The sequence below is a fragment of the Acinetobacter sp. YH12145 genome (assembly GCF_013418335.1).
Lineage (GTDB): Bacteria > Pseudomonadota > Gammaproteobacteria > Pseudomonadales > Moraxellaceae > Acinetobacter > Acinetobacter amyesii.
In genome coordinates, this window is sequence record NZ_VPCE01000012.1 from 1 (window position 1) to 57,671 (window position 57,671).

General features: G+C 41.1%; 51 protein-coding genes and 1 other RNA gene (1 of these 52 running past the window's edge). 21 read left to right on the top strand and 31 right to left on the bottom strand.

Annotated features, from left to right (window positions below):
* Positions 1-1,043 precede the first annotated feature (1,043 nt).
* Positions 1,044-2,078 (top strand): hypothetical protein, encoded by a 1,035-nt coding sequence (locus FTU80_RS12170; RefSeq protein WP_180085322.1) that lies wholly within the window; start codon positions 1,044-1,046, stop codon positions 2,076-2,078.
* A gap of 131 nt (positions 2,079-2,209) precedes the next feature.
* On the opposite strand, the gene FTU80_RS12175 is transcribed toward FTU80_RS12170, so the two are convergent.
* On the bottom strand, positions 2,210-3,352 hold the full coding sequence (locus tag FTU80_RS12175; RefSeq protein ID WP_180085325.1) for a tyrosine-type recombinase/integrase: 1,143 nt from the start codon (positions 3,350-3,352) through the stop codon (positions 2,210-2,212).
* A gap of 184 nt (positions 3,353-3,536) precedes the next feature.
* Positions 3,537-3,896: a transfer-messenger RNA gene (ssrA, locus tag FTU80_RS12180) on the bottom strand.
* A gap of 128 nt (positions 3,897-4,024) precedes the next feature.
* Here ssrA and glpK point away from each other — a divergent pair.
* Complete coding sequence (glpK, locus tag FTU80_RS12185; RefSeq protein ID WP_180085326.1) at positions 4,025-5,509, top strand: glycerol kinase GlpK; 1,485 nt, start codon at positions 4,025-4,027, stop codon at positions 5,507-5,509.
* A 70-nt stretch (positions 5,510-5,579) separates the two neighbouring features.
* Here glpK and FTU80_RS12190 read toward each other — a convergent pair whose 3' ends face one another.
* The 3 genes from FTU80_RS12190 to FTU80_RS12200 form a co-directional block, all read right to left on the bottom strand.
* Positions 5,580-7,106 carry a DHA2 family efflux MFS transporter permease subunit gene (locus tag FTU80_RS12190; RefSeq protein WP_180085328.1) on the bottom strand — a complete coding sequence of 509 codons (1,527 nt, stop codon included), beginning with the start codon at positions 7,104-7,106 and terminating at the stop codon, positions 5,580-5,582.
* 6 nt (positions 7,107-7,112) lie between these two features.
* Positions 7,113-8,264: an efflux RND transporter periplasmic adaptor subunit gene (locus FTU80_RS12195; RefSeq protein WP_180085330.1), complete on the bottom strand. Its 1,152-nt coding sequence runs from the start codon at positions 8,262-8,264 to the stop codon at positions 7,113-7,115.
* Between the two features lie 262 nt (positions 8,265-8,526).
* Positions 8,527-9,024, bottom strand: a complete 498-nt coding sequence (locus FTU80_RS12200; protein WP_180085332.1) for a thioesterase family protein — start codon at positions 9,022-9,024, stop codon at positions 8,527-8,529.
* A 107-nt stretch (positions 9,025-9,131) separates the two neighbouring features.
* On the opposite strand from FTU80_RS12200, the gene hemB reads away from it, so the two are divergent.
* Together hemB and thiO are read left to right on the top strand one after the other, a co-directional pair.
* Complete coding sequence (gene hemB, locus FTU80_RS12205; RefSeq protein WP_180010032.1) at positions 9,132-10,145, top strand: porphobilinogen synthase; 1,014 nt, start codon at positions 9,132-9,134, stop codon at positions 10,143-10,145.
* A gap of 137 nt (positions 10,146-10,282) precedes the next feature.
* Positions 10,283-11,407 (top strand): glycine oxidase ThiO, encoded by a 1,125-nt coding sequence (thiO, locus tag FTU80_RS12210; protein ID WP_180085334.1) that lies wholly within the window; start codon positions 10,283-10,285, stop codon positions 11,405-11,407.
* Between the two features lie 21 nt (positions 11,408-11,428).
* On the opposite strand, the gene FTU80_RS12215 is transcribed toward thiO, so the two are convergent.
* The 3 genes from FTU80_RS12215 to FTU80_RS12225 form a co-directional block, all read right to left on the bottom strand.
* On the bottom strand, positions 11,429-12,364 hold the full coding sequence (locus FTU80_RS12215) for a TIGR01777 family oxidoreductase (RefSeq protein WP_180085336.1): 936 nt from the start codon (positions 12,362-12,364) through the stop codon (positions 11,429-11,431).
* 66 nt (positions 12,365-12,430) lie between these two features.
* Positions 12,431-12,880, bottom strand: coding sequence for an ABZJ_00895 family protein (locus FTU80_RS12220; RefSeq protein WP_180010029.1), 450 nt, complete (start codon positions 12,878-12,880; stop codon positions 12,431-12,433).
* A 395-nt stretch (positions 12,881-13,275) separates the two neighbouring features.
* Complete coding sequence (locus FTU80_RS12225; RefSeq protein ID WP_078193095.1) at positions 13,276-14,220, bottom strand: GGDEF domain-containing protein; 945 nt, start codon at positions 14,218-14,220, stop codon at positions 13,276-13,278.
* Between the two features lie 678 nt (positions 14,221-14,898).
* Here FTU80_RS12225 and FTU80_RS12230 point away from each other — a divergent pair.
* Both FTU80_RS12230 and FTU80_RS12235 read left to right on the top strand, forming a co-directional pair.
* Positions 14,899-16,152 carry an exonuclease SbcCD subunit D gene (locus FTU80_RS12230; RefSeq protein ID WP_078193096.1) on the top strand — a complete coding sequence of 418 codons (1,254 nt, stop codon included), beginning with the start codon at positions 14,899-14,901 and terminating at the stop codon, positions 16,150-16,152.
* Positions 16,153-16,161: 9 nt separating this feature from the next.
* The gene (locus tag FTU80_RS12235) at positions 16,162-19,758 is read left to right on the top strand and encodes an AAA family ATPase (protein ID WP_180085338.1); all 3,597 of its coding nucleotides are present in this window, start codon (positions 16,162-16,164) and stop codon (positions 19,756-19,758) included.
* Positions 19,759-19,806: 48 nt separating this feature from the next.
* Here FTU80_RS12235 and FTU80_RS12240 read toward each other — a convergent pair whose 3' ends face one another.
* Positions 19,807-20,607 carry a thioesterase family protein gene (locus tag FTU80_RS12240; RefSeq protein ID WP_078193098.1) on the bottom strand — a complete coding sequence of 267 codons (801 nt, stop codon included), beginning with the start codon at positions 20,605-20,607 and terminating at the stop codon, positions 19,807-19,809.
* Positions 20,608-20,800: 193 nt separating this feature from the next.
* The gene (locus FTU80_RS12245) at positions 20,801-21,487 is read right to left on the bottom strand and encodes a YggS family pyridoxal phosphate-dependent enzyme (RefSeq protein WP_180085340.1); all 687 of its coding nucleotides are present in this window, start codon (positions 21,485-21,487) and stop codon (positions 20,801-20,803) included.
* 125 nt (positions 21,488-21,612) lie between these two features.
* Between FTU80_RS12245 and FTU80_RS12250 the strand changes: the two genes are divergently transcribed.
* Together FTU80_RS12250 and FTU80_RS12255 are read left to right on the top strand one after the other, a co-directional pair.
* Positions 21,613-22,650: a type IV pilus twitching motility protein PilT gene (locus tag FTU80_RS12250; RefSeq protein ID WP_078190026.1), complete on the top strand. Its 1,038-nt coding sequence runs from the start codon at positions 21,613-21,615 to the stop codon at positions 22,648-22,650.
* Positions 22,651-22,676: 26 nt separating this feature from the next.
* Positions 22,677-23,798: a PilT/PilU family type 4a pilus ATPase gene (locus FTU80_RS12255; protein ID WP_111885266.1), complete on the top strand. Its 1,122-nt coding sequence runs from the start codon at positions 22,677-22,679 to the stop codon at positions 23,796-23,798.
* Between the two features lie 77 nt (positions 23,799-23,875).
* Here FTU80_RS12255 and fur read toward each other — a convergent pair whose 3' ends face one another.
* A complete protein-coding gene (gene fur / locus FTU80_RS12260; RefSeq protein WP_078193101.1) occupies positions 23,876-24,313 on the bottom strand; it encodes a ferric iron uptake transcriptional regulator in 438 nt (145 codons plus the stop codon).
* A 112-nt stretch (positions 24,314-24,425) separates the two neighbouring features.
* Here fur and FTU80_RS12265 point away from each other — a divergent pair, with 112 nt between their 5' ends.
* Positions 24,426-24,824 (top strand): outer membrane protein assembly factor BamE, encoded by a 399-nt coding sequence (locus tag FTU80_RS12265; protein WP_078193102.1) that lies wholly within the window; start codon positions 24,426-24,428, stop codon positions 24,822-24,824.
* A gap of 43 nt (positions 24,825-24,867) precedes the next feature.
* On the opposite strand, the gene FTU80_RS12270 is transcribed toward FTU80_RS12265, so the two are convergent.
* From FTU80_RS12270 to FTU80_RS12310, 9 genes are all read right to left on the bottom strand, one after another.
* Positions 24,868-25,194, bottom strand: coding sequence for an RnfH family protein (locus FTU80_RS12270; RefSeq protein WP_111885267.1), 327 nt, complete (start codon positions 25,192-25,194; stop codon positions 24,868-24,870).
* On the bottom strand, positions 25,194-26,276 hold the full coding sequence (locus FTU80_RS12275) for a hypothetical protein (protein ID WP_180085342.1): 1,083 nt from the start codon (positions 26,274-26,276) through the stop codon (positions 25,194-25,196). The genes FTU80_RS12270 and FTU80_RS12275 overlap by 1 nt, the downstream gene beginning before the upstream one ends.
* 142 nt (positions 26,277-26,418) lie before the next feature.
* Positions 26,419-26,874 carry a bacteriohemerythrin gene (locus tag FTU80_RS12280; protein WP_078190032.1) on the bottom strand — a complete coding sequence of 152 codons (456 nt, stop codon included), beginning with the start codon at positions 26,872-26,874 and terminating at the stop codon, positions 26,419-26,421.
* Between the two features lie 263 nt (positions 26,875-27,137).
* Positions 27,138-27,986 (bottom strand): class II glutamine amidotransferase, encoded by an 849-nt coding sequence (locus FTU80_RS12285; RefSeq protein WP_111885279.1) that lies wholly within the window; start codon positions 27,984-27,986, stop codon positions 27,138-27,140.
* Positions 27,987-28,195: 209 nt separating this feature from the next.
* The gene (gene argB / locus FTU80_RS12290; RefSeq protein ID WP_180036151.1) at positions 28,196-29,104 is read right to left on the bottom strand and encodes an acetylglutamate kinase; all 909 of its coding nucleotides are present in this window, start codon (positions 29,102-29,104) and stop codon (positions 28,196-28,198) included.
* A gap of 10 nt (positions 29,105-29,114) precedes the next feature.
* Positions 29,115-30,539 carry a phosphomannomutase/phosphoglucomutase gene (locus FTU80_RS12295; protein WP_180085344.1) on the bottom strand — a complete coding sequence of 475 codons (1,425 nt, stop codon included), beginning with the start codon at positions 30,537-30,539 and terminating at the stop codon, positions 29,115-29,117.
* A 562-nt stretch (positions 30,540-31,101) separates the two neighbouring features.
* The gene (gene dut / locus FTU80_RS12300) at positions 31,102-31,554 is read right to left on the bottom strand and encodes a dUTP diphosphatase (RefSeq protein WP_111885270.1); all 453 of its coding nucleotides are present in this window, start codon (positions 31,552-31,554) and stop codon (positions 31,102-31,104) included.
* A 64-nt stretch (positions 31,555-31,618) separates the two neighbouring features.
* Positions 31,619-33,658, bottom strand: coding sequence for a UvrD-helicase domain-containing protein (locus FTU80_RS12305; protein WP_078193107.1), 2,040 nt, complete (start codon positions 33,656-33,658; stop codon positions 31,619-31,621).
* A gap of 136 nt (positions 33,659-33,794) precedes the next feature.
* Positions 33,795-34,427 (bottom strand): OmpA family protein, encoded by a 633-nt coding sequence (locus FTU80_RS12310; RefSeq protein WP_078193108.1) that lies wholly within the window; start codon positions 34,425-34,427, stop codon positions 33,795-33,797.
* A 247-nt stretch (positions 34,428-34,674) separates the two neighbouring features.
* Between FTU80_RS12310 and FTU80_RS12315 the strand changes: the two genes are divergently transcribed.
* From FTU80_RS12315 to FTU80_RS12340, 6 genes are all read left to right on the top strand, one after another.
* Positions 34,675-35,598, top strand: a complete 924-nt coding sequence (locus FTU80_RS12315; RefSeq protein ID WP_180085346.1) for an acyltransferase — start codon at positions 34,675-34,677, stop codon at positions 35,596-35,598.
* Between the two features lie 16 nt (positions 35,599-35,614).
* Positions 35,615-36,679 carry a preprotein translocase subunit SecA gene (locus tag FTU80_RS12320; protein ID WP_373684245.1) on the top strand — a complete coding sequence of 355 codons (1,065 nt, stop codon included), beginning with the start codon at positions 35,615-35,617 and terminating at the stop codon, positions 36,677-36,679.
* Between the two features lie 125 nt (positions 36,680-36,804).
* The gene (gene minC, locus FTU80_RS12325; RefSeq protein ID WP_078193110.1) at positions 36,805-37,524 is read left to right on the top strand and encodes a septum site-determining protein MinC; all 720 of its coding nucleotides are present in this window, start codon (positions 36,805-36,807) and stop codon (positions 37,522-37,524) included.
* A 65-nt stretch (positions 37,525-37,589) separates the two neighbouring features.
* Complete coding sequence (gene minD / locus FTU80_RS12330; RefSeq protein WP_067670152.1) at positions 37,590-38,402, top strand: septum site-determining protein MinD; 813 nt, start codon at positions 37,590-37,592, stop codon at positions 38,400-38,402.
* Positions 38,403-38,404: 2 nt separating this feature from the next.
* Positions 38,405-38,677, top strand: coding sequence for a cell division topological specificity factor MinE (gene minE, locus FTU80_RS12335; protein WP_078190039.1), 273 nt, complete (start codon positions 38,405-38,407; stop codon positions 38,675-38,677).
* A gap of 287 nt (positions 38,678-38,964) precedes the next feature.
* Positions 38,965-39,252, top strand: coding sequence for a PA4642 family protein (locus FTU80_RS12340; RefSeq protein ID WP_067766167.1), 288 nt, complete (start codon positions 38,965-38,967; stop codon positions 39,250-39,252).
* An 81-nt stretch (positions 39,253-39,333) separates the two neighbouring features.
* Here FTU80_RS12340 and FTU80_RS12345 read toward each other — a convergent pair whose 3' ends face one another.
* On the bottom strand, positions 39,334-40,236 hold the full coding sequence (locus tag FTU80_RS12345; protein ID WP_180085348.1) for an AEC family transporter: 903 nt from the start codon (positions 40,234-40,236) through the stop codon (positions 39,334-39,336).
* Positions 40,237-40,340: 104 nt separating this feature from the next.
* Here FTU80_RS12345 and FTU80_RS12350 point away from each other — a divergent pair, with 104 nt between their 5' ends.
* Positions 40,341-41,237, top strand: coding sequence for a LysR family transcriptional regulator (locus tag FTU80_RS12350; RefSeq protein WP_078190138.1), 897 nt, complete (start codon positions 40,341-40,343; stop codon positions 41,235-41,237).
* Positions 41,238-41,278: 41 nt separating this feature from the next.
* Here the strand turns inward: FTU80_RS12350 and FTU80_RS12355 are convergent, their stop codons facing one another.
* Positions 41,279-44,392: a DNA translocase FtsK gene (locus FTU80_RS12355; protein WP_180085350.1), complete on the bottom strand. Its 3,114-nt coding sequence runs from the start codon at positions 44,390-44,392 to the stop codon at positions 41,279-41,281.
* 253 nt (positions 44,393-44,645) lie between these two features.
* On the opposite strand from FTU80_RS12355, the gene trxB reads away from it, so the two are divergent.
* From trxB to FTU80_RS12370, 3 genes are all read left to right on the top strand, one after another.
* Positions 44,646-45,599 carry a thioredoxin-disulfide reductase gene (trxB, locus tag FTU80_RS12360; protein WP_180085352.1) on the top strand — a complete coding sequence of 318 codons (954 nt, stop codon included), beginning with the start codon at positions 44,646-44,648 and terminating at the stop codon, positions 45,597-45,599.
* A 110-nt stretch (positions 45,600-45,709) separates the two neighbouring features.
* The gene (gene aat, locus FTU80_RS12365; protein ID WP_180024005.1) at positions 45,710-46,441 is read left to right on the top strand and encodes a leucyl/phenylalanyl-tRNA--protein transferase; all 732 of its coding nucleotides are present in this window, start codon (positions 45,710-45,712) and stop codon (positions 46,439-46,441) included.
* 21 nt (positions 46,442-46,462) lie between these two features.
* Positions 46,463-47,278, top strand: a complete 816-nt coding sequence (locus FTU80_RS12370) for an arginyltransferase (RefSeq protein WP_078190044.1) — start codon at positions 46,463-46,465, stop codon at positions 47,276-47,278.
* A gap of 86 nt (positions 47,279-47,364) precedes the next feature.
* Here the strand turns inward: FTU80_RS12370 and rimI are convergent, their stop codons facing one another.
* The 7 genes from rimI to FTU80_RS12405 form a co-directional block, all read right to left on the bottom strand.
* Positions 47,365-47,823, bottom strand: a complete 459-nt coding sequence (rimI, locus tag FTU80_RS12375) for a ribosomal protein S18-alanine N-acetyltransferase (RefSeq protein WP_180059480.1) — start codon at positions 47,821-47,823, stop codon at positions 47,365-47,367.
* A 117-nt stretch (positions 47,824-47,940) separates the two neighbouring features.
* The gene (locus tag FTU80_RS12380; RefSeq protein WP_078193116.1) at positions 47,941-48,822 is read right to left on the bottom strand and encodes a metal-dependent hydrolase; all 882 of its coding nucleotides are present in this window, start codon (positions 48,820-48,822) and stop codon (positions 47,941-47,943) included.
* A gap of 215 nt (positions 48,823-49,037) precedes the next feature.
* Positions 49,038-50,228, bottom strand: a complete 1,191-nt coding sequence (gene tuf / locus FTU80_RS12385) for an elongation factor Tu (RefSeq protein ID WP_180077405.1) — start codon at positions 50,226-50,228, stop codon at positions 49,038-49,040.
* A gap of 93 nt (positions 50,229-50,321) precedes the next feature.
* Positions 50,322-52,457, bottom strand: a complete 2,136-nt coding sequence (fusA, locus tag FTU80_RS12390) for an elongation factor G (protein WP_111885035.1) — start codon at positions 52,455-52,457, stop codon at positions 50,322-50,324.
* A gap of 131 nt (positions 52,458-52,588) precedes the next feature.
* Positions 52,589-53,059 carry a 30S ribosomal protein S7 gene (gene rpsG / locus FTU80_RS12395; protein ID WP_005011815.1) on the bottom strand — a complete coding sequence of 157 codons (471 nt, stop codon included), beginning with the start codon at positions 53,057-53,059 and terminating at the stop codon, positions 52,589-52,591.
* A gap of 178 nt (positions 53,060-53,237) precedes the next feature.
* Complete coding sequence (gene rpsL / locus FTU80_RS12400) at positions 53,238-53,612, bottom strand: 30S ribosomal protein S12 (RefSeq protein ID WP_000246374.1); 375 nt, start codon at positions 53,610-53,612, stop codon at positions 53,238-53,240.
* A gap of 155 nt (positions 53,613-53,767) precedes the next feature.
* A complete protein-coding gene (locus FTU80_RS12405; protein WP_180085354.1) occupies positions 53,768-55,228 on the bottom strand; it encodes an EcsC family protein in 1,461 nt (486 codons plus the stop codon).
* Between the two features lie 273 nt (positions 55,229-55,501).
* Between FTU80_RS12405 and FTU80_RS12410 the strand changes: the two genes are divergently transcribed.
* Both FTU80_RS12410 and hemJ read left to right on the top strand, forming a co-directional pair.
* Positions 55,502-56,731 carry a beta-ketoacyl synthase N-terminal-like domain-containing protein gene (locus tag FTU80_RS12410; protein WP_111885033.1) on the top strand — a complete coding sequence of 410 codons (1,230 nt, stop codon included), beginning with the start codon at positions 55,502-55,504 and terminating at the stop codon, positions 56,729-56,731.
* 68 nt (positions 56,732-56,799) lie between these two features.
* Positions 56,800-57,252, top strand: a complete 453-nt coding sequence (gene hemJ, locus FTU80_RS12415; RefSeq protein ID WP_180077409.1) for a protoporphyrinogen oxidase HemJ — start codon at positions 56,800-56,802, stop codon at positions 57,250-57,252.
* Positions 57,253-57,321: 69 nt separating this feature from the next.
* On the opposite strand, the gene FTU80_RS12420 is transcribed toward hemJ, so the two are convergent.
* Positions 57,322-57,564: a hypothetical protein gene (locus tag FTU80_RS12420; protein ID WP_180085356.1), complete on the bottom strand. Its 243-nt coding sequence runs from the start codon at positions 57,562-57,564 to the stop codon at positions 57,322-57,324.
* Between the two features lie 51 nt (positions 57,565-57,615).
* On the bottom strand, positions 57,616-57,671 hold the 3' end of the coding sequence (locus FTU80_RS12425) for a hypothetical protein (RefSeq protein WP_180085358.1). 175 nt of this gene lie beyond the right edge of the window; the window shows 56 of its 231 coding nt (coding positions 176-231); its start codon lies beyond the right edge, outside the window — the gene reads right to left on this strand; the stop codon is at positions 57,616-57,618.

Here is a 57,671-nt window from a genome sequence, read left to right on the forward strand (position 1 = left end):
ACTCATAAGTGCTCGGTTATATGCGGGCCAATTGGTTGTGCGGTAGATTTTGTGTGCAGGCTTCTTCATTTGAAAATTATATCGCTGAAAAAGCCTTTACAGATAGGTTTGTGCAACAAAGCCACTACAAGCTAAAGTTACGCACACAATTAGAAAAATTAAAGGGTTAAAGCCTCAGTATTTTTCTAAATCTTGAGAATTTACTTTTGATAAATTAAGTTATAGCAACTAACCCAAAATTGGATAATGTTTTAACCATGGAATCCACACTAGTGGGCACTGTTGCTAGCATAAAATTGATTCAGAGACATCTGACTGTAATATTCAATTAGTTATAGATCAAGATTGATAACAATGTTTCGTCATGATTTGATTATTCATATAGGTAATCTTCTTACTGCAAATATTGTTGTTTTTACGGTTTGAACTTATTTAGCATAAATAAATTTTCCAATAAAGTTTTGATAACTCCGCTTTTAATACTTTGTGGAAAAGAAGTCTGACTCAGGCTTTTACTCACTAACAAAACAATTCCCATAATAAAAAAAACATTAAATAGATTATAAAAAATTTCTGTCTGACTAGAGAGCTACAATTTTTTAAGATCAACAATTCCTTGTTGAGTTACAGATACCGATTCTCATCTTAAAAAATTTCACTTTTTGACAATTAAACTATTCAGGAAGAGTCTTGAGAACCTTTCAAATGAAGTTACCCCGCTCGATGTATCTTTACCAATATCTACAACCACAGGAAAAATGTAATAAGTTGTTTAAGCATAGGACTAATAAATTAATTTATATAGATTAATCAAACACACCATGAATAAAATTAAAAAGTTATATATCAATACATTATGAGCAGAAAATTATTATTATATATCTCAATTTTACTATGATAATTCTACATTTTTTCTATGAATTATCTACACATTAACTATGATATATACACAATATTTTTTCTATTTTTTATAAAAAAAAACTCATTATTATCTTTGTTTTTATAGTAAAATATGATCAAAATTCATTAAAAGTTTGATAAAAATGCATAAAAGTACCTTTTATAAAAAACATGAAAACTTTCTCAAAGAGTATGGTGATAGAGGATTTTTCTTAGCTTGGATCAAGTTTTGTAAGGTACAAAATACAACAACTGTCTTGAATACCGTACCTTTAGCGATACCACCAAAGCATGTAATAAAAGATGAACTTTTATCATCTTTAGAAAAATCGAATACTCCATCTGCATACGTTCAATTATTTCATCTATTTATAAAAAGCATGATTATTCCTGAAGATGATCTGAGCTTTATTCAGCAATCAGATCATCGGCTAATATATTGGATGATATTCGACCTAAACAGAATTCAAAACTTACAATACCCGAACAATGCACCTACCTTTTCTATTAATAATGATGCTTTGTATTCAGACCTAATAAAATATATAGACAACCAGAAAAGCTTTATTACAAACATAAAACCATATTATCTAATCAATAAAACTGCCAACAACTCATACTATCTTTCATGGATAAATACAAACCCTCATATTCAAAATCAAAACTATGACTATCAAACGCTGATAAGAAATTACGATCTTTTTGAAATATGCATTGTTTCAAAAGCTAATATTATACAAAGTTCATTTGCTGATTTTAAAACTCTCAAATCTACGGACAATGAAATATCATGGATAAAAACTGATGAAAAAGCACAACAAGCATGGATAATTAAATACCTAATAAATAAAAAATTTTATAATCCATATATTTTTGAATATAGTAAAGTTAGCTATTATGATCAAATTCTTATCACTTTAGACATAACATACCCTTCTCGAACCATACAACGTACTGCTTTTATTGAAAAAATGAAAAAAGCATGGACTCAACAAAAATATAGAGATGCAGGAAAATTAAAAATTAAATATCACCTTCCACTAACAAAAAGTTGCAAAGAAAAACTTAAAAAAATAAGTGAGTTAATGAACGTAAGCGAGAATAAGCTACTAGAGAATTTAATTAATGAAAAATATAACTCAATTGCTACAGATGAGAATGGAAAGTTTATGTACTAAAATTAAATTTATTAACTTTCCAAAATAGAAAATAATAATCCTTTCGCATAAATTCAAAACTCGTAAAATTACTAGACTTAGAAAACTCTATAAGTCTAGTAATTATTTATATATTTTTTGATCATGTATGTTTAAAGGATTTCCTTCCACTTTTTCACCTGGCCTTCGTACCACTCCATAATCTTTACACGCTCATCCCAATACTGTGCTCGGTTATATGCAGAACGAATGCGGTTCTGTGGCACATGTGCAAGCTGACGCTCAATTGCATCTGAATTAAACAAATTTGACTCATTCAGTACTGTACTAAATAGCGATCTAAAACCATGGGTTGTCATTCTACCTGCATAGCCAGAACGCTTGATCACAGCCAAAATTGATTCACTACGCATAGGTTCTTTGTTATTTAATCTATGTGGGAATAATAGATCTTGGTTGTGAGTCAAACGTAGTGCCTGAAGCTCATCAATCATCATATCTGTTAAGGGTACACGATGGGGTAAACCATTCTTCATACGCTCAGCAGGAATATCCCACTTACGTTCTTCAAGATCAAATTCTTCCCAACGTGCTTGCAATAACTCACTTACTCGCACACCAGTCAACATAACCAGAATGATTGCATGGTGAGTCTGTGCATCTGCTGGATAGGCTTTAATCCTTCTAAGAAATTCAGGCATTTCACTTTCAGGTAATGATGCTAAATTCTTCACTTTTTTATTCTTAAGCGCATAAACCAAATCACTTGCAGGATTGTCATATCGATAGCCGTGAGCTATGGCATATTTCATCACCATACCGCATCGAGATAGCGTACGTTTAGCTACTTCAGAAGAACCTCTAGCTTCAATTTTTTTAATAACCTGCAAGATCTCAGGTGCCTGAATCTGATTGATTCGCTTATTTGCAAGAGTAATGTAAAGCTCATCCAAAGATGCTCGCACATTACTGATATGTTTAGATGACCAAGTTTCTCTTTGATTCTCAAACCAGTCTTCCGCCACGTCTTTAAAGAATGGCTTAATGTCTTCATGCAAAACTGACTTGGAATGCTTGTATTTCAGTTCAAGGGCAAGCTCTCTTGCTTTCTTTAAGCTCATATCAGGATATGGACCCAGTGACTCTGACTTGCGCTCACCATGAACGGTATAGCGCACATTCCAATATTTTTGCCCTGATGGTGTAACCAATAGAGATAAGCCATTTTCATCAGAAAGACGATAACGCTTATCTTGGGGCTGTGCTTTTCTGCATTCCGTATCTGTGAGTTTCATCTGTATATACCCTTTATCTAGACTAAAAATAATTGGGTAAATTTTCCCAATAATTACCCACAAAAGGCAAAAATTGGGTCACACAGCTTAGGACAGGATCGGACAATATAGCCAATAAAAAAGCCCTTAAACATTGAATTTAAGGGCTTTTTTATATTCAGTCGAACATCCCTGAATTGAATTTTGGTGGAGATGGCGGGAGTTGAACCCGCGTCCGCCAGCACTACGCTCGAGAATACTACATGCTTAGATATCGTCTATTGATTTAGCTCTTTGTGACCCGACGAACAGGGTACAAATCGCGATCCTTTAAGATTTAGTATAAGACCCCAAGGCTTGATCTTATACGGACTTGTGTGCGTTCGCTTCAGTCGGGACCCCTAACCACAAGTATTCAGGGATGCGGACAAGCTGCCCTTAGGCAGCTAGAGCGTAAGTTTCGTCGTTTGCGACTAAAATATGCAAATTTGATTTACGAGAGAAAATGCGCTCTCGACATGCATCTATGAGTTTCATCACCAGCGTCGAAGCCAGAAACATCCCCAAAGTAGCGTCATCATAGCATAACTTCAAAAAATTGCGATGCAATTTCGAAACAATTACACATTGATCTGCGCTTAATTACATAATTGCGTTAATATTTTATTTTTCAAGACCGCAAAAGAAAAATATATGAGCTTTTTATTGGCACTCGATCAAGGAACGACTTCAAGTCGTGCGATCATTTTTAACGAACATGGACAAGTTCAAGCTACAGCTCAACGGGAAACCCATATTCAAACCCCGCATTCGGGTTGGGTGGAGCAAGATGCTCAAGAAATTTGGAGTACACAAATTGCCGTCGTGCAACAAGCACTCGCTTCTGCTCGTATCCTCGCAAAAGATATTAAAGCCATTGGACTGACCAATCAGCGTGAAACCACTGTGGTTTGGGATAAGCGCACAGGTCAACCCCTTGCCCCTGCAATTGTCTGGCAAGACCGCCGTGCAACCGAGTGGTGTGGACAACTGACCCAACAAAACCTCAATGACCTCATTCACAAAAAGACTGGATTACGTATCGACCCCTATTTTAGTGCTGGGAAATTGGTCTGGTTATTAGAACACACACAAGGTCTACGTGAACTCGCTCAGCAAGGTCATGTGGCTTTTGGTACGATTGACAGTTGGTTGGTGTGGAACCTGACGCAAGGTGCAGAGCATGTGATTGAAGCCAGCAATGCCTCACGAACCATGCTAATGAACTTACAGCAACAAGCTTGGGATGAAGAACTCTTAGAATTATTCGATATTCCCCTGTCGGTCCTCCCTAAAATCATCAGTTCAGATGAATATATTGCAGATACCGCTACAGGTTTACTTGGCGCAAACATTCCCATTACCGGCATCTTAGGTGACCAGCAATCCGCGCTGTTTGGACAGTCATGCTTTGACGCAGGAACAGCAAAAAATACCTATGGTACCGGCTGTTTCATGCTCTTTAACACCGGCACCGAAGTTCAATATAGCCATAATAAATTACTCTCGACCCTTGCATGGCAAGCTCAAGGTCAAACCCATTATGCACTTGAAGGCAGTGTATTTATGGCTGGCGCAATTGTGCAATGGCTAAGAGACGGTTTAGGGATTATTCAAAAAAGCAGTGATGTTGAAAAACTCGCATGCCAAGTGGAGCATACCGATGGCGTGGTTTTGGTTCCTGCCTTTACTGGGCTAGGCGCTCCGCATTGGGATAGTGATGCCCGTGCCCTCCTCTGTGGAATGTCACGTGGTACAAATAAATCCCACATAGCTCGTGCCGCCTTAGAGGCCATTGCCTTTCAAGTGTCGGATGTATTGACCGCCATGCAGTCAGACCTGTCTAGTCCACTTAAAGAACTCAGGGTCGATGGCGGTGCCAGTAGCAATGATATGCTGATGCAATTTCAGGCCGATATTTTAAATGTGCCTGTACTGCGTCCTAAACTTTTAGAATCAACTGCATGGGGTGCTGCCGCGATGGCTGGACTCAAAGCGGGTGTGTTTTCAAATCTCGATGAAATTGCTGCATCATGGCAATTAGAACGTGCTTTTGAACCAAAAATGAATGCTGATCAACGTGAATTTCATTTGGCTCAGTGGCAATCTGCACTCAAACGGGCGCGCTCGGACCTTTAATTTTTCTAATCCACGCAGTATGCAATAAAAAAACCGCTCATTTGAGCGGTTTTTTTATACTTGATGTTATTTAGTGTGCATGACCGCCACCCACACCTGCTTTAGGCCGCGGACAGAGCCAAATGATCAGTGCAGCGAATATGAAGACACCCGCCAAGACTAAAAACACATGATTGGCTGAAAGCGTTAAGGCTTCTTTATCCACCAAACTGGAGATATATCCCAAAGCAGCTTCTGAACTCATTCCATGATTCACCAAGGTATTTTGTACCTCAGTAACATGTAAATTACTGACCATTTCACTGCGTGCGACTTTGGTGTGATCATCCCAAATGGTTACTGCAATCGACGCTCCAATTGCCCCTGCCATGGTTCTTAAGAAGTTCATCAAACCTGCCGCAGATGCCATGTCTTGTGGCAGTACCGATGCCAAGGCCATATTGGACAAAGGAATAAAGAAAAATGGAACGGCAAAACCTTGTAATATTTGCGGCAAAGCCAAAGCCATAAAGTCTGCATCCGTGGTCCAAAAGGCGCGCATAAGGGTTACACCGCCCAAGATACTTAAACCAAAACTCGCCAAAGCACGTTGATCGTATTTGGTTGCAAGCTTCGCAACAATTGGCGACATGGTCAAACTACCGACGCCCATAGTCGCGGTGAGATAGCCTGCCCACGTTGCGGTATAGCCCAAGTTGATTTGTAACCACTGCGGAATCAGGACAATACTGCCAAAGAAGGCACCAAAACCAAAGGCCAAAGCCAAGACCGAGATGGTAAAACTTCGGTACTTAAACAGTAGTATATTCACCACAGGATGCCGCTCAGTCAGCTCCCAAATCGTAAAAATAATCAGCCCAACAAATGCCGTCAGTGCCAGTACTACAATAAATGGATTATTAAACCAATCTCGTTCATGGCCCAAGTCTAACATCAATTGCAAGGCACCGATCCACAACACCAACAGCAGTAAACCACCACGGTCAATTTTCAATTTCTGTGTTGGAGTTTCAGCCGTTTTCAGTAAGCGCATCGCTGCGATAGCACAACCAATCCCGACAGGAATATTGATAAAAAAAATCCAATGCCAAGATAAATTATCACTGATCGTACCACCCAAAATTGGACCTAAAATGGGGCCAACTACAGTGGTCATTGCCCACATCCCCATGGCTTGAGATTGCTTTTCAGGAGGGAAAATGCGCATTAACAACGTTTGGCTCAGTGGCATAATCGGGCCACCAAACAAGCCTTGCCCAATTCGACAAAACACCAACATTTCCAAACTGGTCGATAAACCACACAGTATCGAAAATAGAGTAAAGCCAAACAGGCTGATCACAAAAACCCGTACAGAACCAAAGCGCCCAGCGAGCCAACCGGTTAATGGCACACAAATCGCTTCTGCCACGGCATAGGAAGTAATGACCCATGTCCCTTGGGATGCCGATACTGCAAGGCTACCGGTAATATGCGGCACTGATACATTGGCAATGGTCATGTCGAGCACAACCATAAAGTTTGCCAAAGCCAAGACTAAGGCAGCGAGAATCAGACGACCACCTTTCAGGTCAGTCATTTGCATTTGCTGATTCATAGGCAATTACTTCGATTTCAGGTCAATCGTCGCTTCCATAGACAGCCCCACACGTAGTGGGTGTTCTGCCAACTCTTTTGGATCTAAACGAATCCTCACAGGTAAACGCTGAACCACTTTAATCCAGTTTCCTGTGGCATTTTGTGCTGGAATCAAGGCAAATGCTGAACCTGTGCCACCAGAAAAACCAGTGACTATGCCATTAAATTTAACTTTGTCACCATACAGATCAGATGTCAGTTCAACTTTTTGACCCTCTTGCACCCCTGCCAATTGGCTTTCTTTAAAGTTGGCATCGACATATAACTGGGAGACTGGCACCACCATCATTAATGACGTTCCCGGTGCAATGCGTTGCCCAACTTGAATATTACGACGTGTCACCACACCATCAAAAGGTGCTTTGATTTGTGTACGTTCTAAGTCCAACTGGGCTTGTTGTAAACGTGCTTGCGCAACTAAAACATCTGGGGTTGAGTTTTCATTGCTGTCTTGAATTAATGCATCATTTGCAGCTTTATTACTTTGCGCCGCTTTTTGACTAGATTTGGCTTGAGCGAGCCCTGCTTGGGCCACATCAAAACTGGCTTTAGCGGTATTCACAGCACTTTGTGCTGTGCTTAATTCTTCTTTAGAAATCGCACCCGAAGCAGCCAATTGTTGACGACGTTGTAATTCATCTTGTGCTTTATTCAGATCGGCTTGTGCCTTGGCGACTTGTGCGCTTGCACTATGAATTGCATCATCACTGACAAAGATTTGTGAGTTTAAAGAACTACTATTCGCCGCAGTTTGTTTGTATTGGCGTTTTGCTTTAAGTAATTCAGCCTGTGCCTGAGCTAAGGCAATTTCAGCATCACGAGCATCAATGCGAACAAGCACATCGCCTTTTTTCACTTGCTGCGTATCACTCACCAAAACCTCTGCCACTTGCCCCGTGACCATCGAGGTAATCGACGCTGTTTCTGCACCGACATAGGCATTATCGGTACTGACGGAATGATTTAGAAATATTGACCAAATCAAATACATCACCAAAGCAATCACGATCAATACAGCCACTATACCAAGGCCTTTTTTTCTGCGTGCTTTTAATTCCTGATCGGTGGGCTGCTCTGTAGATGGGGTTTCTGGCAGGTTACTAACGGTATCTGTCATAGATTTGTCCTAAATCTAGCAGACTTGGTCATGGCATCATGAGCTTTGCAAAGCATGTTAACTTTGCTGTCAGATAATGGTGTCGTGAGAAAGTCTATCTTCTTCAATTTTCCGGCATTTTAAAGCTAAAAAATCATATCCTGAGAATAGAAAATGTAACTCGTCAGTCTTTTTTTCTTCGGCAACAGGATAAAATCATGCCCTGCTGCCAATACTGGACTTTATTTTTTCATCATTTTGAATGTGTTAACTTAAAAATGGCTTAATAAGCATACGATGCAATCGCCGTTGCAATCGCTTTACCTTCATCATTGACCATGGTCATACGCATAGTGCAACCCTTACGGCCTAAACGTAAGGTTTCAGCTCGTGCAACGAAATACTGTCCACGTCCTGGCGCCAAATAATCCACACGCAAATCGACGGTCGCTAAGCGAGATACCTTTTTACTCGTTTCTACTAGATCTTCAGCTGTGGCCTTTTTATACAATTCTGCCATCGCAGAGATACCACCGATACTGTCGAGTAAAGTTGCCGCAACACCACCATGTAAAATTTGGAATGCGACATTTCCTATTAGATTACTGGCCATGTCCACACGTGCTTCGATCTGACCATCGATCACCGTCATTTTCATGGCATTGTGTACAAAAAATGGGGAGCTGTTAAATGCTTGAGCAATGTTATTTAATAAAGTATCGATTTCATTCTTCGAGTTTAGGTCAATATTACCGGTCCAACTCTTATTTACATCTGTCATAGCCTACTCGAATCGCTGTCATTGAATAAAAAAATAATACGGGGTGCGCCAAACCCTCATTATGCGTCTACAATAGTCAAAGTTTAATACTGATCAATGAGATTGTTATGACCTATACGTTCAATCGTCCAGCTTTTCCTGCCACTCGCATGCGTCGCATTCGTAAAAATGACCAGCTTCGCGCTATGGTGCGTGAAACTCAACTGACGACTGATCATCTCATTTATCCAGTATTTGTGTTGCCAGGCCAGCAACAAACTCAAGATATTCCAAGCATGCCAAACGTACAGCGTCTATCTGCTGACTTGTTACTAAAAAAGGCAGAACGTTTACTCGAATTGGGTGTTTCAAAATTAGCTTTGTTCCCAGTTACACCACAGGAAGATAAAAGTTTAACGGCTGAAGCAGCTTGGCATGAAGATGGCTTAGTCCAAAGCACCATCCGCTTATTAAAAAAAGAACTACCAGAAATGGTTCTCATCACTGATGGTGCGCTCGACCCATACACCACACATGGTCAAGACGGTATCATTGATGATACCGGCTATGTACTGAATGATGAAACCGTTGAATGCTTAATTAAACAAGCACTCAGCCATGCTGAAGCGGGTGCAGATGTGGTTGCACCCAGTGACATGATGGATGGTCGTATCGGTGCAATTCGCCAAGCCCTTGAAGCCAATGGCCATATCTATACCAACATCATGGCTTATTCTGCAAAATATGCGTCTAGCTTTTACGGGCCATTCCGTGATGCGGTAGGTTCTTCAAGCAACCTCAAAGGTGGCAATAAATACAATTACCAAATGGACATCGGTAACCGTGCTGAAGCTTTACATGAAATCGCACTCGATATTCAAGAAGGCGCCGACATGGTGATTGTAAAACCGGGTATGCCGTATTTAGATATCGTCCGTGAAGTCAAAGATAATTTCGGTGTTCCAACATTTGTCTATCAAGTGAGTGGCGAATACGCCATGTTGGCAGGTGCCATTCAAAATGGTTGGCTATCTGAAAACGTGATTATCGAATCGCTTATGAGCTGCCGCCGTGCAGGTGCAGATGGGATCTGGACTTACTTTGCTGAAGATGCAGCACTCATGTTGAAAGACATGAAATAACCTGCAAAGCCTTCCTGAAATGGTAACGTTCAGGAAGGCTTTTTTATATCTGTAAAATTTAAAAAACAGTCTTGGAAGAAAAACTTCGGCGTTGCTGAAGTTAAGATCAAACTCATACATTCATCGGTTAAAAGAACATGAATATTGCCATTATTGGGGCGGGTATTAGTGGTTTACTCAGCGCATTGGAACTCGTTGAACGCGGTTGTACGGTGACGATTTTCGACCAACAACGCACAGGTTCTGCCGCATCTTGGGCTGGTGGTGGCATCCTCTCCCCGATGTATCCTTGGCGATATCCCAATGAAGTCAATGCGCTCGCACGTTATGGCAAGCAGAGCTACCAAAAATGGAATGAAAAATTAAAACCTATGACTGGGATTGATTTTGAAATTCATGAAACTGGCATGTTGATTTTTGATGAAGATGATTTTGAAATTGGCTTAGATTATGCCCGTTTGCACCAAGACCCAATGCAACAGGCGGAATATTTACAATCCGAGCAAATTGAGCAGATTAATCCTCACATTTCAGCACGCTTTGCACATGGCATTTATTTTTCGCAATTAGCCAACATCCGTAATCCGCGACTTTTGCAGTCATTAACGGCTTATTTACAGCAGCATCCTAAAGTTCAGATTTATGAACATTGCCCTATCCGCCAATTAAACCGTTCGGACAATCGTATCCAGTCCATCACCACCGCAGATGGCAAACAACATACAGCTGATCAATTCGTTATTGCCACGGGCGCTTGGTCAGCCGCATGGAGTGAACAACTAGACATTGAGATACCCGTACAACCCGTGCAGGGACAAATGCTTCTCTTTAAAACTCCGCAGAACTGGTTGCCGACCATGTGCATGAATAAAGTCATGTACTTGATTCCACGCCAAGACGGTCATGTGGTTTGCGGCTCAAGTATGCGCCAATGTGGCTTTGATACTCAGACAACAAATACAACCTTGCAGCATATTCAAAAATCCTGCTTTGACATGGTACCAGAGCTTGCCAACTTTCCGATTGTGAAATCTTGGGCTGGCCTGCGCCCATCTTCGCCTGAAGGGATTCCATATATTGGGCAGATGCCAAATTTCGACAATCTTTGGGCAAATTTTGGGCATTTTAGAAATGGTTTATGCATGGGACCAGCTTCAGCTCAGTTATTGGCTGAACTTATGACTGGGGAAACGCCTTCATTCAATGCAGACCACTATAGTCCGAGTCGCCTGTTTCAAGATGCATTGTTAAGCGTCGAATAATGGTCAATCCGTCAAATTCAACTAAGCCAATAAATCCTGCAAGGCTTCTTTTAACGTCGGAAATTTAAACTCAAAGCCTTGCTGTAATAATGCGGCTGGCTGAACCAATTGACCATTTAAAATTAATTGCGATTGCTCACCCAATAAAATTTTAAAGATAGTTGCAGGCACATTGAGCCACGGCTTTTTGGCTAATTGACGTGCTGCAATCTGCGCAAACTGAGCCTGCGTCGTTTTTTCCGGCGCAACTAAATTAAAAATATGCGAATCGATTGGCGTGGGTTCAAGCAATGCATGTTTTTTCTCTGCTTGTTTCATTAAAAACAGCATACTTCGGATCACATCTTGTATGTGTATCCACACAAAAGGCTGCCGACCAGAACCTATTTTATTGACCAAATTGAACTGAATCGGTCGCAACATTTGCGGTAAGATCCCGCCACCTTCAGCTAAGACCACACCTAGTCGTGTGATAATGGTATTTTGTTCAGGAAATTGGCGTGTGACTTGCTCCCAACTTTGGCATAGCTCTGACATAAAAATGGCTTGTGGTGCAGCATTTTCATCGCACACTTTTGTCCATTGTTCTTCAATATCAATACCATAATAACCAACAGCCGAACCTGAAATAATGCATTTCGGAAAAATTTTACGTTTACGTAAATATTGATACAGCGCTTCTGTGGTTTTGACCCGACTTTCTAATAATTGCTGTTTACGCGTCTCTGTCCAGCGACCTTTGCCGATACTTTCACCTGCAAGATTAATCACATAATCAATTCTGTCATGAGGAATTTGATCGAGCTGCTGTACCCAAGTTAAATGTGGTGATTTAGAAATACGCTCAGCCTTACGACTGAGCCCAATCACTTTATAATCCGCAGCTAAAAGTGCCTTGATGAGATGTGTGCCAATAAAACCGCTGCCACCCGTCATCAGTACTGTGGGCTGATGCATAATTTGTTCTTATCTATATGAAATAATACTATTATCTATAGAACAAGATCACCAAACGATCAAGCTTTATGCACCAAACTTTTGAGCAGCCATCCGCTGTGCTTGCGGACCATAAAACCAATAGGTGATTAAATACAAAGGGATAGCCATCAGTAACAACATGATCACCATTAAACTCATAAACTGAGGATGTTGAACATAGAGCATTAAATTTTGCCAAATTTCAGGATCTTTTCTTGAAAAAATTGCGATACCCAAAAGTACAAAAGCTAAATTATATAACCAAAAAATCAGGCTAAAACCTAAGGTAAATTTTTTACGCTCTGCCTGTGTCGGTGCTCTCTGATTTTTATTTAAAAACCGAAATAACACCACGATCATGGCAATCAGGTAGGGTACGACTGTTAAAATACCACCTACACCCTGTGGCAATAATGCTGCGATCACACCGCAAATACAGGTCATGATTAAACAAATGAAAAAAAACAAGAAAAAATAACGTGTTAAAGACACCATGACCCTAACCCAAGAAGAAGTTGACACCTAGTATAAAAAAAAATGCATTTTTTTTCATTTTCATGTCAACCAATCTGTAATCAGCTACGTTATATAGGGTACAAGGTCTGTAGCAACCGATGATTTGGACGGCATCCACAATGTTTCGGTGACCTTTTTAAAAGCAATAAGCTTCATTTTGAATTTAAGTATGAACAGCAGCCATGACTTAAATTTGAAATCGATTTTTTGACCGACGATTTCATCATCACTCGAATCGTCGGTCTTTTATTTTGTGCCTTATGTATTCAGCATTTAATTTTTATATTCTACACCCAAAAAAAATCAGCCGATAAAATATCGACTGACTGAAAAATCTATGCAACTTTAAAATAAGTCACAACTGTAAATCTATGTTATGCAGCACAGTAGCGATTACGCCCCTGTCTTTTGGCTACATAAAGGTTTTTATCAACTTGATCCAGAAATTGCATTGGATTATCCAGATCTGAAGGAATAATGGTTTTTACCCCCATGCTGAGTGTGACGAGTTCCGACACTGCAGAGGCTTTATGCGGTAATCGTGCAGCACGCACGGCATCCATAATTCTATCAGCCATCACTGCTGCTGCGGCTTCATTGGTCTCTGGTAAAATCCAAGCAAATTCCTCGCCACCAAAACGCGCAACTAAATCACGAGGTCGTGTACAACAAGATTCCAAACTTTTAGCAATTTGACGCAGACAGGTATCCCCAATCACATGACCATTCAAGTCATTGTATTGTTTAAAATAATCTAAATCGATCAAAATTAAACTCAGCGGCTTTTGCGTTCGGATTGCGTTTAACCATTCACGCTGGTAAAAGTCATCAAACAAACGTCGATTTGCAATACCAGTTAAGCCATCTTTATATGAATATTCTTCGAGCTGACGTTGCAATTTTTGTAGTTGTTCCTCTTGTTTTTTCCGCTCGGAAATATCAAACATAAAGCCGACAAGACAATCTACATCACCATTTGGTTTACGCACGACATGAACAACATCACGTATCCAAAGATATGAACCATCTTCTTTAAGTGCACGATAATCTGCTTCATGATCTATACCAGCCATCGACTGTGAAACACAATAATTCAGTACATAATTACGGTCTTCCTCGTGCATACGTGATGCCCAATCATCTACCGTTTTCCAACTACTTTGTTTCCAACCGAGTAACTTTTCAATTTGCGGTCCAATATAACTAAATGTTTTACTGTCCCAATCAATACACCAAGGAATGGCTAATGTAGACTCTAATAAAGTCTTATACACCATACTATTTGCAAGTTTTTCTTCATCAAAAGGATTATTTGGCATGTTGCATCTCCTGCTACCCCAAATGCAGGCAATATACCCGCTGTACAATAATTCACCTATATACAGGATTAGAACAACATTTTATATTCCTAGTTCTTGGTATTTTTTTAACCTAATTTCAGATCTCTACTATTTGAAATGTGTAATCCATCAAAGAAAATATAATTACAATGAACCAGCCTACTATTTTGAAATTCAAAGTTCTGATACCAAGCTTTAAGTTGTGTATTATTCTGCCGTTTTTGGTTGGTCATTTACACGAGTTACAGGATTCCCTAATCAGTAACCCCAGACTTCATGGTGACCTCTTAGAATGCTCTGTACAGCCTCCACCGATGCATTGCATTACCAATACATTTACTCATAGTTTTGAAGTTAAAGATTTCGACCAAATCACTAAGAAAATTCTAGTACAAGATGGCCAAATTGCTATAGAAAAATTTGTGATACTTGGATAATACTAGCAAGGCTATTTCATAAATCCAGCCCATAATACTTTTTGCCTCCTGCAAGTAGATGCACATGCACATTAATGCAGTTATGGCATAGTTTAGATTGGATACTTTGTAACTGTCGAAAACGACTTAGTTGGACTGATGAATGATTAATCTCCCTCGTAAACATAACCATCTGTGATACTTTATAGCCCAATCAATTTTTTGATTTTTTGGTGCTTGCATGACTGTTCGTTTTTTTCATACTTCTGATTGGCATTTAGGACAATTTTTCTATAACCACTCACGTGACTACGAACATGAACAGTTTCTCAATTGGCTGCTTGAACAAATAGCACAAAAACAGCCACATGCCCTGCTCATTGCAGGCGATGTTTTTGATGTGATCAACCCCGCTTCCAGAGCGCAAAAACAGTTGTATCAGTTTCTAGCAGATGCACATGAGCGGGCTCCGCACATGCAAACCCTGATGATCGCAGGCAACCATGACTCAGGCTACCGTATTGAACAAGTTGAGCCTTTATTAGAAAAATACCATGCCAAAGCTGTAGGCGTGGTCCATAAAAATACCGAAGGTCAGCTCGATTTAGACCGACTGCTGGTACCTATTTATGATGAACACAAAAATGTAGTGGCATGGTGCCTGACTTTACCTTTTCTACGTGCTGCCGAGATCACCGGTTTCAATGATCAAACCACCAATAGTCAAAATGCCATTGCCTATGTACATCAACAATTAATTGCTGAAGCCAATGCACGTAAAACTCCAGATCAAGCCTTAATTTTAATGTCCCATGCCCACATGCAAGGCGGTGAAACGTCAGACTCAGAGCGCCCGATTATTATGGGCAATGAAGAAGCAATTTCAACCGCCCTGTTTGATGATGTAATTGACTACGTGGCTCTTGGGCATTTGCATAAACCGCAAAAAGTTGGACAAACTCATATCCGTTATAGCGGCTCACCGATTCCCCTGTCATTTAGTGAAATCAATTATAAGCATCAAGTGCTTGATATCAGCATTGACCCGACTCAAAGCGATGAATCACGCTTTCAAATAGAGTCCTTAGCGATTCCGCGCAGCGTGCAATTGCATCGCATCAAAGGCACAATTCCAGAAGTTTTGGCACAATTATCCGCTTTGCCGAGCGGTGAAATTGAAGATATTGATCAGCGTGAATATGTCGAAATTGAATATCATACCGACACTCCGCCTGCACCGAATTTACGACAGCAATTTGAAGAAGCGCTAGCGCCAAACCGTTATCGTTTGGTGCGCATCAGCCGCCGTTATTTAAATTCAGATCAAAATAATCCGCAGCAAGCCGCAATCAACCTTGATCCGCCTACGCCTGAAAAATTATTCCAAAACCTTTGGGAAAAACAGGGCTACGGTGCTGATGACACCGTAATGAAAGATTTTTTAAGTTTGGTCGATGAAGCACAAAAATCACTTGAAGATGATGCGAACACTTAAGGAATTGCCATGAAAATTTTATCTATACGTATTAAAAACTTGGCATCTTTAGCGGGTGAGCATTTTATTGATTTTGAATCTGAACCCTTAGCAAGTGCAGGCTTAGTGGCAATTATTGGTAAAACAGGTGCTGGTAAATCGACTATTTTAGATGCCATGTGTTTGGCGCTGTTTAACCGTGTGCCGCGCTTAAAAGACAGCGATGGCAAACTCATCGATGTAGATGGTTCAGAGCTGCCGACCAACTCACCGCAAACAGTCTTGCGCCGTGGTACAGGCCAAGGCTTTGCCGAGCTCAGTTTTATTGCTCAAGACCAAAAAGTCTATTCTGCACGTTGGGAAATTAAACGTGCCCGTGAAAACCCAAACGGTAAATTGCAAAGCGTACAGCGCTCACTGAAATGCTTAACAGATGGCACTGTTGTTGCGGATAAAACCAAAGCGGTTGAGAGCCAAATTTTACGCATTACTCAACTCAGTTTTGAACAGTTCACCCGTGCCGTTTTACTGGCTCAGTCAGAAGTGACCGCTTTTTTAAAAGCGCGTGATAATGAACGTGGCGAGCTATTGGAGTATCTAACCAATTCCAGTATTTTCGGGAAAATTGGTCAATTGGCCTTTGAAAAAACCAAGCAAATTGCCAATCAGCGTAAGGCTTTGGAAGTTCGACTCGGTGATATTGAAATTTTATCGGATGAAGATCTTGCCTTATACACGGCGAATTTTCAAAGTCATACAGAGTCTTACCAAAAATTCGAAAGTGAAAAGCAGCAATTGCTCAAACAGCAGCAATGGTTTCAACACAAAGATAAACTGATTGCGGATATTCAGCAACGTGAGCAATATTTGGCTATTCAACAGCAGCAACTCGATGCACTGCAGCCGCAGAAGCAGCAATTGCAGCAACTGGAAAAATTCGCCTCAATCCGTCCAAGCATCATTCAACGCAAGAATTTAAGTACTGAAATAGCAACGCTGCAGCCTCAATTGGCTCAAGCACAGCAGCAGTTCAGCGCAATTGAAATTAAGTTTAATCATGAAAAAACTCAATTTAAACAACTTGATCTACAGCAAAAACAGCAGCACCAATTTGAAGTTGATCATCAAGATCAAATTGATTTAGTACGTGCGCGAATTGCCGACCGCCGAGTGCTAGGCGATCAGCTAATTGCTGTAAAAGATGAACTCAAAAAACTGCAAGATCAGCATGCCCCGCTGCTTCAAGCCGAACAGCAATTGTTACAAGTACAGCAGCAGTTAGAACAAAATATAGCGCAGCAAAATACCCTACTCTCGCAAACAGCACATTTTCAAATTTTGGATGAAGCACTGTCTGCACATCTCAGCCCTTTACAGCGTTTTATTCAAAGTTATGCGCAATTTGAGCAGCAATATGGTGATGTCGCTCAAGCCACGCAACAAGTGGCACAAAAACAACAGCAACTTGACCAGCTCATTCAGCAATTTGGGCAAGACCAAGCACTTAACTCGAAAATTACGGGCTTGCGTACAGCGCGTGAAGACTTATTAAATCGCATCAATCAATTAGATATCACCAAGAGTCATTGGCAGCATTACCACGCCATTCATGTTGAACATCAGCAAAAATTGCAAGACCAGCACCAACTGCAAAGTGATCTCACACAGAATCAGCAGCAATGCAGCATGGCTGAAACTGAATTTCATGCACAAAAAGCAGCTCGAGAGAATTTGCAAACTTTACTGCAGCAGCAGCGATTACTGCATGCAGAAAATATCGAACAGCTCAGAGCAAATCTAATTGCTGGTGAAGCATGTTTGGTCTGCGGCAGTACGGAGCACCCTTATACACATAACCAAGATGTGCTTTCCCATGAACTGTTGAAACTGCAAGAACAGCAGGAACAGCAAGCACTAACGCAGGAAAAAACAGCCTTTGATCTGTGGCAGCAACTGCAAAAAAAATGCACACAGCAATCCACTGCCTTTGAAGCCAATGCACAGCAACTCATCTCAATCAGCACACAACAAAGTAATATCCAAACCCAGCTTGAACAAAAACTTAATGCACTGAGCATCTCTTATGATTTAAGTGCAGATTTGAGATTACTTGAAATAGCAATCACGCATCATATTGCACAAACACAGCAGTCTTTGCAGCAAACAGAAGCTGATTTAAAAACCCATGAACAGGCGCAGCAAAACAGCCAGACTTTGACTCAATTTATTCAGCATACAACAAAGCAACTGACCGATGTACAGCATGCTGAACAAAATATTCAGCCTATTTTGTCTTTATTCAATGACACTGAAAAACACGCATGGCAGCAATCGACCCGCACCGCTGCTGAACAAATTTATAATCAATTACAGCAGCGCCTTCACACCTTAAAACAACGTAATGAATTGAATACGCAACTGAATCAAATAACACAGCAGCTGGAACAGGCAAAACAGCGCAGTAAATTCAGTCTAGAGAATATTGCTGCAACTGAAAAACGCATTTCGACACTGTTAGAAGAAGGTAAACAAAATAGCGATCTTGCAATCCAAGCTATTTTTACCATGACCCATGTAACCGTTGAAAAACCGCATGAATGGTTATTACAGTTTGAGCAAAACCGACAACAGCTGCAGACTCAGTTTAATACAGTACGTCAACGATTTGAGCAGCGACGCCAAGCCTTTGATACGGCACAAGCAACACTGCAAAAATATCAGGCACAGCAACTACAGTTGCAAACTCAACAAAATGCAGCCGCGTTGAGTATTCAACAGTGGTTAGCGCTGCATATTGATTTTAGTGACGCCTTGTTACAGCAGCTCAGTGAAATTACACATGAGCAAGAGCTGCAACTGAAACAGCAAATTAGCTCGGCTGAACGTGCATATAGCTATGCTCAGTCTGCTAAGAAAACATTGGATGAGCAACTACAGCAGCACTTAATGCTGCAGCCTGAAATCGAATTTGAAGCACTACTCTCACAATTACAAAGTTTGGTTGAACAAATAACCCAAGTGATGGAACAGCGTGATGAAGTGAAACTCAAACTCGAAGTACATCAACGCAATGTAGCAAAACAGCAGCAATTTACCGATCAGATTCAACAGATCCAATCTGAGGAACATCGTTGGAATAAGATTTCGAGCTTAATGGGCGATGCAACGGGCAAAAAATTCCGTGATTTGGCACAGCAATATAACCTCGATATTTTAATTGAATATGCCAATCAGCAATTGGCGATGCTTTCACAGCGCTATACCTTAAAGCGCCTTGAAAACTCATTAAGCCTAGCCATTGTCGATCATGATATGGATGGTGAAACCCGCTCGGTCTCTTCGCTTTCAGGCGGTGAGTCTTTCTTAACCGCGCTCGCTTTATCCTTAGCCATTGCGAGCATGGCATCAGGTACAACAAAAATTGAAAGCCTATTTATTGACGAAGGATTTGGTACGCTAGACGCTTCAAGTCTGCACATGGTGATGAATGCTCTGGATCAGCTACAAAACCAAGGGCGTAAAGTCGTGCTAATTTCTCACATTCAAGAAATGCACGAACGAATCCCTGTGCAAATTCAAGTCAATCCTGTCGGAGCAGGTGCAAGCACCATCCAAATCGTATCTTAAAAAAAGCCTGCTTAAAGCAGGCTTTATAATTTTTGATTCTCTAGATCATTACGTCCCGAGTGGACGTAGCGTTAAAATCTGTTCACTACGCCCAAATGGGCCATGGACATCATGCAATACAGAACTACTCAAACCAACACCATCCGCTCCATACTGCTGCACGGTTTCCAGACCTAACCACTGTCCCTGTGGTAAACGGTGCAAATGGATTTGTAGATCCAGATTTGGAAAGCCCCAGCCAAATGGCCAATCCTGACGCGGAACAATACCATTGGCGGTATCAACCATGCCCATTAAACGGACAAAATCAGCAGTCGGCTCACCTTCAACCATGTCATGCTGTGTTCTCAGCCACACAATGCCTTGACCTGCACGGCGCCCATGGCTTCTTGCTTCAATCGACTGAATATATCCCCCCGGCCACTGACGGATACCGTCCCAAATCGGCGCAGTTTCTGGCCCAGTCACATCAGCATCCTCCAAACCTTTCACGGACTGGCTATTTTGCGTCATCATGCGCCAAGTGCGTGCCACAATGCAGGTTTTGCCCTGAGCCCGCATTTCAGATTCAATCAGTTCAATGGTTTTTCCCGGACGAATCACTTGCGTGATTATTTCAAACTCGCCAGCAGGAATTAAGCCCAAAATATCGAGGCTAATGCGCCCGATACGCATATCATGACGTGGTGAAAAACGGTCTAATTCAGCACAAATAATGCCTGTAGCTGGTGCCATGTGTTGCTCATGTGCATTCCATGCACCTTGTGCTAAATTGGTCGAATGGTAATGTGCCGTGACACAGCCTTGCGCATCTACGTCGCGTTGAATCAACTGATAATATGCCGTCATGAACTTCCCTATTTGTCCAAGTGTGAATTACTTCAATATCAAAAACATCCTGATTATTTTTTACTCAACTTTAATGGAAAGTTCAAATTAAAAGGCTCACTTTGAACCCATAGGTTTCATCTATTGTGAAAATTTATCTGCTGTGCTTACACTTTATAAGCCTAGTTTTTGAAAGCAGGCTGAATCTTCTGTCCTATTTTGAATAATCTCGCGCACCAAACAATGCTGTCCCCACGCGAACCATGGTGGATCCGGAAGCAATCGCATCTGTCATATCACCTGACATCCCCATGCTTAAGGTATCCCAATCCTCAGGTTTCGTATGCTGTGCTTTGACATGCTCAAAGAGCACTTTGGCATCAACAAAAGCTTGTGGATTGTTTGGAGCAGGAATTACCATCAGTCCACGTAAGCGTAAATTCGGTAGCGTAGAAATCTGTGCGACCAAATCTGCTACTTCATTCGGCTGACAGCCATCCTTTGTATCTTGCGCGTCAATATTGACTTGTAGGCAAATATTCAAAGGTGCTTGAGTCGCTTCTCGCTGGCTTGATAAACGCTCCGCAATAATCAAACGGTCTACCCCATGCACCCAAGCAAAGTTTGAAGCCAAATGTTTGGTTTTATTACGCTGTACATGACCTATAAAATGCCATTCAATCTCTAAATCTGCCAAAGCCTCAATTTTTTCAAGCGCTTCTTGCAGATAATTTTCACCAAATGAGCGTTGCCCCGTTGTATACATTTCTCTTAGCATTTCAGCAGGATGCGTCTTAGATACAGCCAACAATTCAACCGACTGCTGTGGTCGACCCGCAAGTTGGCAAGCCTGCTCAATTTGCTGCAAGACTTGATTTCGTGCTTCTTGAAGTTTATTCATTGACGGGGTTCTCATTTCATTCATCTTTTTTTGCATTGCCCTGCAACTAAGTGTTGGTTAAGCTGTGGGAAAGCCTTATTATTCTATCAAAATAATTAAGATTTAATTTTTATCTCGGGGATTTTATGGACATTACAGAACTATTGGCCTTTGCTGCCAAAAATAACGCTTCGGATTTACATTTATCTTCTGGTATGCCACCAATGATTCGTGTGGATGGTGAAGTTCGTCGTATCAACCTTCCTGCTCTTGAACACAAAGAAGTGCACAAATTGGTTTACGACATCATGAACGATAAACAGCGTCGTGATTACGAAGAAAAATTAGAAACTGACTTTTCATTTGAAGTACCTGGTGTGGCTCGTTTCCGTGTGAACGCATTTAACCAAAACCGTGGTGCTGGTGCCGTATTCCGTACCATTCCTTCAAAAGTACTAACCATTGAAGATCTTGGCATGGGCCAAATCTTCAAAGATATTTGTGAATATCCACGTGGCATCGTATTGGTGACCGGTCCAACAGGTTCGGGTAAATCAACCACGCTTGCTGCGATGGTTGATTACATCAACGACAACCGTTATGACCATATTTTAACGGTCGAAGACCCGATCGAATTTGTACACGAATCAAAAAAATGCTTGGTCAACCAACGTGAAGTACACCGTGATACGCACGGCTTTAACGAAGCACTTCGTTCCGCACTGCGTGAAGACCCGGATATTATCTTAGTCGGTGAGATGCGTGACCTTGAAACCATTCGTTTGGCACTGACTGCTGCTGAAACCGGTCACTTGGTCTTCGGTACACTACATACAACCTCTGCCGCAAAAACCATTGACCGTGTCATTGACGTATTCCCTGCTGAAGAAAAAGATATGGTTCGTGCCATGTTATCCGAATCACTTCAAGCCGTAATTTCACAAACCCTACTCAAGAAAAATGGTGGCGGTCGTGTGGCTGCGCATGAAATCATGATCGGTATTCCTGCGATCCGTAACTTGATTCGTGAAAACAAAGTCGCGCAAATGTATTCTGCGATTCAAACGGGTGCCAACTACGGTATGACCACACTCGATCAAAGCCTAAAAAATCTTGTCGCAAAAGGCATTATTAGTACGCAGACTGCACGGACTGCAGCGAAGCAACCCGAATCTTTCTTGTAATTTTTTATTTTTTTGGGGCGATCGTTATGGATTTTAACGGCTTACTTGATTATATGGTGGAGAAAAAAGCATCGGATTTATTCATTACAGCCGATGTTGAACCCTCGATTAAAATCAATGGGCAAATTTTGCCAATTGGCTCGACTAAGTTACCGGGCCCGACTGTCGGTCAAATTTTATATTCGATTATGTCTGAAAAACAGCGTAAGGAATTTGCCGATACGCGCGAATGTAACTTTGCCATTAGTAATACCAGTAAATCTGCTCGTTTTCGTGTCAGCGCCTTTCAACAACGTGACCAGCCAGGTATGGTGCTGCGTCGTATCGAAACCGTTATTCCAACGATGGATGAGTTGAAATTACCACCCATTTTAAAAGAATTAGCGATGACCAAGCGTGGCATTATCATTTTCGTAGGTGCAACGGGTACAGGTAAATCAACCTCTTTGGCATCTTTGATTGGCTATCGTAATGAAAATAGCAAAGGTCATATCATTACAATTGAAGACCCGATTGAATTTGTACACCAACACCGAGGCTGTATCATTACTCAACGTGAAGTGGGTATTGATACCGACTCTTTCGAAGTTGCCTTAAAGAATACGCTACGTCAGGCACCTGACGTGATTCTGATTGGTGAGATTCGTTCACGTGAAACCATGGACTATGCGATTGCGTTTGCTGAAACCGGTCACTTGGTTTTTGCAACACTGCATGCCAACAACGCCAACCAGGCCATCGATCGTATCATTCACTTCTTTGAAGCGGATCGTCATAGTCAACTGTTCATGGACTTGTCTTTGAACTTAAAAGCAATGGTTGCGCAGCAATTGATTCCAACCATTGATGGTAATTCACGTCGTGCTGCCATTGAGATTTTGATCAACTCACCTTTAATTTCAGATTTAATCCGTAAGGGTGAAGTGCACGAAATTAAAGACCTGATGAAGCGCTCTCGTGAACTAGGTATGCAAACCTTTGACCAAGCCTTATATGACCTTTATAAAGCCAAGCAAATTAGCTACAAAGATGCGCTCAAACATGCCGATTCACCGAACGACCTGCGTCTACAAATTAAATTGTCTGAAGAAGGCGGTGAGCATTTACTGCGTGCAAATTCAAATATTACCTTTGATGGTCAACATTAAATTTGCATAATGCTTTCGGAAATAAAAAACAGACTTCATATGAAGTCTGTTTTTTATTCATTCTCATCCGCATCGGATTATTTTTTACGATATGCTTCTTGGCATTCAGGCGCATCACAATAGCCATAAAGATTTAATGAGTGACCTGTAAGTTGGAAACCAAATTTTTCTGCCACTTGATGTTGCTCATGCTCAATCACATCATTAGTAAATTCCACCACTTTATTGCAGTTTTGACACACAATATGGTCATGGTGATCTTCTTGCATAATCTCAAAAACAGAATGATTGTTTTCAAAATGATGGCGTTGAATAATACCTGCAGCTTCAAACTGTGTTAACACGCGATACACAGTTGCTAAACCCACATCTTCACCCTGTTCAAGTAAAGTCTTATAAATATCTTCTGCGCTTAAGTGATGTTGTCTTGAATTTTCAAGCAATTCCAATATTTTAATTCGTGGAAGTGTAACTTTAAGTCCAGCTTTACGTAAATCTTGATTTGAAATAGGCATGAAAAAAGGTCTCTCAACAAAATTAAAGTTGGAATATGCAACAAAGTTTAGATGCAGTATGATCTATCCTTGGATCAAATGCATCATAATTAATTTGGGATAGTTTAGCAAAATGCAAAAAATCATGCTGACGTTATTCGTCACTTCATTGCTCGTAGGCTGTTCAACCTTGGGCGTTTATAAAGTTGATATTCCACAAGGTACACCTTTAACTCAAGCACAAGCGGCTAAAATTCAAGTGGGAATGAGCCACCAACAAGTTCGCTTTTTGCTAGGTAGTCCAACTGTTGCCGATCCAATGAATCCGTTACGTTGGGACTACATTTATAAGTATACCCCAGGAACATATGCTAAAAAAGCCAAGATTCCTGCTGCACATGGTCAACACTTAAAAATCTTCTTTGACCAAAACGGTATCGTTCAAAAAATTGAAGGCTTAGAAACCATTCCAGAGTCACAACCAGGCTTACCAGGTTCTAAAGAAGCGATTTTAACTGCGCCACCACTATAGTCGCTTTCAGATAAAAATAAACCCCTAAATTTAGGGGTTTTTTTTATAAGTACAATTGTTTGAAACGATTGCCTCGACAATAACGGCCAACGGGATTTTTCTTGGCGCGATTACGACGAATATCTTTCGGATTAATGGTTAATGCACGATAGATTTCGACACGATCACCTGCTTCAAGTAACTGAGATGAATCGCTTACACGCGCCCCGAAGATTCCTAGTGTTAATTCTTCGGGTAAATCCACTTGTTTTCGAATGCCACTTTGCACAATAGCATCTTCAACCGTCATACCGGGATTAAAGCTCAGCGGAATTAATATCTGCTGTTCCACGCTCGCATAAGCGACCCATACTTGTAACTGAGCTGTCATTAGAATAACTGCCCAATCACAGCCACCAATGCCAATATTATTGACAAGGGCACTACGATACGTACGGCAATACGCCAAATATTATAAAAGGTTTCATGACTGAAGTTCATTGACTTACGTAGATGACTAATCTTCATAATCCAACCTGCGAAAATCGCATAAATCAGACAAATAATTAAGCCCCAAATCAACAAGGCAATATTAAATACTGGAACAACAGTGCTCAGTGCCCATACAAAAACCGCAACCAATAAAATCGCCCATTGCACCACTACGGCCAATTGGCGTTGTTGTAATTGTTCACGTGCCATTTGAATCAGCAATGCTGAAGCTGCGACTAAACCCATAACCAGTGCTAAAGCAGGTACTTGTGTTTTTGCTGCGAAAAAAGCAAAAGCAATCACTGCCAAGAGTTGAGCGATCCAAATTGGAAATACCGTTTTGCTTGCAATCTCTTGTTGCTTCACGGCTGGCAAACTTGACTGCCAGTACAAGCCCATCCCCAAACCACTTGCTACGAGCGCCAAGACAGTTGCATTGCCCCACTCACTAAATTCGAGTGTAGTCATTTTCCATTCTGGCAATGCCGTTCCCATAACATTCGCCAAGACCACTGCAGCAATCACACCAATAGCCGTCAAGATCACTAAAAATTGGCGTGGTACAAACGACAATGCAAATGCAATGACCGCAAGGACGGCCAAAATCATGCTATAAGCAAAACCATTAGCTGTAAAAATTGCCACATATTGCGACGCGGCTGAAAGCATGGCACCTGCTAAAAATGGAATAAATACTACGGCAAGCCAACCGACTATACGCCATTTGGGTGAAGCATCCGCATCACGTGTTAGCGAAGACAGTGCTTGAACTGCTGTAATTTTTGAACGTTTTGCTAAAGCAATTTCCAAATAACATAGCGGTAAAGCTAAAATAAGCATTGTACCTAGCCACAACAGCCAGAAATCTAGCTGACGTTCAATTTGAATACCTGTTACCGGTGCTAAAGTTGCAATAATGATAAAAGATAAACAGAACGCCATCAGTGGCGATAACCATTTCGACATCGCATTGTCCTGCATGACAAATTCCTTTGAAAATTCTAGCGCTATTTTGCCTTGCTGTGCCTTGAAAATCAAAAACAAAAAGCAAATCACCTTAAAGGTGATTTGCTGCGCAAATGATATTATTAGAATTTAATTGTTTTTATTTCATTTTTTGAGGTTATGAAAAGAAACGTGCAAACCAATTTTTGCCTTTTTTCTTTTCTTTTTCTTTGATGATACCCATCATATTTTCTTTAACCGCACCGACATAATCAGCATCATCGTGCTGAATATGGTTAATCAGCCATTTTGAAAGCACTTCATGTAATTCATTTTCAATCGCATGCCCCATTTCAAAACGGTCGCGGTAAGATTCAATTTTTTTAATAAATAAATCATGTACGCGTTTATGTGGCACACGATATTTATAACCCGCTTCTTCTTGTAAAGATTCTTCGAAGGTAAAATGTGATTGCGTGTAATCAATAATGTTTTCCAGAATTTGTTTTACACGATCACGATCTGTATTTGCGTCAATGCCATCAATTTCATTGATGTAGTCAAGAATCCGTTTGTGTTGATCGTCAATCACATCGATACCAGTATTGTATTCTGGAACCCATTTCATTTTCATTACGACCACCTATAAATATGAAGGACTTATCACGTAAATTTCATCATATAATTAAAGGACTTAAATAAAAATGAAGTAAAAAGGTTGGTTTTAATTAAAATACTGCCATTTATAATGTAATCAATTGTTTTTATTATGTTAATTTATTTAATCCCGAGCATAAAGCTAAGATATTTTTTAATCAATTCAATATCTTAGAAAATACCCTTAATTCAATAAAGTGTAAGATATTCATTTTTATAATGAATACCTTTCATTCAAAATTAATACTGATCTGCACGCGTGACGCGTTTTAAAGATGGGTCCAGCCGCTCACGTTCTAAACGTTCAACAACCGTCTTTGCAGCACGTATCGGACGGCCATGTTGAAATAAAATCATTTCACCCGGCTCAAATGCTGTCCAAACTTCGTTTTGCGTTAGGGGTTCAGTGGTAATCACGGCAACACGGTCTTCAGGCGTGGTGACTTCACTAAAATCGACTTCAACATCAATATCAATCAACTGTGCAGGTTGAAATGGGAACTCTCGAACCAACCAATGCAGCTTGGTAATCGCATAACTAAATAGCGCCTGCCCATTTGACAAACAAAAATTAAAGGTGCCATGTTCTGCAATTTTCGGAGAAATTTCTAATAACAGATCAAACACCTGATCGAGTGTAGGTTCGGTATAACCAAAACGTTTCACCATTTGCTCGAGCAAATAGCAAAAGGCCAATTCACTGTCGGTATTGCCGACGGGGCTGAAGCGCCCCGTGAGCTCAGGCTGAAAGCCATGTAGGTCGCCATTATGTGCAAAAATCCACTGTCTGCCCCACAATTCACGACTAAATGGATGTGAGTTTTCAAGATTAATTTTGCCTTGTGTCGCTTTACGAATGTGTGCAATCACATTGCGAGATTTAATTGGGTAGTTTCGGATCAGCTCAGCAATCGGAGACTCTACAGCAGATTGATTGTCGACAAATAAACGACATGCTTTATCTTCAAAAAAAGCGATACCAAAGCCATCACAATGATCTGAGGTAATTCCTGCTCGCTGCGAAAATCCCCGAAACGAAAAAGTAATATCGGTAGGAGTCGCACAATTCATTCCGAGCAGCTGGCACATATCGATCATTTCAGCAGTAAATCTATGATTTCTCTATTGTGCATGACAGTTTTAGTTGTTGTAAATCTAAAATCGGCGCCATTATAAGAGTTTTTATAATCCAACAGGGCAAATACTTTATTTGATCTATACAAATCTCACTTAGCCAACTGATAAATAATAAAAAAGCCTCAAAAGAGGCTTTTTTATATCAAAAAATGCTAAGTATCTTAAGCTTTTTTCACATTGGTTCGATTGGTGATTAATGTACCCACACCATGATCCGTAAAGATTTCAAGTAATGTTGCATGAGGTACACGACCATCAACAATATGCGCGCTGATTACGCCGCCTTTGACTGCATCTAATGCACAGCCAACTTTCGGAATCATGCCGCCATAGATCACGCCAGTTTCAATCAAACGATCGACTTCTTGGGTGGTTAACCCAGTCAGCAGATTTTTATTTTCGTCTAAAACACCCGTGATATTGGTCAATAAAATTAGCTTTTCCGCACCCAATGCTTCCGCCACTTTACCTGCAACCAAGTCAGCATTGATGTTATAGGTATTGCCGTCTTCGTCTACACCTAATGGTGCAATCACAGGAATAAAATCGCTTTGGGTAAACATTTCAAGTACGTCAGTTTTCACACCAACCACTTCGCCAACGAGACCTAAATCAATCTGTTTTACTGAACCATCTTCGGTAGTTTTTTCCATCAATAATTTTTGCGCACGGATCAAATTACCATCTTTACCGGTTAAACCAATCGCACGGCCACCGTGTTTATTGATTAAGTTCACAATCGATTTGTTCACGCTGCCGCCCAAGACCATCTCGACAACTTCCATCGTTGCAGGATCAGTCACGCGCATACCGTCGATACGATCAGACTCACGGCCTAATTGTTTGAGGAATGAATCCACTTGTGGACCACCGCCATGCACCACAATCGGGTTTAAACCAACCGTTTTCAGCAGCACGATATCACGTGCAAATGAGCTCTCAAGCTCAGGATCGGTCATGGCATTACCACCATACTTCACTACCAGCGTCTTACCCGCAAAACGTTGAATATACGGCAAAGCTTCCGTCAGGATTTGTGCTTTGTCGATGCCAGTATGTTGATGTGGCATTTGCCTCTCCTTATTGAGCATCTGGAATGTCATGAGCAATGTCTGGATAGTGCTCAACTAACATGGAAACAAACAGATCTCGTATTTCTTTTAAGCGTGCTGATGAGTTGGCATCAAAGCGTAAAGTGAAATACTCACCTGTATTCGATGCTCGAATGATGCCAAATCCATCATCAAAATCAAGGCGTATTCCATCAATTTTACTGATTTGTGCCGGAATTCGCGTAGAATTGGCTTCAACCTGCTTTAAAACTTCCGCTGGATCATGCTGATGCGTACTGACATATAAATCTTCGGTACTAAAGCGCTCCGGATATTTCGCCAAAGCTTCTGACAATGTCAGTCCTTGAGCCTGAATATATTCTATAACTCTTAGTGCAGCATATAGACCATCGTCATAACCGCCGCCGCGGCCGTCATTAAAAACATAATGCCCTGCGTATTCACCACCAAAAACCGCTTTGCCTTTAGATTGGGAAATATACTTTCGCAAGAAACTACTACCTGTTCGAATCATGACAGGCTGTGCTTCTAGATCACACACAGTATCGCGAATCATCGTTGAACATTTCACATCAAATACCACTTCTGCATGTGGTTTTTGAGTCAAACAAATTTCAGCAAATAAACATAATAATCGATCTGCAGAAACCACTTTGCCAGTTTCATCAATCAGTACTAAACGATCACCATCACCATCTAAAGCAATGCCAATATCGGCTTGTTGTTGCTTTATAGCTTGGCGAAGGTGAGTTAAATGTTTGAGCTGTGATGGATCTGGAGCATGATCAGGGAAATGTCCATCAGCTTGGCAACGTAATGCCAAAACTTCACAGCCTAATTTATTTAATAATAAGGCTGCACAATGCCCAGCTGAACCATGCATGCCATCGATCACAACTTTAAGCGGTTGCTGTAAATGAATGTCATCTAAAATAAATTTCTGATAGGCCAAACAATATTCAGACTTGATTTCGTGTGGCTCAAGTTCAGTCATCAAATGCACACGTTCCGATGAAAAACAATTTCGTGCTTCGACTGCAACGTGTTGAATCATCTCTGGACAAGGTGGCTCACCTTTGATAATCCACTTGATACCATTATCTGATTTTGGATTATGGCTCGCCGTCACCATAATGCCATTGCCTTGAAATTGTCCCGCAATAAAATACAACATCGGGCTTGAGCAGCAGCCAATAATTTCCGCTTCAAGGCCAGCCTCATGGCAGACTTTTTGAATTATTTTTGCATAGGTTGGACTGGTTAAACGCGCATCATAGCCAATGGCAAGTCTCTTTTGCCCTACATCTAAATATTGTTTGACTAAGCCACAAGCAATTGACTGAACTAAATCAGCATTTAAGAGCGATATTTTCCCGCGAATGTCATATGCACGAAAAATATGTTGCGGAAAGTGACTAAACAGTGAACCCATACTATGTTCTTCTAATTACATCTTTATTAATTAAAAAATCTAAAATTCTATTGAGAATTTAAGCTTTTAATTAAAGGATAAAATCCTGAAAAAAAGTGTAGCTTTTTTTATAACAAATTTAGTTAACAATCAATTAATAATATTTAAATACTGATCTAAAAATTACACTCGCATTTATCCAATAATTTATTTTTAAAATTAAATCAATATCTTACGTTAATAAAAATATCAAATTATCATTTAATCTTAAATATTTTACTTTTCAAATATTTTTGATTATTTATTCAAATGTGTATAAATATAGTAAATCGATCAAATTTAAACCAATACACAAAATTCTAATTATTCTTTACCCTCACTCCTAAAATATAAACCAAGTAAACTCATCAGAATTAAAAATCCTGATAAGATCCAAAATACTCTAAATATAGATTTGAATTTGAATAAATTAAAATTTAAATAAAATGATATAAATAAAAACCATCACGAGGATGGTTTTTTATTAGCTACTTGATTTTAGGCATTTACTTGTCAACACACTGGAGCAAAAGTCTTGCGCTGATTAGTTTTTACCTGTATGACCAAAACCGCCTGCTCCTCGTTCAGTGGCTTCAAACTCATCCACAATATCAAACTGAGCTTGTACAACTGGCACTAAAACATATTGTGCTAAACGCTCACCCGGCTCTAGGCTAAATGCCGTTTGGCTACGGTTCCAAACAGATACCATCAATTCACCTTGATAGTCTGAGTCAATCAAACCGACCAAGTTACCCAACACGATTCCGTGTTTATGACCTAAGCCTGAACGCGGCAAAATTAAACCTGCAAAGTTAGTGTCTTCGATATAAATCGATAGGCCTGTTTTTACCAGAACAGTTTGACCCGGCTCAATCACGGTGGTTTCTTCTACACATGCACGGAGATCAAGACCTGCCGAACCTGCTGTGGCATAAGTTGGCATTGGCCATTCCGTACCTAAACGTGTGTCGAGAACTTTAACTTGAACTTTCATGGTTCATTCCTGTTTCAATAAAACGAATTTCAAAAAATAAATAAAATATTCTACGCTTTAAGCTTTAACGCTTAATCAGCGCGCGTAAATTTTCTAAATAATGCTGTGCTTGCTGTTTAGGATCGATATCCCCTGCCAGCTTTTTCTTGCGGCCTAACCACTCCAATTCATCTTGTGGCAGTTCGTCCAAGAAACGGCTTGGTGTCATTTGTCGCATTTGACCACCGGCTTTACGTTGCTCTGCTAGAGTCATGGTTAAGCCTTGACGTGCACGAGTAATCCCCACGTACATCAAACGTCGTTCTTCCTCGACCGTGTCAGCAGCAATGGAATTTTTATGCGGTAGAATTTCTTCTTCCAGACCAATCAAATAAACGAATGGAAATTCCAGACCTTTCGACGCATGAAGTGTTAACAAATTGACTTTATCGGTGTCTTCTTCTTCTTGTTGCTGTTCTAACATATCGAGCAGCACCATTTTACGAATCACACTTTCAATGTTCTTTTCATCTACATCTTCAGCGCGGTTTATCAAACTTTGAATACTGCTATATAGCACTTCAATATTATCCAGTTTGGTTTTTTCCTGCGCAGGTGTAGCTGCAGATTCTTTAACATAGTCGATATAACCTGCTTCAATCATCATGCGACGAATGATCGGAACAGGTTCATCATCTTCTAATAATTCACGAGTAAAGGTCGAAATAAAGTCTGCAAATTCAGCCAATTGGGTTGTGGCTTTTTTCGGAATCGCCATGCTTAAGCGCTGATCCCCTGCTGCACTGAGTAAGGATAAATTACTTTCCTGCGCAAATAGACCGAGTTTTTCCAAAGTCACAGGGCCAATCGCACGTTTTGGCGTATTGATAATTCGTAAAAATGCACTGTCATCTTCAGGGTTGATGATCAAACGTAAGTAGCTCATCAAGTCCTTAATTTCAGCACGAGCGAAGAAAGACTGACCACCCGATAATTTATACGGGATCTGCATTTGGCGTAGCTGTGTTTCTAGAGCACGCGCTTGGAAATTACCACGGTATAAAATGGCGTAGTCTTTCCAATTTTTACCGTTCATCAGCTTGTGCGTAATCAAGTCTTTTACGACGCGTTCTGATTCATCATCGTCATTACGACAAGTAATCACGCGGATCACTTCACCATGGCCTTTATCTGACCAAAGCTTTTTATCGAAAATATGTGGGTTATTGCCAATAACTGTATTGGCAGCTTTTAAAATACGACTGGTCGAGCGATAGTTTTGCTCAAGCTTAATCACTTTCAGATTACGGAAATCTTCCTTCAATAAAGCCATATTCTCAGGCTTAGCACCACGCCATGCATAAATCGATTGGTCATCATCACCTACCGCAGTGAATTGTCCCATGACACCCACGAGTAATTTCACCAAAATATATTGCGCGGTGTTGGTATCTTGATATTCGTCGACCAATAAATAGCGGATTCGATTCTGCCAACGATCACGCACTTCTGCATTTTCTTGTAATAAGCGCGTCGGCATGACAATCAAATCATCAAAATCCACAGCATTGTAGGCACGTAAATTACGCTCATACAGTTGATACAGATGTGCAAACTGAACGTCTTCTGCTGTTTCACAGGTGGTGTGCGCTTGCTCAGGTGGAATCAGATCGTTTTTCCAATCTGAAATCATTTTCATGGCTTTGGCAATCAGCTCTTTACTTTCTGCACCGGATAAATTGTCGCGATGCATTAAGTCCATCAAAATGCGTTTGCAGTCATCTGCATCTAAAATTGAAAAGTTATTTTTTAGTGGTGTATTTTTTAATTCCAAACGGAGCATGTTTAGCCCGAAGTTATGGAATGTAGAAACCGACAGCCCTTTTGCCTCTTCACGACTCATCAGCTTTGTCACACGCTCTTTCATTTCACGCGCAGCTTTATTGGTAAAGGTCATCGCGGTGATACGGTGCGCAGGAATACCACAATGCTTCACCAAATAGGCAATTTTACGGGTAATCACCGATGTTTTGCCTGAACCTGCCCCTGCAAGTACTAACAAGGGTCCTTGAGTGTATTTCATTGCTTCAAGTTGCTTGTCGTTCAACTGACTTGCCAGTGACATAGTCTTTCCTCTTATTAATTCGAGGATGATTATAGTCATCTGAAACGATCTTGCCTAATGCAAAATGTATTTTATCGGTCATTAAAAATGCCATAAAAAAGCCACCCGAGGGTGGCCTTTCGTTTCGAACTAAAACTTATTTAGTTTCGTAAACTGAGATTTCTACGCGACGGTTTTGTTCACGACCTGCAGCAGTTGAGTTATCCGCTACTGGAGAAGTTGAACCGTAACCACGTGCAGTAATACGAGTTGAAGAAATACCTTGAGACGCTAGGTAGTTTTTCACTGAGTTTGCACGGTTCTGAGAAAGTGGGTTGTTGATCGCATCAGTACCAGTGTTGTCTGTGTGACCGTGTACAACGATTGCAAGTTTGTTTGCAGTACCGTCTTCACGCAATACTTTAGCAACGTCATTCAACGCAGATTGGAACTGAGATTGAATAGTTGAAGAGTTAGTTGCGAAAGTTACTGATGGCATAACAAGGTTGATCGAACCATCTGGATTACGACCTACGTCAACACCAGTACCAGCCAATTCTTGTTTAAGACGTTTTTCTTTCTTATCAAGAAGAAGACCTGCACCACCACCAACTACAGCACCAATTGCAGCTGCTTGACCCATTTTGTCTTTATCAGCATTAGAATAAGCAATACCAGCGCCTAAAAGAGCACCTAGACCAGTACCGATTGCTGCTTTGTCATATTCCATGTTTTGACAACCAGTAAGTGCCATTGCCCCAACTACTGCCGAAATTACTAGTGCACGCATTGCATGCCTCCTTCTTTGTGTTTTGTTGTATGGTTGAAATGATGAAGTAAAACAAATGGCTGAACCATTGATTTTTTGTTAATAATAAAACGTTTAGTTACAATTTGTAATATGAATACGAGATTTATTTGTTAATTCCATCACAATTTCTTCACAGTTCTGCAGATGCCCTTTTTTATTTAATCAACTCGAACTATATTTATTAGAATCAATCATTATTTGGACAATTTCCGCTAGGACTTTTTATATGTCATCTCAAACAAATAAGCAACCGACACTAAAAAAAATTAGCAAAGGACTTACCGTCGGTTCAGTTATGACAGGCAGTACTTTTTTCCATGGTCCTCCTGTACTAGCCCTTGGTCTAACCAAACTCTTTAAAAAATCAAAAAAGGTTGATGAAACCAACATAAAAATTACCAACAGTTGGCTCATGGTCAATAACTGGTTAATTGATCACGTTTTACCCAACACAAAATGGGATATCACCATCGATGAAGGCCTCGACTTAAATTTGCAGGGTCGCTATCTCATGACCTGTAATCATCAGAGTTGGGTCGATACAACAGTTAACCAATATTTTGGTTTAACCCGTATGCCACTGACGCGTTTCTTTACCAAATGGGAACTCATTTTCATTCCATTTGTTGGACAAGCTTTTAAAATTTTAGGCTTTCCAATGATGAAACGACACAGCAAAGAACAAATCGCGAAAAATCCTGAACTTAAATATCGAGATATGGAAGAAGCGCGTAAATCTTGTGAACAGTTATTGAGCCAGCCTTTTACCCTGCTGAACTATTTGGAAGGCACTCGCTTTACCCCTGAAAAACATGTGCAGCAGCAATCACCGTATCAAAACCTTCTTAAGCCGAAAGCGGGTGGTTTAGCACTGGCACTCAATATTTTAGGGGATCAAGTTGATGCTCTCGTGGATATGACCATCGTCTATCCAAATGGTGTACCAGGTTATGGCGAATTTTGGCTCGGTGAAGTTCCGCGTATCGCCGTGGATTTACGTAAAATTGAAATTCCAACGTGGGTGCATGGCGGCAACTATGAAGATGATGCAGAATTCCGTGAAAAATTTCAGCATTGGGTAGATGAGCTGTGGACGGAGAAAGACCAACTCATTACTCGTATGAAAGCTAAATACTCAGTTACTGAATAATTAAGAAGAAGTTTTTATGTCGCAGAACAGCATGCCGCAAAACAAGAAATCTAAATATCATCATGTCAATCCAAACAGTTGGTCATTCAAACTGTTTTTGATTTATGACATTTTCATGGTGTTTATTATTGTTTTTAACTTGTTCTGCCTGTGCATGAACTTTTTCCTCATGAGCAATCTTGGCAGTTGGTTCTTTAACAGTATCCACCTGCCCGATGTGCTGAGTTTTTACCGTGAACATTTGCATCCATGGGTGATTACCACCGAAGCGTGGTTTATTATCTTTTTGATTGTAGAACTGTTGGTGCGTTGGGCGATTGCTATCATCAACAAGCACCATCAGCGCTGGTTCTTCTTCCCGTTTATTCATTGGTACGAAATTTTAGCCATTGTGCCGCATTTACGTTTCCTTCGTTTATTTCGTGCGGGCGTGATTGCGTATCGACTATATGAAATGGGTTATCAGATCGTACCATCGGCATGGCAAAAGAAAGCTTTGTTTTATTATCGTGTGGTGATGGAAGAATTGTCTGATCGAGTGGTACTCACCGTACTCGATGGGGTTAGACATGAGTTAAACACCAGTACCACACATAAAGATTTGATTAGCAATGTCGTTCAGCATCACCGCGAATTATTCACCCAAGTCTTGGCCGAAATTTTGCAAGAAAATTTAAGCAAAGAGCTCCGTGCTGAACGTGAATTGATCGCCAAGAATGTCGGACAGATTGTCAGCCAGGCCATCGAAGATACCCCTGAACTCACGCAGCTATTGCGCTTAGTGCCGATCGTTGGCAGCCGCATTGAACAGCAGATTCAAAGTATTGGGCAACGTTTGGGCGAAAATATTACCCATGGTTTAATTTCCCCATTGGCTTATCCCAATACATCGACGGCTCAGAAACCCAATCTATATTTAGACATTTCACAGCGTATTAGCCGTATTGAAATCGAAAATAATGCCCAGCTGGATGAGTTGGTTCGCTCTGCGGTTTTTGAAAGTCTAGAGGCTATTCGTAAGCAAGTGAAAGTAAAACAGTGGCAGCAGATTATGCAGGAACAGGACCAAGCTACAGAATAAACACTTAGTCAAAAATAATTGCGAACTCCGCTAGAGTATTCATGCAAATTGTTCTAGGATTTGCTCTATTTACAACATAACTACTTCGGCACAAAAGTAATAGTTAGAAGTCTCAAGGATTCAATATGGCTGATATACGGATAAAAGGCAAAATGGTCAATGCGATTCGCATTCACCTCGATACCAATGATCATGATGCGATCCGCCAGCAACTTACTCCAATGTTCCAAAAGGCTTTTCCACCCGGAACATTAGCCGTGATTGAAAGTACGGTTGATCAAGAACTAATTGCACTGATTCAACTGCTTATTAGTATTGAAATTCAACCAATTGGTGTCACTGAGGGTCCGCTATCGGACCAAGCACGTGCTATCCAATTTCCCGTAGTTCCTGCGGATCGCAAACTACAACAAGTTAAACCGACACGCGAACAAGTGGTTGAAGAGCCCGCGCCTGCAGAAGAAAAAACCGAAGATAAAATTGCTGCAGTCGAAGTACCAACCATTCGTCATGCCACGTCGTATCACAATGAAATCTTGCGTACAGGTCAATGTTTAGTCCAAGACCATGGCGATATCATTATTAATGCTGGGATTAATAGTGGTTCAGAAGTAATTGCTTCAGGAAATATACATATTTATGGTAGTGCTCGTGGTAGAGTCATTGCCGGAGCTGGTGGGAACACGGCTGCACGTATTTTCTGCCATTCATTAGAAGCTGAATTGGTTTCAATAGCAGGGACTTACTGTGTCGCTGATGATATTCCGCCTCATGTGGTCAAACAGCCCGTACATATTTATTTGAATGACCAGCAAGAGCTAGTATTTGAAGCTTTGCAATTTTAATGTATAAATAATCACCAAACCCCTAATTAAAAAAGGGGATTTAAACCATAACAGGAGTGGATTCGGTGGCGAAAATTGTTGTCGTAACATCAGGTAAAGGTGGCGTAGGTAAAACAACTACAAGCGCATCTTTTGCAACAGGTTTAGCCCTTCGCGGCCACAAAACTGTTGTGATCGACTTTGATGTGGGTTTACGTAACCTTGACTTGATCATGGGCTGTGAACGCCGCGTTGTATATGACTTTGTAAATGTATTGAATAACGAAGCTCGATTACAACAAGCGCTTATTCGCGATAAAGATATTGAAAATCTCTACATTTTGCCAGCATCTCAAACACGTGATAAAGACGCGTTAACAGATGAAGGTGTAGCTCGTGTAATGGACGAACTTTCTCAAGAGTTCGATTACATTATTTGTGACTCACCTGCGGGTATCGAACGTGGTGCAATTTTAGCAATGTATCATGCTGATGAAGCGATCATTGTGACGAACCCAGAAATTTCTTCGGTACGTGACTCTGACCGTATTATTGGTATGCTCGACAGCAAAACCAAAAAAGTAGAACAAAACGAAGGTCGTATCCGTAAGCATCTCTGTATTACACGTTTCAATCCAGAACGTGCGGATAAGCAAGAGATGTTGACGATTGATGACATTTCAAAAGATATTTTACGCGTACCGACTTTAGGTGTTATTCCTGAATGTAAAAGCGTTCTACAAGCATCAAACGAAGGTAAACCAGTAATTCTGTTTACAGAAGAAGCGGCTGGCCAAGCGTATGATGACCTTGTTGCACGTTTCCTTGGTGAAGAGCGCCCTTACCGTCATATTACGGTAAAACCTAAGGGTTGGTTAGCACGTCTATTTGGAGCGTAATCATGGCAGGATTCTGGAGCAAACTTTTTAGCAGTGACGAGAAACCGTCAAGCGCACAAACGGCAAAAGACCGTTTAAAAGTCATCGTGGCATCTGAAAATGGTTTAGGTAAACGCCTCAGCCAAGATAAGATTGACATGATGAAAAAAGAAATCATGCAAGTAGTAAACCGCTATGTTCGTGGTGTAGATGAGCAACATATTCAAATGTCTGTTCGTTCTGAAGCGAATATTGAAATGCTTGAAATGAATATCAATTTGCCTGAAGAACGTTAATCTGAATTCTGATTAGCCAAGTAAATTGAATCAAGGCAAAATGTGAGGCTGGATCAGTAAAGCGCTGCTTTACCCAGCCGCAAGATGAGAAGCTTTGCTTCGAGTGGGCTGGATTAGTTTTATTCCTTTGTTAGATCAAAAGCTTTGCTTCGAGTAAACGGGATAAAAAAATAACTTTTGATCCAACCAAAAAATGAGTCACTTAACTTAGAGATGGCGAATAAAACCATTTTACTTGCGTACTCATTTTTGCCTTTATGTATTTTTAAACCAGCAAGGAGATTGCGATGGCATTATCTCAGCCAGCAACGTTCAACGAAGAATGGTCAGATGAGCGTGTATTTGCCTACCTTACTCAGCTTCCTCCTGAAGGAGTGAATGGCGACTTTCACGTGCTTTACCATGCTTTCAAACATATGCGTCCAAATGACTATGAGCGTCTTTTGACTCAATTCGTTGCCGATGGCCGTGATGTGAACGCAACTAATCCTGAAGGTCAGCGTATTCATGACGTGATTGCTCAATACCCACGTCAAAGCGCAGGTTTCCTCGAAGTATTGGCAAAATTTGCTTAATTTCGAGTAACAAAAAAAAGCCCGCATCATGCGGGCTTTTTTTATCTTATTTAATATCGGCGTAATTGAATATAATCATGATCAATGCACGATCAACATGAGCAATGGAAACATCAAACCAAAACCAATGGTTTGTACACTAATAATGGCCGCCATCAGTTGTGAATCGCCCTGATAATAGCGTGTCAAAATATAAGACGATGATGCAGTCGGCAAAGCAAAAAAGACCACTAAAATCATTCGCTCAAAATCAGTCAGCCCCATCCAAGTACTCAATAGATAAGCAATACATGGCATTAACATGAGACGCCCTATCGTATTTAAACTTAAACGACGTAGATCGGCACGCATTTGCTGAAACTGTAATGCTGCCCCAACAGAAAGTAGTCCGAGCGGTAAACTCATGGCTGCCAATATTTTTAATAATTCAGGTAAGCCATGAAACAGACTCAAGCCTGATAAATTAAACAATACCCCTGCCACACAGCCTAAAATTAAGGGATTTTTTGCGATGGACTGACAAGTCTGCCTCAATTGCTTCACACTTAAATTTGAGAAGGCCAATACTGAAATAATATTGACTAAGGGCACTGCAACGGCAATTAACATGGCAAACATCTGCATGCCTGTCGAGCCAAATAAAGCACCCATGAGCGACAAACCAATATAGGTATTAAAACGGATATGACTTTGGATATACACGCCAAAACGCTTCACGGGAATATGCATAAACTGCTTGATCCCCCACAAAACTATGCTGATCAAACAGGTGCCCGCAACCAGTACTGTCAACATTCGTGAAACAGTGTTCATATCCAATTGCACGGCTGATACATTCAAAAAAAGCAGCACAGGAAATAAAACGTAGTAATTGAGTTTTTCTGAATTTGCCCAAAATTCATTCTGAACAAACTGTGTATATTTAAGCACATAGCCCATCGCGATTAATGCAACGAGGGGAAACAATGCGACGACGATATTCATGCTGTACGCCTTGAAATAAAGTAGCTATTTCATCTTTAACCATTTATGTAGCACAATATAATCCTCATCTAGACTCATAACAAAATGAGTAATTACTCATGGCAATGACATTTTCTCAGCTTGAAATTTTTATTAAAGTCGCAGAACAACAAAGCTTTACTCTCGCTGCTCGACAGCTGGGAATTACTCAGTCAGCTGTCTCTCATGCCCTAAAGTGTTTAGAGCAACATTGGAATGTCAGTTTATTTAGCCGTGAGCAAGGCGAAATTAGCCTGACTCATATCGGTCAGCAGTTATTGCTGCATGCCAAAGAAGTCATCAATACCGCACAAATCATGCAGCAAGAAGTGCATGCCGCACATGGTATTCAACAAGGAACACTGAGAATTGGTTCTTTTGGTTCTTCTAGTTCGATTCATTTGCTTCCAGAGCTATTAAAGGCATATAGAGAGCGCTATCCGCACATTGAGATCTATGTCGAAGAAGGTACCGATGCAGAAGTGTCTCGTTGGATTTCTGAACGTCAGATTGATGTTGGTTTTGCCGTACTTCCCAAACCGCAGTTGTTCACCTTCCCTTTAATCCAAGATATTTTCATTGCCTTGATTCCAGATAGTTATTCAGTTTCCAAACACAGTCATTTAAATATTCAAGACCTGCAAAATTACCCCTTTATTATGACCCGTGCAGGCAGCCAGTCCCATGTGGAAAAACTGCTTAAACAACACCACATACAACCTAAAATTACCTATCAAATGTCGCAACTGTTAACTATTTTAAATATGGTGAATTTACAGGAAGGGATTGCTATTGTTGCGGATATGGCGATGCCTGCTGAGCTGTTGGCGCTACATCCACATGTGGTCAAACGTCCACTCTTTCCAAATACCCAACGGCAAATTGGACTCGCCGTAAAAAATCAAAAACTCATGAGCCCTGCCTGCAAAGCCTTTATCGAACTGGCCCAGTCCATGTTCTACCAAGAAGAGTTCTCAATCTAAAAATAAAAAAACCTGCCGAAGCAGGTTTTTTGTTTTAGGACTTAGACCAAGATATCTCGTTTACCATTTGGCCCCATCCCACTGACGATGCCATTTTCTTCCATCTGATCAATAATCCGTGCAGCACGGTTATAGCCGAGACTGAATTTACGCTGTAAAGATGAAGTCGATGCTTTACGTGTTTCCAAAACGAAACTAACACATTGATCATACAGCGCGTCACGGTCTGATCCACCATCACCATCTTCAAAACCGCGAGATGTCGGCTCTTCATCATAAGGCGTGAGGATCTCATCGACATAATTCGGTTCACCGCGCTCTCGCCATGCATCACAAATACGGTTCACTTCATCGTCTGAAATAAACGCGCCATGTACTCGTTCAGGTTCAATTTTACCCGGTCCGAGGAATAACATATCACCATGACCCAGTAAGTCTTCCGCACCACCAGCATCTAAGATAGTACGTGAATCCAGTTTACTGTTCACACGTAACGCAGCACGGGTTGGAATATTGGCTTTGATCAAACCTGTCACCACATCTACGGTTGGACGCTGTGTCGCCAACAGCAAATGAATCCCTGCCGCACGTGATTTTTGTGCAAGACGGGTAATCATTTCTTCAGCTTTTTTACCCACTTGCATGATCATATCGGCAAATTCGTCGGCAACAATTACGATCAACGGCATCGGCTGTAAACGTGGCGCACGACTTTGCGTTGCAGAGTCATCTGGCTTCCAAGTTGGATCGATCAGATCTTCACCATTGGCCATTGCTTCTTCAATTTTGCGGTTAAAGTCAGTCAGCTTACGCACTTTCATCAAAGACATTAGCTTATAACGACGCTCCATTTCATTCACACACCAATTCAATGCACTCACTGCATCTTTCATGTCGGTTACAACAGGCGTTAATAAATGTGGAATATCGTTATAGTTGGCAAGTTCCAACTGTTTCGGGTCAATCATAATAAGTCGCAATTGCTCAGGTGTATATTTCAACAACATCGATAGCAACATGGCATTTACTGCGACTGACTTACCAGAACCCGTAGTACCTGCCACCAACATATGCGGTGCTTTCGCCAAATCTGCCAAGACAGGATTGCCGGAAATGTCTTTACCCATCGCCATACTAAGTAAGGCATTTGGATCACGGTATGCCGGCGTTTCTAACAGCTCAATAAGTCGAACCATTTCACGTGAACTATTCGGAACTTCAATCCCGATATAGGGTTTACCTGGAATCACTTCCACCACACGTACAGAGGCCATAGACATTGAACGCGCCAAGTCACGTGAAATATTGGTCACTTTTGACGCTTTTACACCGGGTGCCAAGTCTAGTTCAAAACGTGTCACGACAGGGCCCGGCTGTGCCTCTACAACTTTAGCTTTGACATTAAACTCTTGCAACTTAATTTCTAACAGTTCAGACAAACGAGACAATTGCTCTGCGGTAAAATTGACTTTCTTATTCGGATCTACAGGATCTAATATTTCCAAGCCCGGCAAAGTCGGTAAATCCAAACGTTTTTGTGCCACTTGCATTGCACGTGACATGGGACGACCAGAGGCATCGGTTAAAGGAGCATCAAAGTCAAAATCATCTTCGAGATCTAAATCGATGTCTTCAGGTTTACCCGCCGTTTCTTGCCACACTTCACGGAAAGCATCTTTATTCGAGCTGATTAAGGCTTTTTCATCATCAGATACAAAAGTCTGCGGCTGTGTATTGATTTCAGCACGAACCAAAGGCGTAGATTGCGCATAACTACTGGTTGTACGAACTGGCTGTACCTGTTCTATCGCTCGCTCTGCTTCTTCAACCAGCAAATCATCGAGATCATTAAATTCAGTTTCAACACTGATATTTTTCGGTGTGCTCAGCGGTGCAATCTGTGCAGCAGCTACACTTATACCTGCAACGGTTGCATCAGCACCTGTAGCAAATTCATTTGAATGCGTTGCTAGACTTTCATTTTGCGATGTATTAAATGGGCTATGCACATCCGTCGCTGTTTTACCATTCGGGACAGCCGCTAACAGCTCGTCGAAGATTTCATCATCATCCCAATCCACTGATTTTTTAGCCGCTGGCACCGCTTCTGTCGGAGAAGTCGAATGCACATCTGCTGTTTTGTTGAAATATTCAGTTTGATTGGCAGGCTGCTCTTCTTCTGCAGCTTTCAGTAAAGCATCAATATCTTGCTTGTGGCGTTGGTCATCATTGGAATGTAATGCGCGCCAAACTTCACCTGTTGCAACAACACGTTGTTGATCTTGTTCAAGCTGATGCACTTTCGCCAAGGTATGTTCAAAATCTTCATCAGATGGCGTAGCAGTCTCTGCCAAGTCGACTGCAGATGAATGTTGTGCGTTCCATTCTTTGTCTGCCCATTCTTTATCGGCAATATCATCAAATAAACGTTCAGCGACGCGATCACGTACCACAGGATCGACATCGACCGCATGATGTTCGTCGGCTGGTGTTACTGGTGCAACCACTTTTGATGCATGCGCAGTAGCACTCTCTTTTTTAGTCGTTGGCACTGTACGGTCAAAAGCGGTATCGCCTTCAGGCACATTGCGATAGAACAAATCTTGCAGATAAGCTGGTGTGGATTTCATGGTTGCCCATGTTTTATTCCACTTGATGCCAAAGGCCAAAGTGAACAACATGATCCAAAATGCAATAAGAAATATTGCTGCACCATAGACCGTTAATATTTGTTCAAGACTTTGACCCAGTTCATAGCCAATGATCCCGCCCGATGCATTTTCTAATGTATCTTCAGGGACATTCCAAAACAGGAAAAGTAAACTTGAAGTTGCCAGTAAAATAAAGAACTGAGCGGCATAGCGAAATGGACGGTTTAGAAAACTGCGTGGCCACCACACTTGAATTGCTTCGAGAAATAAATAGACAGGTATCAGCAGACTTGCCCAACCTAAAAATCCATAGAGTAAATCAGCGATCCATGCACCTGCGACGCCGCTGGCATTTGAAACTTGCTGAGTATCACTGGATAAATGCATCCATCCCGGATCAAATGGCGTATATGTGACTGTTGCAAGGAACAGATATATCCCAAATGAAACAAGGAATAAAGTCATTATTAAGCGCTGTGCATATGCACCCGACACCGCTGTCATATACGTTCCTGTAACCAATTCTTCATGAATGTTTTTGTCATTACCCACAACAAAAATGGGCTGAATCTAAACCTGTTATTATGCACCTGTTCAATAAAAAAGATGCAAGATAATTTAAGTATAGTTGTTAACTTTCTTCTATATAGCTCAAAACGATTTCGATGATCAATAATATCGACTTTAATCTCACACAATCGTTTCAAACTTTGACGTATAATTCCACAAATTATCATATAAAAAAAGGATTCTACGGATGAGCGCTCGTCACTCACGTCTAATTATTTTAGGTTCTGGTCCTGCAGGTTATAGCGCTGCGGTATACGCTGCTCGTGCGAACCTGAAACCGACACTCATCGCAGGTATTCAATTAGGCGGTCAATTGACTACAACGACAGAAGTAGACAACTGGCCAGGTGGTGCAGAAGGCTTAACTGGCCCTGCCCTGATGGAACAAATGCAAGCACATGCTGAGCGTTTTGGCACAGAAATCGTGTATGACCATATCAATGAAGTTGACCTCAATGTTCGTCCTTTCGTACTTAAAGGCGATATGGAAGAGTTCACTTGTGATGCATTGATTATTTGTACAGGTGCAACTGCACAATATTTAGGTCTTGAATCTGAAGCTGCATTTATGGGTCAAGGCGTGAGTGCATGTGCAACATGTGATGGCTTCTTCTACAAAAACCAAAAAGTTATGGTTGTCGGTGGCGGTAATACTGCTGTCGAAGAAGCGCTGTACCTTTCAAACATCGCCTCTCATGTCACCCTAGTACACCGTCGTGACACTTTACGTTCAGAGAAAATTCTGCAAGATCATCTTTTTGCGAAAGAAAAAGAAGGTAAAATCAGCATCATCTGGAATCACCAAGTGGATGAAGTGATTGGTGATACGACTGGTGTGACTTCTGTACGTATTAAATCTACGCTAGATGATTCAACTCAAAATGTTGATGTCACCGGTATGTTTGTTGCGATTGGTCACAAACCAAACAGCGGCATTTTTGACGGACAATTAAACTTACGTGATGGCTATATCCAAGTTCAAAGCGGCACTGCGGGTAATGCAACACAAACGTCGATTCCGGGCGTATTTGCTGCAGGCGATATTGCCGACAGTATTTACCGTCAAGCCATTACTTCTGCAGGTTCGGGCTGTATGGCTGCTCTTGACGCTGAAAAATACCTTGATGCACTCGGTGAATAATCTTTTGCAAAGGTCATTTGCTTAGCTAAACAGTTTTAAAAATTAGCCGACCTGATGGTCGGCTTTTTTATGTATGATAAAAATCCGTATACCTCAATAAGAAGCTTGGCATGCCGATACTCCCTCCTTCTGAATTTACTTTCCCCGATCCTGTTGAATGTGATCCCGAAGGTGAAGGCTTAATTTGCATCGGTGCTGACCTCTCCCCTTCCACACTGTTTGAAGCCTATAGTCACGGTCTTTTCCCATGGTTCAGTGAAGGTGATCCGATTTGTTGGTGGTGTCCTGAACCCCGCTGCATTATTCGACCGCAGGACTATCATCCGAGCAAATCGTTATTACGCAGCATGAAAAAAATGGACTATAAGATCACCATTAATCATGCGTTTGAAACTGTGATTCGCTCATGTTCACTGCCGCGTAGTTATGCCAATGAAACATGGATTTCAGAAGATATTATTCAGGGATATTCTGCGCTGTTTGACGCAGGCTATGCTTATAGCATTGAAGTTTGGGAAAACGAGACCGTTGTCGGTGGCCTCTATGGCGTTAATATTGGTCATGGCTGCTTTGGCGAGTCTATGTTTAGTACACGAACAGATGTCTCTAAAATGGCGTTTTACACCTTAATGCTCATCGGGCAAGAGAATCAGTTGCCATGGATTGATTGCCAATTGGTCAACGATCACCTCTTAAGCTTAGGTGCGAGTACACTTTCTCGCCAACAATACCTTAATTCGTTACAAGATGTTGTTAAACAACCATCAATCGATTGGAAAAAGTATCAGGACAGTGTATTTTCAAGTAAAACAATAGCGCAATGGGCGAGTCTCAGCGCATGACAATAAAAGAGGGATATTACGATGAATTCCTATCAACCGAAGTCCCTGTTGAACGAATTACAGTACTACATCACGCCTCCGCATGATTGTAGCTACTTAGAAAATAAATCTGCCCGGATGGTCTTTCTTGATCCTGTCCATCGTATTGATGTGGTCACATTATCTGAACTTTCCCGCATGGGTTTTCGTCGTAGTGGTGATTTTGTCTATCGCCCTGAATGTCATCTTTGTCGCCAATGTTTGTCCTCTCGCGTTCCTGTTCATGAATTTCAAATGAACAGCGTGCAAAAAAAAGCGTGGAAACGGAATCAAGATTTAACGGTGAAAATTAGCCGCCCTCAAGATGCCGATGCAAAGCATTATGCGCTGTACGAACGCTACATTAATGAGCGGCATGCTGATGGTGATATGTACCCACCTAGCCAAGATCAATTTGAAAAATTTTTAATTAATAGCTGCACTGACAGTTTCTTTTTAGAGCTGTGGTTAGATGAGCAACTAATCAGTGTATCTACCTGTGATCCCCTCGATGATGGTATTTCAGCGGTATATACCTTTTTTGATCCTGATGAAAGCCGTCGCTCACTAGGGACTTTTGCCATTCTGAAACAAATCGAGCATGCACAAAAGCTTGGACTGCAATATGTCTACTTGGGCTATTGGGTGCCCGATTCGCAAAAAATGAATTATAAATCTCAGTACATTCCACTGGAACTTCTGCTTGATGGACAATGGCGTCGACTCAACCGACCACTGACCCAAGAAGAAATCAGCCAACTAGGGGATTCCCTGATGACCACCTTACCTTCCGGCTGGAATAATCCTATTATTAAATAAAAGGGATCAAACAAAAGATATTCAATAAAAAAAGCATCCGTTTATTCACGAATGCTTTCTTTGAATCAAATCACGCTTCACCGCTTTTATTTAAATAAAGCTGCAAAATCATCACTACAAGCTTTCACCATAATAATGGCATGTTCTCGTGTTCCATCGGCATTTGGATAATAATTCTTTCGCAAATCGATTTGGTGAAAATCCGCTTTTTCATATAAACGGATCGCTGGTTGATTACCTTCTCGCACTTCTAAGAAGATTTGAATGGGGTTATTTTTGAGTAAGGCAATAGATTCATCAAGCAATTGAAAACCTAATCCTTTGCCTTGCTGGCTCGGATCGATCGCCATTAACAATAAATTTGCTTCATCTAAAACAGGTTGTAAAATGCAAAAACCTACAACTTTTCCTTGTCGCTCAATCACCGTACTTTGATAGGCAGCAATCGATTCTTGAAATTGTTTTATGGTCCAAGGATGGCTTTGTACGCGGCGCTCGATATCGTAAACCTGCTGGACATCAGCGTCTTGCATCAAACGAATCATCTTCGTTTATCTTTCTATAGCTAGGGTATGCGCATTATAAAAAGTTTGTCTATAAAGTTGAATAAAAAAAAGAGCGATTTACATCGCCCTTCTGAAAAAGTCACCACAGCGCTGTGATTAGAGACCCAAATATGCTTTCCACGTTTTTAACAAACCAGAAGTATCTAAATCATTCGGGTGAAAACCTGGTTTAAAATACATCAGCATTTCTTTACCCATACCAGTGATGATGCCTTTTGAAGGGCTATAACCATAGGTATAAATATCTTTTAATGCTTCAAAATTAAGCTTGTTATCTTCTTTTAATAAACGAGCGACAAAATAACTTTGTACGAAGAATAAAGTCACCATTGCGCCAATCAATGAACCTGTACGGAGTGCGTAGGCCTTTATTCCCTGACCAAAGACACCTTCAAATACATCATAAGCTACGGCTTTATGCTCATTTTCTTCAATCGCATGCCATAACCACATATTTTTCATGGTTTCATCAGTCATTAAGGCTTGAATATGTGGGTTTACCAATAACTGTGAAGCAATCGTTGCAGTGAAATGCTCAAGTGCCGTAGTTGCAGTAAGATCCACCATTTCTTGAGTAATACCAACAGGTTTACCAATCCGTGCAAAGACTTTACGTACACCTTGGATAACACGACCCGTTGCCTTATCAAGTGTTTCGACATCATGACCGTATTTTTGTGCAGAAGCATTAAAACCCTCATGCTCTTGCGTATGCATTGCTTCTTGACCAATGAAAGCACTAATTTCTTTTTGTAGGGCTTCATTATTTGCGATCGCGGGGTGTTTACGTACTGCACGCACACTATCAATAAAGAACATTTCACCCGCGGGAAATAAAGCAGACAATGCGGTCATAAAATGTGTCAAACCTGCTGAGCCATTCATCCAGTACTCTGGTACCGCATCAAAATCAAAATTCATGCGACGTACAGGGAAACTTGCACCTGCTCGATTAGTAATCTTTACTTTAGCGTTCATGCCTAACTCCTTTTTGAGTTATGAAATACTCAAACTTTTATTGGTTTTCTTGAGTTCATATTACGGTTTTATTGACGCGTAATTATTTCAGTTAAGGACAGTGAATTATCACTAAAGGACAGCTTTAAAAAATATTGTCAGACAATTTCCCTATCACATTGAATAAGCATAAAAAAAGCGCCTCAAAGAGGCGCTTTTTTACACACATTTAGTGATTATGCAGTTACTTTAGAAACTACACCCGCACCAACTGTACGACCACCTTCACGGATCGCGAAGCGTAAGCCAGCGTCCATTGCGATTGGGTGGATTAATTCTACTGACATTTCTACGTTGTCACCAGGCATAACCATTTCAACGCCTTCTTTAAGCGAGATCGCACCAGTTACGTCAGTTGTACGGAAGTAGAACTGTGGACGGTAACCGTTAAGGAATGGAGTATGACGGCCACCTTCGTCTTTAGAAAGTACGTATACTTCTGCGTCGAATTTAGTATGCGGTTTGATTGTACCTGGTTTAGCAAGTACTTGACCACGTTGAACGTCTTCACGTTTAGTACCACGTAGAAGAACACCACAGTTCTCGCCCGCACGACCTTCATCAAGAAGTTTACGGAACATTTCTACGCCAGTTACAGTTGTTTTAACTGTATCTTTAATACCAACGATTTCAACTTCTTCGCCTACTTTCACGATACCAGTTTCAACACGGCCAGTTACTACTGTACCACGACCTGAAATTGAGAATACGTCTTCGATTGGCATAAGGAATGCTTGGTCGATAGCACGTTCTGGTTCTGGGATGTAAGAGTCAAGAGCTTCAACAAGAGCAACTACAGCATCTTCGCCGTATTGACCAGCTTCACCATTAAGCGCTGCAAGAGCAGAACCACGGATTACTGGAGTGTCGTCGCCTGGGAAGTCATAAGTAGAAAGAAGTTCACGAACTTCCATTTCTACTAGTTCAATTAGCTCTTCATCATCAACGATGTCACATTTGTTCAAGAACACAACGATGTAAGGTACACCTACCTGACGAGAAAGCAGGATGTGTTCACGAGTTTGTGGCATAGGACCATCAGTCGCTGAACAAACCAGGATCGCACCGTCCATCTGAGCCGCACCAGTGATCATGTTTTTAACATAATCGGCGTGACCTGGACAGTCTACGTGAGCGTAGTGACGGATTGGAGAATCGTATTCTACGTGTGAAGTATTAATTGTAATACCACGTGCTTTTTCTTCTGGTGCAGAGTCGATTGCAGCGTAATCTTTCGCTTCACCACCGAATTTTTTTGCACATACAGTTGCAATTGCAGCTGTTAAAGTAGTTTTACCGTGGTCGACGTGACCAATTGTACCCACGTTAACGTGTGGCTTATTACGTTCGAACTTAGCCTTAGCCATGAGATCTTCCTTTTTAAACTACTCATGCAGGGATACTGCATGAGCATTTGGTTTTTAACTATGAATTAGTTTGGGCTTATAGTAATCGAAAGATTACTCGTCGTCACCTTTTTTACCGCCAGATTGGAACTTAGCGATGATGCCTTCAGCCACGTTACGTGGTGTTTCAGCGTATTTAGCGAATTCCATAGAATAAGTCGCACGACCTTGAGACATAGAACGCATATGAGTTGCGTAACCAAACATCTCAGAAAGTGGAACTTCTGCACGGATAGCTTTAGTACCACCAGGTAAATCGTCCATACCTTGAACAAGACCACGACGACGGTTTAAGTCACCCATGATATCGCCCATGTAGTCTTCTGGAGTTTCTACTTCAACTTTCATGATAGGCTCAAGAAGAACAGGATCTGCTTTCATGAAACCGTCACGGAATGCGTAAGAACCCGCCATTTTGAACGATAATTCGTCAGAGTCGACGTCATGGTAAGAACCATCGAACAATGTCGCTTTGATGCCAACAACTGGATAACCAGCTAGGACACCATTCTTCATACGTTCTTGGATACCTTTGTCAACCGCACCGAAGAATTCTTTAGGTACTACACCACCAACAACTTCTTCAGCGAACTCGTAATCTTTGCCAGCATCTTCAGCAAGTGGTTCTAAACGTACGTATACGTGACCAAACTTACCTTTACCACCAGTTTGACGTACGAACTTACCTTCTTGTTCAACTGACTTTTTAATAGTTTCACGATACGCAACCATTGGTTTACCAATGTTCGCTTCAACGTTGAATTCACGCTTCATACGGTCAACAATAATGTCAAGGTGAAGCTCACCCATACCAGCAATAATTGTTTGACCAGATTCTTCGTCAGTACGTACGCGGAATGAAGGGTCTTCTTTCGCCAAACGACCTAAAGCAACTGACATTTTTTCTTGGTCTGCTTTAGTTTTAGGCTCAACCGCAAGCGCAATTACTGGCTCTGGGAATTCCATACGCTCTAGTGTAATTACATTATTTTCATCACATAATGTATCACCAGTCGTAGTATCTTTAAGACCTACACATGCTGCGATATCACCCGCACGAATTTCTTCAATATCGTGACGGTCATTTGCGTGCATCTGTACGATACGGCCAACACGTTCGCGCTTCATTTTAACTGGGTTATAGCAAGGGCTACCTGCTTTAAGCACACCAGAGTAAACACGTACGAATGTTAAGTTACCTACAAATTTGTCGTTCATGATTTTGAACGCAAGCGCAGAGAACGGAGCATCATCAGACGCTTCACGAGAACCTTCAGTTTCGTCTTTGTCGTCAAGGATACCTTTAATCGCCTCGACATCAGTCGGCGCAGGTAAGAATTCAATTACAGCATCCAACATACGTTGAACACCTTTGTTTTTGAACGCTGAACCACAAAGCATTGGTTGAATTTCATTCAACAATGTACGTGCACGTAAACCTGAAACGATTTCTTCTTTAGTTAACTCACCTTCTTCAAGGTACTTGTCCATGAGTTCTTCTGATGCTTCCGCAGCAGCTTCAACCATGTTAGTACGCCATTCGTTAGCAGTATCAACTAATTCAGCAGGGATTTCGCCATATTCAAACTTCATACCTTGAGACGCTTCGTCCCAGATAATCGCTTTCATTTCGATTAGGTCAACAACACCCTGGAAGTTTTCTTCTGCACCGATTGGAACAACGATTGGCACTGGATTACCACCAAGACGTGTTTTAACTTGTTCAACAGCACGGAAGAAGTTCGCACCAGTACGGTCCATTTTGTTCACGAATGCAATACGTGGAACTTTATATTTATTTGCTTGACGCCATACAGTTTCAGACTGAGGTTGTACACCACCTACAGCACAGTAAACCATGCATGCACCGTCAAGAACACGCATAGAACGTTCAACTTCAATAGTGAAGTCTACGTGTCCTGGGGTATCAATTACGTTAATACGGTGCTGTTCGAATTGGTTACCCATCCCTTTCCAGAAGCATGTTACTGCCGCTGAGGTAATAGTAATACCACGTTCTTGCTCTTGTTCCATCCAGTCTGTAGTTGCAGAACCTTCGTGAGTTTCACCAAGTTTGTGACTCTCACCTGTGTAGAACAAAATACGTTCTGAAGTGGTAGTTTTACCAGCATCAATGTGCGCAGAGATACCAATGTTACGATAACGAGAAATTGGGGTTTGACGAGCCATGATTTCTAGCATTCCTAAATTTTGTTGTTTAAAACAGGACGCTTTAAGCTGCATAGCAACTTAAAGCGATTCGATGACAAAACAGTGACAACTGATTTGTCACCCTCCTGAATAGGGGCTGTTTTATCCGCTTAGAAACGGTAATGAGAGAAGGCTTTGTTGGCTTCAGCCATACGATGCACATCTTCACGTTTTTTGATCGCTGCGCCTTTACCTTCAGCTGCATCAAGCAACTCACCAGCAAGACGTAAAGCCATAGTTTTTTCAGAACGCTTAGCAGCAGCATCTACTAACCAACGCATAGCCAAGGCAGTACGACGGGATGGGCGTACTTCCATAGGCACTTGGTATGTAGCACCACCAACACGGCGTGCTTTTACTTCGACCATAGGACGAACTTTTTCAAGAGTAGTCTCGAAAAATTCAACTGGGTCTACTTTAGATTTTTCTTGAACGCGGTCTAAAGCACCGTAAACGATACTTTCAGCAATAGATTTTTTACCATCTTGCATTACGTGGTTCATGAATTTAGCGATTGTTTGGCTGCTGAACTTAGGATCCGGAAGGATTTCACGGGCAGCAACTACGCGACGTCTTGGCATTTTAATACACCTAATAAATATGACACTTCAGGTTACTCCAGCAGGTGCACAAAGTGTCATGTGCTTTCGCTGGCCTTACTATACGTCGCTTGGAATTTTCACAAAAAATGCAGAAATCAGACAAGCGAGACGATAAAGGATTGCAGTTCTAACGAACTAAGAAGCCAATCTTTTCAGATTATTTCTTAGGACGTTTAGCACCGTATTTAGAACGAGACTGGTTACGATCTTTAACACCAGCACAGTCTAAAGAACCACGAACGGTATGGTAACGTACACCCGGTAAATCTTTAACACGACCACCACGGATAAGAACAACACTGTGCTCTTGTAGGTTATGGCCTTCACCACCGATGTAGCTAGAAACTTCGAAACCTGAAGTTAAGCGAACACGGCAAACTTTACGCATTGCTGAGTTAGGTTTTTTAGGTGTAGTTGTGTAAACACGTGTACAAACACCACGACGTTGTGGACAAGCCTTCAACGCAGGAACTTTAGATTTTTCAACTAAAGTTGTACGACCCTTACGGATCAACTGATTTGTTGTTGCCATTTGGCAATTCTCCCGTTAATAAAAAGCCCCAAAAAATACTACTTTTTGAGGGCATGCAATTGTAAGCGAAGACTTAAAATTGGTCAACAATATACGATCATCGAAAACATTTATTCATCATGATTTGCGCAATTTTTCACCCACAAATAAATAGTTTATTTTTCAGAAGAATCTGCTAATTTTTTTGTAACTTTATCTACGGCTGCTGTTTTGGCTTTACGCGGCTTAGTTTTAGGTGCAGCTTTAGCCACAGGGACATCATCTTCCTGCACGGCTTCCAACGCATCAAACTCATCTTTTTCAGCTAAAGCAGGTTTTTGCGCAGCCCCGGGTGCATGAGGCTCAACAACTTTCTCCGCAAGTGCCTCCAAACCTTCTGAGACTTTTTGTTCCTGCTCTACTTCCACTTCGGCTGCATCAGAGTTTTTAACTTGTGCTTTTTTAGTGACTTTTACTGCGCGGATACTCTCATGACCTGTAACATCTATGGTCTGATCTAGTACTGGCTCAGCCAAATCAATATCTTTCGCCTTAATACCTTCTAGTAATTTAGGTGTTGCTTGAGCAAGCAACTCAAGAGAACGCTCATAGGCATGTAAAGGTGACAAGCTAATATCCTGATGCTGCAAAATATATTGGCGCGCATTAGAAAAGACTTGCTGTGCCTTCTGATTCACTTCATCCACTAAACGGCGACTATACACCACACTTACACCAACACTCGCCACAGGAGATAATCGTGATAGCTGATTTAACAATGAAACTTTTGGCATTTGATTGAGCCATGCCCACTTAAACTGACCATTTTCATCTAGTACATATTTTTTCAATGCTGCTGCATCAGTATCTGAACCCACCAATTGCTGCAATTGATGTAAATCACTATTTTGTAGCGTACTACTCAGAGCTTTTATTGCCATAAGCAAAGTTTGTTTTTCTGCAATTAAACTCAAGTCGACCTGTTTAAAAATAAACTGAATAATATCTTGGTCACTTTCTTTGCTTAAGTCGAAACCATAAGAACGTCCAACTTGATAAATCACTCGCAGAGTCATAATCAGTGAAGCAGGGATATCAATACTTGAACCAATGACACCTGTCGCACCTGTTAAAGCCCCTTGAATCGAAGCAATCCATTTATTTTGCTCACCCAGAGCCTGACTAATACGACGCGAACGATCGACATCTTGTGTCAACTCTTCTAAATCACGTACCCCAGCTTCATCCAGTACAGCATCTACAGATGAAATATCCGAACTAAAATGATTAAGTCGATCAAATAAATAATCAGAAATTTTGTCACTAAATTGAGGAGCAACAAAATTAGCCACATTATTTACAGTATTAAAATGTCGACCGAATAATTGTCTAGAAACATTTGGAACGTGTTCACGTAAGATTTGCTGAGGATTATCATATTTTTTTACATCAAATACGCCCGCTTGCCTTGACTGACCCTCCAAGGTTTGACCATTTTTTTGAGGTTGAATGACCTTAGTTACGGATTCTGGTGCGACATGATTAATGATAGACACCCCAGTAGAACTGAGCTTTTTAGCCACTCCAAAGGCGTTTGAGAGTAGACCTACCGTTGGTTTATTATTCGTTTTCACCATTCACTACCTCATTAAAACTATTCTTTAAATTATTGATAAATACTAGGTGTAGTCAAACTTTATCACAACTTGAATATGTATCTTTAAGTTAAGTTTTTTGCTGCATCGTTGCAAATTAGCTCAGTCAACAATAGGCATAGGATTTGCCATAAGAATTCAAAAAGCTTTCTGCTATCATTATTCCAATCAAATTATATGAGTTCGCCTATTTAGAAAGTTTCCTTCGTATACTTTCAATAGCTTGCTCACACACTACCTATAAAGGATCTGTAGATGAAACGTGTTGTAATCACTGGTATGGGCATCAACTCATGCATTGGTAATACATTAGAAGATGTCACTCATTCTTTGCAAAACGGGATTTCTGGAACACGTTTCAACCCAAGTTATGCTGAACTTAATTTTAAAAGTCATGTCAGTGCGGCTGCAGAACAAAACTTTGACGGTATTGACCGCCGTTTAAAACGCTTTATGGGCGTATGCGCAATGTATGCATACAACTCAGCTTTGGCTGCGGTAGAAAATGCAGGCTTAACAGCAGAACAAATCGGTGGTAATCCACGTTACGGTATTGCGGGTGGGTCAGGTGGTGGTTCAACTGCATCTGTTGTGGAAATGAAAGAACTTCTAGACACCAAAGGTGCACGTAAAGTTGGTCCATTCTTTGTACCACGTAACATGACCAACACCATTACCGCAAACGTGGGTGTGGCATTTAAAATGCAAGGTATTGCACATACGATTACTAGCGCTTGTGCAACATCTGCAGATGCCATTGGTTATGCATACAACCTGATTCAATTAGGCAAACAAGACTTAATGCTTGCCGGTGGTGGTGAAGAAGACCATTGGTCACAAAGTCTTTTATTTGATGCAATGGGCGCACTTTGTTCAAAATATAACGACACTCCAGAGACTGCTTCACGCCCTTACTCTGCTGACCGTGACGGTTTCGTGATCGCTGGCGGCGGTGGCTTCGTTGTACTAGAGTCACTTGAACATGCTCAAGCACGTGGTGCAAACATTTTGGCTGAAGTTGTCGGCTATGCAGCAAATTCTGACGGCGCAGACATGGTTGCACCATCGGGCGAAGGTGCGACGCGTTGTATCCTTATGGCTTTAGAAGAAGCTAAACAACATGGTGTGGATACCATCGACTATGTTAATACACACGGTACATCTACTCCGGCAGGCGATGTCACTGAACTTAAAGCGATGGAGCGTGCTTTCGGTGAAGGGCAAGTTCCTCCGCTCAGCTCGACCAAATCGATGACCGGTCACAGTCTGGGTGCTGCAGGTGTACAAGAAGCGATTTACTCTATTTTAATGATGCAAAATGACTTTATAGCACCGAACATCAACGTGACTGAACTTGACGAAGGTGCAAAACCTTTTGATATCGTACTTGAAAAACGTGATGCAAAATTGAATACTGTGATGAGTAACAGTTTTGGTTTTGGCGGTGTAAACGCTTGCCTCGTTTTCAAAAAATGGGAAGCATAATATAAAGTTTGCTGCTTTGGCGCTTCGGTGCCAAAGCACATACCCACCGCCCTTTTAAGGGTTAATATATGGATGCTCCATCAGATGCTTTCCTCTGGGTAAAAGCATTGCATATCATCGCAGTTGTTTGCTGGTTCGCAGCGCTATTTTATCTCCCTCGCCTTTTTGTCTACCATGCTATGAGTGAAGATGCTACCAGTCATCAGCGCTTTCAAATCATGGAACGTAAGCTATACCGCGGCATTATGTGGCCCGCTATGATTGCTACACTGATCACGGCGCACTTCCTCGTCGATTGGGGTGATGCAACACGACACTACCATGAAGCGCTTTGGTTCTATTTAAAAGTTGGATTGGTTGGACTATTGGTGATTTATCATTTTGTTTGTGGTTATTACCGTAAAAAGCTTATCGAAAATGCACATTATAAGTCGCATAAATTCTGGCGTTATTTTAATGAAATGCCCACTTTGATTTTATTTGCGGTTGTCATTTTAGTTGTAGTGAAGCCAAGCTTCTAAACGACTGTAAAAAAGCCCCTACTCATTGGGGCTTTTTTATTTCTATATCAAAATGTTTATATACAAAAACTACAACTGCACACAGCTATCTAAAATATTCCAATTGTGTGCTCTAAATTGCTCACGCGGATACGGTACTTCAGCACACAACATCCCCTCTTTCTTAAAGAAACGTCGGCCGTAGCTATTTTGATTCAACTGCATTAAATCAGTCGCACCCTGATTCAACAAATTAAAAATCATAATTCGATCATTCAAAATGTGCCCTGCAAGCACAGAGCGCTCCCAAGGCACCCCCTCTATATTGGACAAAGTATTGCCCAAATAATTTTTGATATGCCAAGATGAATACTGTCCCTGTTTTTAACCACCCTGCATCCTAAACGAATCATAAGAAAGCTCAGATAGCTGTGCCGCCT

Coding starts and splice junctions, on each gene's coding strand:
- FTU80_RS12170 (WP_180085322.1), top strand. CDS start 1,044: ATGCATAAAAGTACCTTTTATAAAAAACATGAAAACTTTCTCAAAGAG.
- FTU80_RS12175 (WP_180085325.1), bottom strand. CDS start 3,352: ATGAAACTCACAGATACGGAATGCAGAAAAGCACAGCCCCAAGATAAG.
- glpK (WP_180085326.1), top strand. CDS start 4,025: ATGAGCTTTTTATTGGCACTCGATCAAGGAACGACTTCAAGTCGTGCG.
- FTU80_RS12190 (WP_180085328.1), bottom strand. CDS start 7,106: ATGAATCAGCAAATGCAAATGACTGACCTGAAAGGTGGTCGTCTGATT.
- FTU80_RS12195 (WP_180085330.1), bottom strand. CDS start 8,264: ATGACAGATACCGTTAGTAACCTGCCAGAAACCCCATCTACAGAGCAG.
- FTU80_RS12200 (WP_180085332.1), bottom strand. CDS start 9,024: ATGACAGATGTAAATAAGAGTTGGACCGGTAATATTGACCTAAACTCG.
- hemB (WP_180010032.1), top strand. CDS start 9,132: ATGACCTATACGTTCAATCGTCCAGCTTTTCCTGCCACTCGCATGCGT.
- thiO (WP_180085334.1), top strand. CDS start 10,283: ATGAATATTGCCATTATTGGGGCGGGTATTAGTGGTTTACTCAGCGCA.
- FTU80_RS12215 (WP_180085336.1), bottom strand. CDS start 12,364: ATGCATCAGCCCACAGTACTGATGACGGGTGGCAGCGGTTTTATTGGC.
- FTU80_RS12220 (WP_180010029.1), bottom strand. CDS start 12,880: ATGGTGTCTTTAACACGTTATTTTTTCTTGTTTTTTTTCATTTGTTTA.
- FTU80_RS12225 (WP_078193095.1), bottom strand. CDS start 14,220: ATGCCAAATAATCCTTTTGATGAAGAAAAACTTGCAAATAGTATGGTG.
- FTU80_RS12230 (WP_078193096.1), top strand. CDS start 14,899: ATGACTGTTCGTTTTTTTCATACTTCTGATTGGCATTTAGGACAATTT.
- FTU80_RS12235 (WP_180085338.1), top strand. CDS start 16,162: ATGAAAATTTTATCTATACGTATTAAAAACTTGGCATCTTTAGCGGGT.
- FTU80_RS12240 (WP_078193098.1), bottom strand. CDS start 20,607: ATGACGGCATATTATCAGTTGATTCAACGCGACGTAGATGCGCAAGGC.
- FTU80_RS12245 (WP_180085340.1), bottom strand. CDS start 21,487: ATGAATAAACTTCAAGAAGCACGAAATCAAGTCTTGCAGCAAATTGAG.
- FTU80_RS12250 (WP_078190026.1), top strand. CDS start 21,613: ATGGACATTACAGAACTATTGGCCTTTGCTGCCAAAAATAACGCTTCG.
- FTU80_RS12255 (WP_111885266.1), top strand. CDS start 22,677: ATGGATTTTAACGGCTTACTTGATTATATGGTGGAGAAAAAAGCATCG.
- fur (WP_078193101.1), bottom strand. CDS start 24,313: ATGCCTATTTCAAATCAAGATTTACGTAAAGCTGGACTTAAAGTTACA.
- FTU80_RS12265 (WP_078193102.1), top strand. CDS start 24,426: ATGCAAAAAATCATGCTGACGTTATTCGTCACTTCATTGCTCGTAGGC.
- FTU80_RS12270 (WP_111885267.1), bottom strand. CDS start 25,194: ATGACAGCTCAGTTACAAGTATGGGTCGCTTATGCGAGCGTGGAACAG.
- FTU80_RS12275 (WP_180085342.1), bottom strand. CDS start 26,276: ATGCAGGACAATGCGATGTCGAAATGGTTATCGCCACTGATGGCGTTC.
- FTU80_RS12280 (WP_078190032.1), bottom strand. CDS start 26,874: ATGAAAATGAAATGGGTTCCAGAATACAATACTGGTATCGATGTGATT.
- FTU80_RS12285 (WP_111885279.1), bottom strand. CDS start 27,986: ATGTGCCAGCTGCTCGGAATGAATTGTGCGACTCCTACCGATATTACT.
- argB (WP_180036151.1), bottom strand. CDS start 29,104: ATGCCACATCAACATACTGGCATCGACAAAGCACAAATCCTGACGGAA.
- FTU80_RS12295 (WP_180085344.1), bottom strand. CDS start 30,539: ATGGGTTCACTGTTTAGTCACTTTCCGCAACATATTTTTCGTGCATAT.
- dut (WP_111885270.1), bottom strand. CDS start 31,554: ATGAAAGTTCAAGTTAAAGTTCTCGACACACGTTTAGGTACGGAATGG.
- FTU80_RS12305 (WP_078193107.1), bottom strand. CDS start 33,658: ATGTCACTGGCAAGTCAGTTGAACGACAAGCAACTTGAAGCAATGAAA.
- FTU80_RS12310 (WP_078193108.1), bottom strand. CDS start 34,427: ATGCGTGCACTAGTAATTTCGGCAGTAGTTGGGGCAATGGCACTTACT.
- FTU80_RS12315 (WP_180085346.1), top strand. CDS start 34,675: ATGTCATCTCAAACAAATAAGCAACCGACACTAAAAAAAATTAGCAAA.
- FTU80_RS12320 (WP_373684245.1), top strand. CDS start 35,615: ATGTCGCAGAACAGCATGCCGCAAAACAAGAAATCTAAATATCATCAT.
- minC (WP_078193110.1), top strand. CDS start 36,805: ATGGCTGATATACGGATAAAAGGCAAAATGGTCAATGCGATTCGCATT.
- minE (WP_078190039.1), top strand. CDS start 38,405: ATGGCAGGATTCTGGAGCAAACTTTTTAGCAGTGACGAGAAACCGTCA.
- FTU80_RS12340 (WP_067766167.1), top strand. CDS start 38,965: ATGGCATTATCTCAGCCAGCAACGTTCAACGAAGAATGGTCAGATGAG.
- FTU80_RS12345 (WP_180085348.1), bottom strand. CDS start 40,236: ATGAATATCGTCGTCGCATTGTTTCCCCTCGTTGCATTAATCGCGATG.
- FTU80_RS12350 (WP_078190138.1), top strand. CDS start 40,341: ATGACATTTTCTCAGCTTGAAATTTTTATTAAAGTCGCAGAACAACAA.
- FTU80_RS12355 (WP_180085350.1), bottom strand. CDS start 44,392: ATGACAGCGGTGTCGGGTGCATATGCACAGCGCTTAATAATGACTTTA.
- trxB (WP_180085352.1), top strand. CDS start 44,646: ATGAGCGCTCGTCACTCACGTCTAATTATTTTAGGTTCTGGTCCTGCA.
- aat (WP_180024005.1), top strand. CDS start 45,710: ATGCCGATACTCCCTCCTTCTGAATTTACTTTCCCCGATCCTGTTGAA.
- FTU80_RS12370 (WP_078190044.1), top strand. CDS start 46,463: ATGAATTCCTATCAACCGAAGTCCCTGTTGAACGAATTACAGTACTAC.
- rimI (WP_180059480.1), bottom strand. CDS start 47,823: ATGATTCGTTTGATGCAAGACGCTGATGTCCAGCAGGTTTACGATATC.
- FTU80_RS12380 (WP_078193116.1), bottom strand. CDS start 48,822: ATGAACGCTAAAGTAAAGATTACTAATCGAGCAGGTGCAAGTTTCCCT.
- tuf (WP_180077405.1), bottom strand. CDS start 50,228: ATGGCTAAGGCTAAGTTCGAACGTAATAAGCCACACGTTAACGTGGGT.
- fusA (WP_111885035.1), bottom strand. CDS start 52,457: ATGGCTCGTCAAACCCCAATTTCTCGTTATCGTAACATTGGTATCTCT.
- rpsG (WP_005011815.1), bottom strand. CDS start 53,059: ATGCCAAGACGTCGCGTAGTTGCTGCCCGTGAAATCCTTCCGGATCCT.
- rpsL (WP_000246374.1), bottom strand. CDS start 53,612: ATGGCAACAACAAATCAGTTGATCCGTAAGGGTCGTACAACTTTAGTT.
- FTU80_RS12405 (WP_180085354.1), bottom strand. CDS start 55,228: ATGGTGAAAACGAATAATAAACCAACGGTAGGTCTACTCTCAAACGCC.
- FTU80_RS12410 (WP_111885033.1), top strand. CDS start 55,502: ATGAAACGTGTTGTAATCACTGGTATGGGCATCAACTCATGCATTGGT.
- hemJ (WP_180077409.1), top strand. CDS start 56,800: ATGGATGCTCCATCAGATGCTTTCCTCTGGGTAAAAGCATTGCATATC.